At 39.9% G+C, this 57,671-nt stretch carries 38 protein-coding genes (2 of these 38 cut by a window edge); 19 read left to right on the top strand and 19 right to left on the bottom strand.

Features of this window, described 5'->3' with window-relative positions; all coding sequences use genetic code 11:
• From BMY50_RS15945 to BMY50_RS15920, 6 genes are all read left to right on the top strand, one after another.
• Nucleotides 1–1,701 carry the 3' portion of an ABC transporter permease gene (locus BMY50_RS15945; RefSeq protein ID WP_093326387.1) on the top strand. Its footprint begins 771 nt before the window's first position, so only the last 1,701 of its 2,472 coding nucleotides appear in the window; the start codon falls outside the window, past its left edge; it ends in the stop codon at nucleotides 1,699–1,701.
• Between the two features lie 83 nt (nucleotides 1,702–1,784).
• Nucleotides 1,785–4,220 carry an ABC transporter permease gene (locus tag BMY50_RS15940; protein ID WP_093326386.1) on the top strand — a complete coding sequence of 812 codons (2,436 nt, stop codon included), beginning with the start codon at nucleotides 1,785–1,787 and terminating at the stop codon, nucleotides 4,218–4,220.
• A 97-nt stretch (nucleotides 4,221–4,317) separates the two neighbouring features.
• Nucleotides 4,318–5,298 carry a DUF4097 family beta strand repeat-containing protein gene (locus tag BMY50_RS15935; protein ID WP_093326385.1) on the top strand — a complete coding sequence of 327 codons (981 nt, stop codon included), beginning with the start codon at nucleotides 4,318–4,320 and terminating at the stop codon, nucleotides 5,296–5,298.
• 213 nt (nucleotides 5,299–5,511) lie between these two features.
• A complete protein-coding gene (locus BMY50_RS15930) occupies nucleotides 5,512–6,492 on the top strand; it encodes a phosphoglycerate mutase family protein (RefSeq protein WP_093326384.1) in 981 nt (326 codons plus the stop codon).
• 145 nt (nucleotides 6,493–6,637) lie between these two features.
• Nucleotides 6,638–7,975, top strand: coding sequence for a cytochrome ubiquinol oxidase subunit I (locus BMY50_RS15925; protein WP_093326383.1), 1,338 nt, complete (start codon nucleotides 6,638–6,640; stop codon nucleotides 7,973–7,975).
• A 1-nt stretch (nucleotide 7,976) separates the two neighbouring features.
• Nucleotides 7,977–9,002, top strand: a complete 1,026-nt coding sequence (locus BMY50_RS15920) for a cytochrome d ubiquinol oxidase subunit II (RefSeq protein WP_093326382.1) — start codon at nucleotides 7,977–7,979, stop codon at nucleotides 9,000–9,002.
• Between the two features lie 70 nt (nucleotides 9,003–9,072).
• On the opposite strand, the gene BMY50_RS15915 is transcribed toward BMY50_RS15920, so the two are convergent.
• The 4 genes from BMY50_RS15915 to BMY50_RS15900 all read right to left on the bottom strand — a co-directional run bounded on the left by BMY50_RS15915 (nucleotide 9,073) and on the right by BMY50_RS15900 (nucleotide 15,548).
• Entirely contained in the window at nucleotides 9,073–11,469 is a 2,397-nt protein-coding gene (locus BMY50_RS15915; RefSeq protein WP_093326381.1) for a TonB-dependent receptor, read from the bottom strand.
• A 146-nt stretch (nucleotides 11,470–11,615) separates the two neighbouring features.
• A complete protein-coding gene (locus tag BMY50_RS15910; protein ID WP_093326380.1) occupies nucleotides 11,616–13,115 on the bottom strand; it encodes a sigma 54-interacting transcriptional regulator in 1,500 nt (499 codons plus the stop codon).
• A gap of 134 nt (nucleotides 13,116–13,249) precedes the next feature.
• Nucleotides 13,250–14,347, bottom strand: a complete 1,098-nt coding sequence (locus BMY50_RS15905) for a vWA domain-containing protein (protein ID WP_093326379.1) — start codon at nucleotides 14,345–14,347, stop codon at nucleotides 13,250–13,252.
• A gap of 157 nt (nucleotides 14,348–14,504) precedes the next feature.
• A complete protein-coding gene (locus BMY50_RS15900; protein WP_093326378.1) occupies nucleotides 14,505–15,548 on the bottom strand; it encodes a Gfo/Idh/MocA family oxidoreductase in 1,044 nt (347 codons plus the stop codon).
• 133 nt (nucleotides 15,549–15,681) lie between these two features.
• Here BMY50_RS15900 and BMY50_RS15895 point away from each other — a divergent pair, with 133 nt between their 5' ends.
• Entirely contained in the window at nucleotides 15,682–16,155 is a 474-nt protein-coding gene (locus tag BMY50_RS15895) for a (2Fe-2S)-binding protein (protein ID WP_093326377.1), read from the top strand.
• 85 nt (nucleotides 16,156–16,240) lie between these two features.
• Nucleotides 16,241–18,418 carry a xanthine dehydrogenase family protein molybdopterin-binding subunit gene (locus BMY50_RS15890; RefSeq protein WP_093326376.1) on the top strand — a complete coding sequence of 726 codons (2,178 nt, stop codon included), beginning with the start codon at nucleotides 16,241–16,243 and terminating at the stop codon, nucleotides 18,416–18,418.
• Between the two features lie 18 nt (nucleotides 18,419–18,436).
• Here the strand turns inward: BMY50_RS15890 and BMY50_RS15885 are convergent, their stop codons facing one another.
• The 3 genes from BMY50_RS15885 to BMY50_RS15875 form a co-directional block, all read right to left on the bottom strand.
• Nucleotides 18,437–18,658: a VF530 family protein gene (locus BMY50_RS15885; protein ID WP_093326375.1), complete on the bottom strand. Its 222-nt coding sequence runs from the start codon at nucleotides 18,656–18,658 to the stop codon at nucleotides 18,437–18,439.
• The gene (locus tag BMY50_RS15880) at nucleotides 18,639–19,514 is read right to left on the bottom strand and encodes an NAD(P)-dependent oxidoreductase (RefSeq protein ID WP_093326374.1); all 876 of its coding nucleotides are present in this window, start codon (nucleotides 19,512–19,514) and stop codon (nucleotides 18,639–18,641) included. The genes BMY50_RS15885 and BMY50_RS15880 overlap by 20 nt, the downstream gene beginning before the upstream one ends.
• A gap of 154 nt (nucleotides 19,515–19,668) precedes the next feature.
• Nucleotides 19,669–20,886 (bottom strand): MFS transporter, encoded by a 1,218-nt coding sequence (locus tag BMY50_RS15875; RefSeq protein ID WP_238383792.1) that lies wholly within the window; start codon nucleotides 20,884–20,886, stop codon nucleotides 19,669–19,671.
• A gap of 128 nt (nucleotides 20,887–21,014) precedes the next feature.
• Between BMY50_RS15875 and BMY50_RS15870 the strand changes: the two genes are divergently transcribed.
• Nucleotides 21,015–23,183, top strand: a complete 2,169-nt coding sequence (locus BMY50_RS15870; protein WP_093326373.1) for a S9 family peptidase — start codon at nucleotides 21,015–21,017, stop codon at nucleotides 23,181–23,183.
• Nucleotides 23,184–23,243: 60 nt separating this feature from the next.
• Nucleotides 23,244–24,326 carry an aminotransferase class V-fold PLP-dependent enzyme gene (locus BMY50_RS15865; protein WP_093326372.1) on the top strand — a complete coding sequence of 361 codons (1,083 nt, stop codon included), beginning with the start codon at nucleotides 23,244–23,246 and terminating at the stop codon, nucleotides 24,324–24,326.
• A gap of 85 nt (nucleotides 24,327–24,411) precedes the next feature.
• Here the strand turns inward: BMY50_RS15865 and BMY50_RS15860 are convergent, their stop codons facing one another.
• A complete protein-coding gene (locus tag BMY50_RS15860; RefSeq protein WP_093326371.1) occupies nucleotides 24,412–25,713 on the bottom strand; it encodes a WG repeat-containing protein in 1,302 nt (433 codons plus the stop codon).
• Nucleotides 25,714–26,078: 365 nt separating this feature from the next.
• On the opposite strand from BMY50_RS15860, the gene BMY50_RS15855 reads away from it, so the two are divergent.
• The 7 genes from BMY50_RS15855 (at nucleotide 26,079) to BMY50_RS15825 (ending at nucleotide 38,814) form a co-directional block, all read left to right on the top strand.
• Nucleotides 26,079–27,347, top strand: a complete 1,269-nt coding sequence (locus tag BMY50_RS15855; protein ID WP_238383791.1) for a BamA/TamA family outer membrane protein — start codon at nucleotides 26,079–26,081, stop codon at nucleotides 27,345–27,347.
• A gap of 243 nt (nucleotides 27,348–27,590) precedes the next feature.
• Nucleotides 27,591–27,806, top strand: coding sequence for a helix-turn-helix transcriptional regulator (locus BMY50_RS15850; protein WP_093326369.1), 216 nt, complete (start codon nucleotides 27,591–27,593; stop codon nucleotides 27,804–27,806).
• A gap of 44 nt (nucleotides 27,807–27,850) precedes the next feature.
• Nucleotides 27,851–28,507 (top strand): hypothetical protein, encoded by a 657-nt coding sequence (locus BMY50_RS15845; RefSeq protein ID WP_093326368.1) that lies wholly within the window; start codon nucleotides 27,851–27,853, stop codon nucleotides 28,505–28,507.
• Nucleotides 28,508–28,925: 418 nt separating this feature from the next.
• Nucleotides 28,926–31,319, top strand: a complete 2,394-nt coding sequence (locus BMY50_RS15840) for an ABC transporter permease (protein ID WP_238383790.1) — start codon at nucleotides 28,926–28,928, stop codon at nucleotides 31,317–31,319.
• Nucleotides 31,320–31,395: 76 nt separating this feature from the next.
• Complete coding sequence (locus tag BMY50_RS15835; RefSeq protein WP_093326366.1) at nucleotides 31,396–33,840, top strand: ABC transporter permease; 2,445 nt, start codon at nucleotides 31,396–31,398, stop codon at nucleotides 33,838–33,840.
• Nucleotides 33,841–33,955: 115 nt separating this feature from the next.
• Nucleotides 33,956–36,340 carry an ABC transporter permease gene (locus BMY50_RS15830; RefSeq protein WP_093326365.1) on the top strand — a complete coding sequence of 795 codons (2,385 nt, stop codon included), beginning with the start codon at nucleotides 33,956–33,958 and terminating at the stop codon, nucleotides 36,338–36,340.
• Nucleotides 36,341–36,417: 77 nt separating this feature from the next.
• Entirely contained in the window at nucleotides 36,418–38,814 is a 2,397-nt protein-coding gene (locus tag BMY50_RS15825) for an ABC transporter permease (protein WP_093326364.1), read from the top strand.
• 89 nt (nucleotides 38,815–38,903) lie between these two features.
• Here the strand turns inward: BMY50_RS15825 and BMY50_RS15820 are convergent, their stop codons facing one another.
• The 5 genes from BMY50_RS15820 to BMY50_RS15800 all read right to left on the bottom strand — a co-directional run bounded on the left by BMY50_RS15820 (nucleotide 38,904) and on the right by BMY50_RS15800 (nucleotide 47,799).
• Nucleotides 38,904–40,397 carry a pectate lyase family protein gene (locus BMY50_RS15820; RefSeq protein WP_238383789.1) on the bottom strand — a complete coding sequence of 498 codons (1,494 nt, stop codon included), beginning with the start codon at nucleotides 40,395–40,397 and terminating at the stop codon, nucleotides 38,904–38,906.
• A gap of 24 nt (nucleotides 40,398–40,421) precedes the next feature.
• Complete coding sequence (locus tag BMY50_RS15815) at nucleotides 40,422–41,636, bottom strand: Gfo/Idh/MocA family protein (RefSeq protein WP_202907859.1); 1,215 nt, start codon at nucleotides 41,634–41,636, stop codon at nucleotides 40,422–40,424.
• A 19-nt stretch (nucleotides 41,637–41,655) separates the two neighbouring features.
• Nucleotides 41,656–42,426: a rhamnogalacturonan acetylesterase gene (locus BMY50_RS15810; protein ID WP_238383788.1), complete on the bottom strand. Its 771-nt coding sequence runs from the start codon at nucleotides 42,424–42,426 to the stop codon at nucleotides 41,656–41,658.
• 332 nt (nucleotides 42,427–42,758) lie between these two features.
• Entirely contained in the window at nucleotides 42,759–44,438 is a 1,680-nt protein-coding gene (locus BMY50_RS15805; protein ID WP_238383787.1) for a RagB/SusD family nutrient uptake outer membrane protein, read from the bottom strand.
• Nucleotides 44,439–44,532: 94 nt separating this feature from the next.
• Nucleotides 44,533–47,799, bottom strand: a complete 3,267-nt coding sequence (locus BMY50_RS15800; protein ID WP_093326363.1) for a SusC/RagA family TonB-linked outer membrane protein — start codon at nucleotides 47,797–47,799, stop codon at nucleotides 44,533–44,535.
• 460 nt (nucleotides 47,800–48,259) lie between these two features.
• On the opposite strand from BMY50_RS15800, the gene BMY50_RS15795 reads away from it, so the two are divergent.
• Complete coding sequence (locus BMY50_RS15795) at nucleotides 48,260–50,677, top strand: ABC transporter permease (protein ID WP_093326362.1); 2,418 nt, start codon at nucleotides 48,260–48,262, stop codon at nucleotides 50,675–50,677.
• Between the two features lie 375 nt (nucleotides 50,678–51,052).
• On the opposite strand, the gene BMY50_RS15790 is transcribed toward BMY50_RS15795, so the two are convergent.
• Together BMY50_RS15790 and BMY50_RS15785 are read right to left on the bottom strand one after the other, a co-directional pair.
• Nucleotides 51,053–52,099 (bottom strand): acyltransferase family protein, encoded by a 1,047-nt coding sequence (locus BMY50_RS15790; protein ID WP_093326361.1) that lies wholly within the window; start codon nucleotides 52,097–52,099, stop codon nucleotides 51,053–51,055.
• Nucleotides 52,100–52,123: 24 nt separating this feature from the next.
• A complete protein-coding gene (locus tag BMY50_RS15785) occupies nucleotides 52,124–52,720 on the bottom strand; it encodes an ankyrin repeat domain-containing protein (protein ID WP_093326513.1) in 597 nt (198 codons plus the stop codon).
• A 296-nt stretch (nucleotides 52,721–53,016) separates the two neighbouring features.
• Between BMY50_RS15785 and BMY50_RS15780 the strand changes: the two genes are divergently transcribed.
• A complete protein-coding gene (locus BMY50_RS15780) occupies nucleotides 53,017–55,080 on the top strand; it encodes a helix-turn-helix domain-containing protein (protein WP_093326360.1) in 2,064 nt (687 codons plus the stop codon).
• Nucleotides 55,081–55,128: 48 nt separating this feature from the next.
• On the opposite strand, the gene BMY50_RS15775 is transcribed toward BMY50_RS15780, so the two are convergent.
• The 4 genes in view from BMY50_RS15775 to BMY50_RS15760 are tightly spaced (at most 16 nt apart) and all read right to left on the bottom strand, a layout consistent with a single transcriptional unit that may run on beyond the window.
• Complete coding sequence (locus BMY50_RS15775; RefSeq protein WP_139202274.1) at nucleotides 55,129–55,482, bottom strand: hypothetical protein; 354 nt, start codon at nucleotides 55,480–55,482, stop codon at nucleotides 55,129–55,131.
• A gap of 16 nt (nucleotides 55,483–55,498) precedes the next feature.
• Nucleotides 55,499–56,266: a hypothetical protein gene (locus BMY50_RS15770; protein WP_093326358.1), complete on the bottom strand. Its 768-nt coding sequence runs from the start codon at nucleotides 56,264–56,266 to the stop codon at nucleotides 55,499–55,501.
• Nucleotides 56,263–56,973: a hypothetical protein gene (locus tag BMY50_RS15765; protein WP_093326357.1), complete on the bottom strand. Its 711-nt coding sequence runs from the start codon at nucleotides 56,971–56,973 to the stop codon at nucleotides 56,263–56,265. Before BMY50_RS15765 ends, BMY50_RS15770 begins: the two co-directional genes overlap by 4 nt.
• Nucleotides 56,970–57,671: the 3' end of a HEPN domain-containing protein gene (locus BMY50_RS15760; RefSeq protein WP_093326356.1), read on the bottom strand. 1,038 nt of this gene lie beyond the right edge of the window; the window shows 702 of its 1,740 coding nt (coding positions 1,039–1,740); its start codon lies beyond the right edge, outside the window; its stop codon occupies nucleotides 56,970–56,972. Before BMY50_RS15760 ends, BMY50_RS15765 begins: the two co-directional genes overlap by 4 nt.

Here is a 57,671-nt window from a genome sequence, read left to right as displayed (position 1 = left end):
GCATTTGACCGCATTGGCCAGCCCTATGATGAATTTTTAAAAAAAGGGGGTAAATGGGATTTACATTTGCAGGCATTAAAGGATATACATTTACACTCAGCGAGTATTATTTCCACCGTTACGGACCAAGGAAACATCAAATATGTGTATTTCTTTTCGATAATAGCCTTCTTTATTTTATTGTTAGCTTGTGTAAATTTCATGAACCTATCTACCGCGAACGCTTCTCGAAGGTCGAAGGAAATAGGTGTCCGAAAGGTGGTTGGATCGACAAAGAAACAGTTAACGAAACAATTTTATATAGAAGCATTTCTTTTAAGCGTAATCGCTTGTATACTCTCTATCGCATTAGTTTACCTTATTATTCCCTATTTTAACCAGCTCGCAAACAAAACGATTACATTTAGTTCTTTATGGGCAGACGGAAATTGGATTTACCTGTTATTGGTAGTGTTATTGTGTACATTATTAGCAGGCAGTTATCCGGCCTTCTACCTTAGCTCGCTGGCTCCGATCTCCATATTAAAAGGAACGAAAAGTCCCTTAAAACACCAAGGTATCAGAAGTGGCTTAATTGTCTTTCAGTTTACCGTTTCTACCGCTTTGGCCATTTGTAGTTTAATTGTTTATCAGCAATTAAGATACACGCAGGTGCACGATTTGGGTTTGGATAAGGAAAATGTGTTAATCTTGCCAAATAGCAAGAGGTTGGGCAACAGCGAAGAGAGCTTCAAAGAAGAATTAAAAAAGTCTTCCCATGTCATCAACGCGAGCATCAGCACAAGTATACCCGGAAGGGGGGCCTTTGGCGACTTTTATGTTCCTTTGAGCAGTAACGGCGATCAACCGATTGCAAAAGATATTACCTTGTCGTCATACCTTACAGATGAAGACTTTATAAAAACATTGGATATCCAACTATTACAGGGAAGAGGGTTTGAAGCCGCTTTCGATAATTCGCGAGCAGTTTTAATAAATGAAACAGCTGCCAAACGCATGGGTTATAAAAATCCAATGGGTAAATTTATTAAATATCCCGGCGGAAATGCTGCGGAGTCTTACCAGATTGTCGGCATTATGAAAGACTTCAATACAGAATCGCTGCACAGTCCTATTATGCCTTTTGCCCTCTTTCATAAATCATCTAACTCATATGATATTCCGCCTTCTTTCCTTGTAGTAAGGGTAAAACCGGGAGACCTAGTGCCGGTATTAAAGGAGATGGAGCAATTGTGGAAAGCATTTTCACCTAACACTCCATTTGAATATAGTTTTTTACGTGATGACCTCGCTATGCAATATGAATCTGACCAACGTACAGGCAAAATTATTGGCATTTTTAGTATATTATCCGTTGTTATTGCCTGCATTGGACTATTGGGTTTGGTGATCTTCGCTACTCAGCAACGCATAAAAGAGATTGGTATTCGGAAGGTCCTAGGTGCTTCAGTAATGGATATCATGCAGCTTTTATCAAAGAACTTTATAAAACTGTTATTAATAGCCTTTCTTATTGCCGCACCAATAGCATGGTGGGTAATGACGCGTTGGCTGGAAGATTTCGCCTATAAGATCACCATTCAGTGGTGGATGTTTGTGTTAGCAGGTATCTCGGCTTTACTTATTGCATTGGTAACAATAAGCTTTCAAGCAGTTAAAGCAGCAACCACCAATCCGGTAGATAGTTTGAGGGATGAATAACCTTAGTTAGACGTTACCAGTTGTGAGTTATGAGTTTGACCAACCACACTACACATGACTTACGATTATAAAAGAAAAACACGATGTTAAAAAACTTTTTTATTGTCACGCTCCGAAACCTGTGGAGATATAAATTTTTCTCCCTTATCAATATAGTGGGTTTAGCAATTGGCCTTAGTGCCTCGCTTGTTATTTTTATGATTGTATCTTACGAATTCAGTTTCGACCAGTTTGAATCGGATAAAGATCGTGTATATCGCATTGTGTTAGATATGAATAGAGATGGGTTTGAAGGCCATAGTGCTGCCGTTCCAGCACCTTTATCGAAAGTAGTTAAAGACGCGGTACTTGGAATTGAACAAGCTATACCCATTTTTAGCTTTCCCGGTGATACAAAGGCAGATGTACATATTAACAGGAGTGAGGACAAGCTCGTTACCTTTAAAAAGCAGGAAGCGATCGTTTTTACCAATCTAGACTATTTGCATTTACTTAACTATCGCTGGATAGCTGGCGATCCACCAACAGCACTTATACAACCATTTCAGGTTGTGCTGACACAAAGCAGGGCCTCGGAATACTTTCCAAATACACCAGCGGCAGATATTATAGGCAACAGAGTTACCTATAACGACATGGAAGTAACCGTAATGGGTGTAGTTCGCGACCTTAATCAAGCAAGTGATTTTCGGGCTAAAGAATTTATTTCCCTTCCTACCATTGAAGCAAGCTCCTTGAAAGGCGACCTGATGTTTGACGTTTGGGATGATTGGATGTCGTACTCCGCGCTGTTCATTAAGCTATCACCACAAGCAACACCTCAACAGGTTAGCAAAGAGCTCAACTTATTATATAACAAACACAAGAAGAAAGAAAGTTATTTCTCGAAAATCAACTTGTCACTCCTACCATTGGCAGACATGCATTTTGACAATCGTTATCAAAGTGCCGATTTTCGGATTGCTCATAAAGCGACCCTATACGGATTAATTGCAATCGCGTCGTTCTTATTACTTTTGGGCTGTATTAATTATATAAATTTGACCACAGCACAAGCATCAAAACGTGCAAAAGAAGTGGGCATTCGGAAATCAGTTGGAGGAGCAAAAAATCAATTAATATTTCAGTTTTTAGGAGAGACCTTTTTTATAACATTGCTTGCCACGCTGTTGTCGGTTTTAATTTCCCCTCTCTTACTCCATGCCTTTACTGCCTTCATACCGGAAGGGCTAACCTTATCATTTTTAGGGAACCCAGAAATGATAATATATTTAATCTTCGTTACCGTTTCGGTAAGTATTTCAGCGGGCCTTTACCCTGCGTTCATCCTGTCTGGTTACAAACCTGTACAGGTATTGAAAAATCAGCAACTGATCAGTTTCGGGCAGTCTCGACAAACATTGATAAGAAAAGGTCTTACCGTTTCGCAATTTATTATCGCTCAGTTCTTCATTATATCCACCGTATTGATCAGCAAACAGATTTATTTTGTACTACATGCCGATATGGGTTTTCAGAAAGAAGCGGTTTTAACCTTTAACACGCCCCGGGATACTGTTGATATACATCGGACGCAGATAAAGCAGCGCTTAGCGGCCATGTCCGGAGTAGCAATGGTTAGTAATGGCTTCACCTCCCCAGCAATGGAAGGAGGTGCTTTCTCAAATATCACCTACCAAAATGGCAGCGAAGAAATAAAGCCAAATGTACAGGTCCGATGGGGAGATGAAGATTATTTTAGGCTCTATCAAATCCGGTTAATTGCGGGTCGTCAGGCAATACAAAGTGACTCCATAACTGAAATAGTAGTAAACGAACGCTTTACCAAAGAAATAGGCTTCCAACGGCCAGAAGAAGCATTAGGTAAATTTATTATATATAACGATAAGCAGGTGCCGATTGTGGGTATTATGAATGATTTCCACACGCAAACGATGCGAGCGGAGATAGCTCCCGTAATGTTCCAAGGTCGACCGGGGAATACTTTTCACATAAAGTTGCAATCGGAACCTTCGGATTGGTCAAAGGTTACGGCCAGTATCGAAAAAATATATAAAGAGGTATACCCAGAAGACGACTTTAACTACGAATTTGTTGATGATACCATTAAGAAATTCTATGAAAAGGAACAAGCCACAGCCGCGCTTTTACGTTGGGCAACCGGATTAGCTATCTTTATTAGTTGCCTTGGCTTATTGGGATTGGTAATTTATACAACAAACAGCCGAACAAAGGAAGTGGGAATTCGGAAAGTATTGGGAGCTACCGTTATGCAGATTATAACACTGCTATCGAAAGATTTTATACAGTTAGTGTTAATAGCATTTGCTGTCGCAGCTCCTATTGCCTGGTGGACCACCCACAAATGGTTGGAAAATTTTGCATACAAAACCGATATAAGTTGGTGGGTATTTTTGGCAAGCGGTGTTGGAATGTTGATCATAGCCTTATGCGTATTGGGAATACAGACTATAAAAACAGCCCTGGCCAACCCTACAGAATCGTTACGGGATGAATAATTATTTTATGGATATAATAAATCAGCAGACAAAGTAGCGCGGTGTAAAATGATATGCAACATTCGCAATTTACCTGCGTCTCTTAACAAAAACCCTTATGAAAAGAATATATTTCCTTGCTGTCATGTGCAGCAGTTACATTGTGGCTTTCTCGCAAAATCAAAACATTCCCTACCTAACGAAGTCATTAAGTGCCGCTAATATACGTTCCGTTGACATGCAAACTTCGGGTGGTAGTCTGTCCGTAGAAGGTGTAAACAGTGCCGACGCTAAACTCGAAGTTTATGTTCACGGTAATAATGGGAATAAAAACTTGAGCAAAGAAGAAATAGACAGACGTATTAAAGAAGGTTATGACCTAAATATTACTACAAACGGTGGGCAATTAGTGGTAGTAGCAAAACAAAAAAAGGGATTTAACGATTGGAAAAAATCGCTATCTATTTCCTTTAAAGCGTATGTTCCAAAAAATGCTTCAACAAGTCTTAGAACAAGTGGAGGAAGCTTATCGCTTAGCGGACTTACTGGAGTAGCGGAGGGTAACACCTCCGGAGGAAGCATTCGGTTAAGCAATATGAACAATAGCGTAAATATGAAAACCAGCGGTGGAAGTATCTCTGCTGAAAACTCATCGGGAAATATTAATCTGACTACTTCTGGTGGATCTATAAACTTAAGCGATTTAAAAGGTGCTATTAATGCTGTTACCAGTGGCGGAAGTATCAAAGCAGACGGTGTAAATGGCGAGCTGTTGGCAAAAACCTCAGGAGGAAGCATTCGGGTAGATCGCATGGAAGGAAGCGTTGACTTAGCCACCAGTGCAGGAAGCACCTCTGTAAACATGCTTTCTGTTGACAAGTATGTAAAAATTGCGGTTTCTGCCGGTCAGGTAAACCTTCATTTACCTAAGAATAAAGGTATGGATTTAGACTTGAGAGCCTCAAAAGTAAATCTTCCATCAGTTAATAACTTCTCCGGTTCGCAAGAAAAAGAAAAGGTAACAGGAAAACTTAATGGCGGCGGTGTTCCAGTAGAAGTAGCCGTAAGTTCCGGAAGCTTAAATGTAGAAACGAATTAAGACAAATCTGGGTTTCCCATATTAAGCGTTTGTTACATAACGTTTAATATGGGATTTTTATATAGCCACATTTTTTTCTCGAATTTTATCACAAATTGCCTAAATATTTTGGTTTCAATGGGCATTTCAGCCGGTCTATTCACAGGTTATCACACAAGCAACCACTTGACTACTAACGTAATAAAATGATTCATCGTATTTTTACAAGAAAATATGAAAAAATCCTATTTGGTTATTGTTTTAGCAGGTTTTGTCCTTCTAAGTTGCAAAAAAGACAAAGAGAGCGGTCCTTCTCCTTTAGTGGTAACATCTTCTGAATACGATGGCAAGCTTTTATTTGTTAACAAAAACAACTTCCAAATCACTACAAATCAAGCCGCGATCTATACTACCGATGATACAAGCATCACCATTACCGCAGATGGACTAGTTGAACGTCTAACTTCTGGAGAAGTGGTAGCCATTGATATTGCACCAAAAGAATCGCCCGAAACAAAAACGCGCTTTTATGCTTTTGGCGCAACGGATAACAATCATGTTAAACCGCAAATAACTTATAATGGAAAGGGTGCAACAGACACTTACAACTCCTACCTAAAAGGATGGGCAACGTTGCAGAAGCTTCCCATTGCGAATGAAACCTTTGCACTTGTTCTTCGTCATGCTGACGCAGACCAGGGAGTAGATTATTCACTCAATCACAATGATGAAGGTCCTGCCAATTGGTGGAAGTCCAGTGATAAATCTTTGGCTCGACAGCTGAATGAAGAAGGAAGAACTCGCTCAAAAGAACTCGGCGCCAACTTAAAAGCGCTTGGATATCCTATAGCACGTGTATACACTAGTGAATTCCGTAGGGCGATAGAAACCGCAGAATTAATGGAACTTGGTTTGCCCTTGGTACAGGATGCTGCGTTAAATCACCCTTCCCACAATAACGAAAGTTTATTTCTAGGTTTGATTGAATTATTAAAAAACACACCTGTTGACAACAAGATTAGCTTAGTAGTTACACATCACCCTATCAATGAAATTATTAATAGCGGGGGATATCCCACCTTCCCGGATGTTAGCCCTTTCAATTGGACAGGGATGTATCTCGTAAAAATAGCATCCGACAAAACCATTACTTACGAAGGAGCCGTTTCATGGGGAATGGTTAAACGTTGGCATGATATAAAAATGGGGCTTTAAAGGAACCTTCAAATTAAAATCATTCTAAATAAAAAAATGTTTCTCCGAGGCCCCTTGTAATGCCTTTATTCCGTGCCGGAACGCTTATCTTTGAAGAGGTACAGTTGCACATATAGGCGGCTGTCTTCATAAAAAATTTGTCGTTATGGACGATTTTCTCGCTGCCCGTTCCCAAATGGCCCTATCATTGGGCTTTCATATAATTTTCGCTTGTATAGGTATGGTTATGCCGTTTTTTATGGCAGTAGCACATTATAAATGGTTAAGAACAGGTCAACAAGTTTATAAAAATGTCACGAAGGCCTGGAGTAAGGGCGTGGCTATTTTTTTTGCCACAGGTGCTGTTTCAGGGACCGTTCTTTCCTTCGAGCTAGGCCTGCTCTGGCCAACTTTTATGGAACATGCCGGCCCTATATTTGGAATGCCCTTTTCATTAGAAGGAACCGCCTTTTTTATAGAAGCAATTGCTTTAGGTTTCTTTTTATACGGCTGGGATAAATTTAATCCCTGGTTCCATTGGTTTACGGGAGTTGTAGTAGGCATTAGTGGTTTAGCTTCTGGCATACTGGTAGTAGCGGCTAACGCCTGGATGAACAGCCCAGCAGGATTTGACTATATAGACGGTCAATATCTCCATATTGATCCTATCGAAGCCATGTTTAATGATGCTTGGTTTTCACAAGCACTTCATATGACATTAGCTGCTTTTGTAGCTACTGGTTTTGCTGTAGCAGGTGTACATGCATTAATGGTATTGAAAGGTAGAAATATATTATTTCATCAAAAGGCCTTTCGCATTGCCGCTATTTTTGGTACAGTGGCGGCGGTATTACAGCCTTTAAGTGGCGATATTTCAGCGAAGGACGTTGCTAAAAGACAACCTGCTAAGTTAGCAGCCATGGAAGCCCATTTTCACACAGAAAAAAGCGCTCCTCTTATTATAGGAGGAATCGTCAATGAAGAAGAAGCCCAGGTTAACTATGCCCTTAAAATTCCCGGTCTGCTAAGTTGGATGGCCCATGGTGACAGTCAAAAAGCCGTAACAGGTTTGAACCAGATTCCAAAAGAGGATCATCCACCTGTTGCTATTACGCATTATTCGTTTCAAGTAATGGTTGGGCTTGGAATGCTTATGATGCTCTTGGCGTTCATCTATTTTATCGCACTTTTAAAAAAGAAAACTTGGCTAAGCGGTAAATGGCTATATAAATTATTCGTAATAGCCATACCCATGGGCTTTATTGCGATAGAAGCGGGCTGGATGGTTACTGAAATTGGACGGCAACCGTGGATTATACACGGCGTGATGCGCACTGTGGACGCTGTTACCCCCATGCCCGGTATTGCTTATTCCTTTTATATTTTTACTGCAGTATATATTTCATTATCACTGATCGTCATGTTCTTGCTGTATCGACAAATAAAAATGGTGAGCAAAATTTATGATGTACATGACGACGAATTGACTATTAAACACGCCTAATATGCTATATGTAGTAATTGCTTTCTTGTGGGCCTCGATATGGTTATATTTGCTGCTTGGAGGTGCAGATTTTGGTGCGGGAATTATCGAGCTGATCTCAACCGGAGAAAATAGAAATAAAACGCGACACACTATGTATCGGGCAATTGGTCCGATTTGGGAGGCGAACCACATGTGGCTTATCATAGCAATTGTGATTCTCTTTGTTGGTTTCCCGCACATATATACCACCATGTCAATTTTTGTGCATATACCGCTTACGGCGATGCTGTTAGGTATCATTGCCAGAGGCACTGCATTTGTGTTCAGAAATTATGATGCTGTTGAAGATAATATGCAGAAAATATATAACCGCATCTTTGTTTATTCAAGTGCTATAACACCATTTTTCTTAGGCATTATTGCTGCGAGCACGGTAAGCAGAAAGATAGATAAGGAGGCAGACGATTTTCTGTCGGCTTACATATATAGCTGGTTAAATGGATTTGGTATTACCGTTGGTCTCTTTACAGTATGTATTTGTGGTTTCTTGGCCGCCATTTATATTATTGGAGAAGTAAATACAAAGGAAGATAAAGAGCATTTCATCAAAATAGCTAAAAAAATGGTTGTTGCTGCCTTTATTAGCGGTGCATTTGTTTTTCTTGCCGCACATCTGGAGCAGATTCCTTTACTTGATTGGATTTTTGGCCATTGGGTCGGAAATATAGCTATTGCCGCGGCCAGCATTTCACTTATCGTATTATGGTTAACGCTTGACAAGAATAAGGATATTTTGATCCGACTATTGGCAGGTTTTCAGATAAGTATGATTTTGCTGGCCGCAACCTATACACATTTTCCAAAAATAGTTTTATTAAAAGATGGTTCAGCACTCTCTCTAATAGATGAAGCGGGTCTAAACAAAACCATCGACTCACTCGCTTGGGCGCTCTTATTAGGCAGTATATTTATACTTCCTTCCCTTTTCTATTTACTCTATAGCTTTGAGAATAAAAAAAATACGCGCTCCGAGCTAAGGCATTAGCATTCTTTTACAAAAGAGGAGTGATAAAGATTATCACTCCTCGAATAAACACAAACCTATTTAATTTAACCTAAAAGCTGTAGCTCACACTTAATCTGTAATTTCTTGGGGCTTCTGTTTGCCAATAATAAGCCGACAACCAATTATAAGCGGAACCACTAAACAGATATTTATCAAAAATATTGAAAGCATTTGCTGTAATACGCATTTTTGTGCCTTCCCAGAAAATCCCCCCATCAATTTTATGATAATCTGGTAACCGAAGATCTGAGTCACCCCAGTTATCCGTTGCTCTGTCCAGTAAACCGGTATAACCTGCCGAGACACCGAGGCCCTTTAGGGCTTTAACAGGCAATTTATAATTAACCCACCCATTTACAACATGTTTCGAAAATCCCGGCATTACGTCTCCGACCGAAACATTCGGTACGCCGGGGTTTACTTTACTTACCTTTGAATCGGTATAAGCATAATTCGCAATGATACTTAAATAGGTTGAAATATTTCCTCTTACATCAAATTCAACACCCTGCGCTTTCTTTTGACCAAGTTCTATACTTAAGGGGTTAGCAGGCGTGCTATTCTCTGATGCCGTTAATTCGTTATTTTTTAAGATTCTATAAACTGAAAGCGTAGTGCTAAGATTACCGCCAAACCAGTCTCGCTTAATCCCCAACTCGGTATTGCTTCCGGTAATTGGTTTTAGCTCGCTTCCCTCTTCTAAAGCTCCGGATACGCTCTGTGGCACGAAAGCCTGATCGTATAAAGCATAAACAGACGTATGCTGATCCACAGATGCACTTAGCCCAATTCTTGGTGTGAAGTGTTTCGCTTCGTCAGCGTCTGCACCATAATATTGTCTTGCATACGTATATCGTCCCGCCAGGGTCAACCTTAATCTATTTTCAAAAAAACCAAGCTCATCCTGAAAATACAAACCTGTGTAACGTTGGCCTTGCAAGCCACCAGCTGCCAGGGCCCTTGAAGTCAAGCTCGTGTTTCTATCAAAGTTTGGCAAGCCATTGGTAGGTATCCCATAAGTAGGGTTTAGGGGGTCAAAATATAGCGTGGCACTATCACGATCTAAATCATGTGATTGTCCCCAATCGGCAATATAGGTTTTCTTTCCCATATCTATCCCTGCGAGTATACGATGCTTAATAGCTCCTGTTTGCACATCTCCATTTACAAAAACCTGCCCCAATGCCATTCGTCCTTGCGCGTCCCAAATACCTACATTTCTGACAACTGTTCTATCTTCATTAACCTTAGAAGGCCATGAGCTGTAACCTACCTGGTCATAGAAAAAATAGGAGCCTTGTGCCGTCAATTTCCAATGGTCATCCAGCTTATGCTCAAAAGTCAAAAACAAGCTGTGGTCATTAATGTTTGTCGGTGGGATACCCGGATTGGTCATGGTAAAATCAACGGGTAAAGTAGCATATCCACCCGACTCCGGACCAAAAACGTAATAAGACCCTACTTCAGACATGCGTACATGCTGCAAGGTATATTCGGCGGTGAGTTTTGTCTTTTCGTCTACTTGATAGGAAATTACCGGCGCAATGCTATAGCGATCGTTATATTCATAAGGGCGATGTGATGCTTTGTTCTGCCCCATCACGTTAAGGCGATAAAGCAGCTTACCATCTTTACTCAGTTTACCATCCAAATCAAGTGTACCTCTGAATAGATCAAAACTTCCAAGCGTGAATGTCGCTTCGCCTTTGGTAACACCCGTTGGTTTTTTGGTTACCACATTATATAGGCCACTGGGATCCCCATTTGCTAACATAAACCCAGCGGGACCTTTTACAAATTCAATATGATCAACAAAACTCATATCCTCCGTTAGCGGCCCCCAGTACGACCCCACCACATTAAAACCATTTCTAAAGGCTTGGATTTGTGACCCACGCATATTGATATTGGCATAGAGATCACCCCAATGCTCTAAGCGCACCGCTCCACTTACGTTTCGGATCAGCCCATCGCTCATACTGACCACCTGTTGATCAGACAATACCTTATTTGTAACGACTTGAATGTTTTGCGGTATTTCGATTAAGGGCTCTCCTAAGCGCAAACTTAAAGAAGTAGTATCTACTTTGTATTGCTTTTTCGTAGACGAAATAACCACTTCCTGCAACTGCTCATTCGTAGCGTCTACGACAAAGTCTTCTATAAGCTCTTGCTCCCCAGCAAGATAAACAGTTCGCTCTTGCCGTTGAATGCCGACGGCCGATAGGACAAGCGTGTAGCTCCCCTCGCTTAATCCCTGTATTTCATACTTGCCTTCTTGGTTGGTTTTCCCGCCCATTCTAGCACCTTTAATCCATAACGAGACCCCCACAATTGGTTCGTTGGAGCGATTTAGTACAGTACCTTTAATTATTTGCGCCCAGGTTGTTGGCGCAAATAAGGTGCTTAGCACTATAATTAGGCTGAGTGATAGTAGCTTTTTCAATTATTTAGAATAAATCTAGTTAAACATATTTTGCACAAACGTACAATATGTTTTAAAACTTGTCAACAGTTTTTTAGAATTATTTTAAATAAGGACAATTTTGGCTAAAAAAGATAAAAATTTGGCTGCTTTGTGAGGTTACATCTTTACCTAAAATCTTCGTCATCTAAATTATCTTCGTCATCTTGCTCAAACGACGAGTTAAAAAGACTTCCAAACATATCAGAAAAAGCAAATCCACCGCTTAGATAATTTTTACTTAGCTGAGAATACTCTGCCAAACCATGTATCACGAATTCCATTAAAAGCAATTCCTGATTTTCTGTGAGATTTTTATGCAACCCTTGCACCACCGTTTTAAGTCCAGGTACGTGTATTAGTATTTTTTTATATTGGTCCACAGATAAGGCATCGGTTAAATCAAGTTTATTACCAGTGGTAAACCAATCGATAATTTCTTGATACGGATTCGTGGATTTCGTTTTCTTTATTTTTTCAGGGTCTGGAAAATATTGCACAAATAGGGTCCGTAGTGCACTCCCTATTAATTTATTTGCTACATGTATAGGCCCCTCCAGCTCTCCCTCGTAAACGAGCTCAATTTTACCTGTAATAGCTGGTATAATTCCAGTGAGGTCTGCAATACGAGCGAAAGTTTTCTCCTCCCTATTTAACAACATACGTCTTTCAGCTGTACTTACAAGATTTTCATAAGCTGAAATCGTTAATCGGGCGGAAACTCCCGACTTCTGATCGATAAACTCGCTTTTCCGTGCTTCAAAAGCTATCTGCTCCACTAAATTTTTCAATAGGCCATCTACCTCAATTTTAGTTCGCTGTTCGGGCGATAACCTTGCTTCCTGAAAAGTTATTGCTCTGGAAATATCAATTGTTTTTGGATAGTGCGTTAATATTTGGCTTTCTATTCTATCTTTTAAAGGCGTTACAATAGAACCCCGATTAGTGTAGTCTTCCGGGTTTGCAGTAAAAACAAACTGTATATCTAATGGCAAGCGCAATTTGAATCCTCTAATTTGAATATCTTTCTCTTGAAGCATGTTAAACAATGCCACCTGTATTCTGGCTTGTAAATCTGGAAGCTCATTTATAACAAAAATACCGCGATGTGCACGAGGAATTAAACCAAAATGTATGACACGCTCATCATTATACGTAAGCTTATGAGTCGCGGCTTTTATAGGGTCTACATCGCCAACCAGATCAGCTACTGTTACATCAGGTGTTGCTAGTTTTTCGGTATATCGCTCAGATCGATGCAACCAGGCAATAGGCGTGGCATCGCCCTTTATTTTTATTTCCTCTTTTGCAAACCAGGAAATCGGATTTAATGGATCATCAAATATTTCACTTCCTTCAACATAAGGGACATACTCATCCAATAAATTAATCATCAATCGCGCGATGCGCGTTTTTGCCTGACCGCGTAAGCCTAATAACAGCACATTATGTCGCGAAAGAATTGCCGTTTGTAATTCAGGTATAACCGTTTCGTCATAGCCAAGTACTCCTTCAAAACCTTCTTCACGTTCTTGCAGCTGCTTAATTAAATTTTCCCTTAATTCTTCTTTAACCGATCTACTTTTATATCCCGATGATTTTAATTCACCTAATGTCTTAATTGTCATATTAATTCTTTTAATCAGTCAATTTCAGATTTTAGCTATCAGAAATCAGCCGCACAAGCTCATCTACTATTTAACTATTATTCTACTTAACGATTTAACCCTTGACTCATCATTACATTAATCCATTAGCCAATTCATCTTACCGTTCTTCTTCTATTTCTTATATAATCCTCAAAGATGTATTCGCCTAATCCGTTTAAAGAACTATAAAAAGCTTTTCCTCCATTCACTTGTGTAAACTGTCTTACAAACTGCTGCAAATAAGGGTCCTTCGCTATCATAAATGTGGTAATAGGAACATTCAGGCGTTTACATTGCGCTGCCATGGTAAGAGTTTTGTTGACTACTTTCCTATCTAAGCCCATACTATTTTTATAATAACGTCCATTTTCTTTTAGACAGGTTGGTTTACCATCTGTAATCATGAAGATTTGCTTATTATGCGTCTTTCTTCTTCTCAGCAGATCGGTAGCAAGTTCTAAACCGGCATAGGTATTTGTATGGTATGGCCCTACTTGCAAGTATGGTAGATCCTTCAGACTAATGGGCCAAGCGTCGTTACCAAACACCACTATATCTAAAGTGTCTTTAGGATACCGCGTTCTAATCAATTCAGCCAGTGCCATGGCTACCTTCTTCGCAGGTGTAATACGGTCCTCGCCATATAATATCATGCTGTGCGAGATATCAATCATCAACACAGTAGAAGTAAGTGTTTTGTAATCTCTTTCTTCTACCTCCAAGTCACGTTCAGTCAATGTAAAGTTATTCAGCCCATGATTGATCTGTGCGTTGTGAATAGAGGCTGTCATATCAATCTGATCTAAACTATCGCCGTATTGGTACTCTCGGCGATCGGCATTTTTCTCTTCTCCAAGGCCACTTTTGTTACTATTGTGGTTCCCTTTTCCTGATTTCTTGAGCTTCCCGAAGATTTCTTCCAGCGCAGATTGACGGATTGTCTGTTCCGTTTTGGCCGTTATTTTAAAACTTCCATCGGTAGGATTTTCCGTTAGATATCCTTTATTTTTCAGATCTTCAATAAAATCACCCATGCCATAATCATCATTGGTAAGATTGTATTGCTTATCAAGCTCGTTCATCCATGCCAATGCTTCCTCAGCATCTCCCGCTGTATAATTCAGCAACTGTCCAAAAAGCTTCAACAGGTTGTCAAATCCACCCTTTGGTGTTTCATCTGGCTGAAAATCTGTAAAACGGAAGCCTCTCATACCTTGTTCTCCTTTTTAACCTTAACGTTTTATCGAAGATAATAGTTTCTAACGATAATTTTTCTAAGCAGGGTGTCATTTTATAGCCCTATTCCAGAAATCCCGGCAAGCACAATTTCTTAAAACACGCTACTTGCATGTTAACCAAAGGCAAAAATTAAAGCTTCACTATCTGCCCATCTTTTGCACTTTTTAATGCCGCCTCAATAATCTTCATGGTTTGCACACCTTCGGTAGCAGTTACTGGTTCCGAACTATCATTTACAATAGCCTGGTATACCCCCTCATAAAAATCAAGGTAGTTCCCTTTTTCAGATGGAATCTTTTCAGTAAATTCCTTTCCATCCTTTTCCGCATGCAATACCCCCCATTCTTTTTCAGGCTCTGCGCACCAATCGGTATTATTAGGTTTTTCACCCGCTAATAACCTATCTTCTTGCTGATCTGCCCTGTTTTTTAAGAAAGAACCTTTTTTACCATGTACAATGTAAGAGGGGGCCATTTCTCTTGCCAGAAAGCCGCCTTTTAGTCGAACCCTCTTATCATTATAATAAAGAATAAGCTCAAAGTAATCATTTACCCTTGAGTTGGTACGCATAATTGCGAGATCGGCAAAAATAGCCTTTGGGTAACCGAAAAGGAATAAAGCTTGATCGATCATGTGGGGCCCACGATCCCGTATCAGTCCGGCTGCAGGAGATGGTTCCTCCAAATGTGCTTTTGTATTTAATGCAGGGAGATATGCTTCATACGAAAAAGTAACCTCTACAATTTCACCTAGAATATCTGAGTCGATGATTTTCTTAACTGTTTTAAAATCGCTGTCCCACCTCCTATTTTGGAAAACAGCCAATTTAAGTCCTTTCTCTTTTGCGAGCTTCTCTAATTCTTCCGCCTCTGCGGCTGTAATTGTAAACGCCTTCTCAACCACTGCGTGTTTTCCTGCTTCAAGTACTTTTTTTGTAAAGTCATAATGCGTTCCAGTTGGCGTATTAACAACTACGAGCTCAACATCATTGTCTTCCAATATGGATTCAAGAGAAGGGTAACTTTTTACCAAAGGATAATCATTTTGAATCAGCTTTTTGCTACGTTCCCAAGATCCTGTGAGTTCAAATGCTGGATGTAAATCAATAAAAGGGGCATGAAAAACATTTCCTGACATGCCATAAGATAGTAACGCGGTTTTAATTATATGCATCGATAATATTTTACTGGTTCTCTTTCAAACCTATGATATTTTTTCGACTTTTTCCACCTCCTTAAAACAAATTTGCTGATAGTCAGTTAAATAATTAAACCATCTGTGACATAAACCTAAAACATTTTACACTATGGCAAAAATCACATTGTTTGTAAATGAAAAAGACCATGTTCTTAACATTTCTCCGGATACGCCCTTGCTTTACGTATTACGCAATAACTTAGCCTTAAATGCGCCTAAGTATGGTTGCGGTATTGAACGGTGCGGTTCATGCATGGTATTAATGGATAACGAGGCCATGCCGTCCTGCATACGTCCATGTTCCTCTTTGACTCAAACAAAAATAATCACGCTAGAGGGACTAGGTAATCCAACTAATCTTCATCCGGTACAAGCAGCATTTATGGAAGAACAGGCGGCACAATGCGGTTACTGTCTGAATGGAATGATCATATCCGCCAAGGCGCTATTAGACAGGAATTTGGACCCGAGCGATACTGAAATCCGCGCAGCTTTGGAACGAGTATTATGTCGATGCGGTACGCACTCACGTATTGTAAAAGCAGTAAAAAACGCCGCTAAAAAAATGAGACTGAATGCATGAACCGTTCATGCGACCAATGGATAAAAGACCACTTAGCGGTTCATGAGTGCCAATAGTAAATAGAATTGACGAATAATTTTTACGGATGAAAAGAAAGACTTTTTTAAAACAAACCAGCTCCCTACTCATAAGTTTTAACCTTTTCCCACTAGGCAGCTGTTTTGATACTGGAAACAATAATGGGCTAAACCTTCATGGCGACCCTAATACTATTAATGCTTGGCTTCAACTAAACCGTCAGGGAAAGATTACACTTTTTACGGGCAAGATGGAATTGGGACAAGGTATTCGGATAGCATTAAAACAGATTGCAGCCGAAGAATTAGATGTAGATATCAAAAGGATTAACATTATAATCGCCGACACAGGGCAAACACCCGATGAAGGTTATACGGTAGGGAGCGGATCCATAGAAGGTAGTGGTATGGCTATTCGACAAGCTGCTGCTGAAGCCAGATTACTTTTGTTGGAACAAGCAAGCCAAAAATTACAGCGCTCTATCCGAGAACTTCAAGTTAAGGATGGCGTGGTCCAATTTATTAATGATCCTACTATCAGCGTTAGCTATTGGGAGCTTCTAAAAGGAAGGGCACTGAACGGAAAAATAACAGGAAACGCTCCACCTAAAGACGCCCGTGAATACCAACTTATTGGAACATCCATTCCCCGTGACGATATCGTGAACATGGTAACAGGACAGTCCGCCTACGTGCATGATATACGTTTACCGGGGATGATTCACGCTCGCGTGGTTAGACCCCCTTCCTATGGTGCCGAATTACGATCGTTTCCGAAAAGCAAAATTATGGCGATGGATGGAGTTATTGATATTATTAAAAATGGAAGCTTTTTGGCCGTAGTTGCACAAGAAGAATATACCGCAATCAAAGCATGGAATATATTACGCAAAGAGAGTACATGGAACACAAAAAGATTATTACCCCTGCAAGCCAATTTATTTGACGACATGCTTCATTATAAAGGCAAGCAACAGATTGTCGAAGAAATAAGTGGAAATCAGCAAAACATGATGCATCAACACGAAGCCTTGTACAAAAGCCCCTATCATATGCATGCTTCAATTGGTCCGTCATGTGCTCTAGCAAAATGGGAATCAGACCAACTTACTGTATGGACCCATAGCCAAGGAGTATATCCATTAAGAAAAAGCCTGGCTGGTTTGTTGAATATTCCTGAACAGAAAATACGTGTGATCGGTGTGCCCGGCGCTGGCTGTTATGGACATAATGGAGCGGATGATGTAGCCGCAGATGCCACTTTGATTGCTTATCATTTGCCAGGTAAGGCCGTAAGAGTCCAATGGATGCGTGAAGATGAACACATGTGGGAGCCCTACGGTTCGGCAATGGCCATCAAAATAAAAGGGAGTATTAACAATAATGGAAAGATGTCAGCCTGGCATACCGATCTTTGGTCAGACACGCACAGTACGAGACCTGGCGGAAAAGCCTCACATCTTCTTGCCGCTCAGTATGTAGAACCTAAATTGACCATGGAGCAAGGTGACATTTCAGGAGGTGCCTCGCGCAATGCACTCCCCCTTTATAATATCCCAACGATGAAAGTAGTTGCACATGCGTACCAAGGACCTCTACGTACCTCTGCCCTGAGAAGTTTAGGCGCCTATGCCAATATTTTCGCTTTGGAATCTTTTATAGATGAACTAGCATTCTTGGCCCAAAGAGACCCATTACACTTTAGAATTGACCATATCAATGATCCAAGGGCCTTAGAAGTACTCCGTATTGTTACTGAAAAAACCGCTTGGAGTACTCGTACTAAAAAACAAGATACGGGTTTAGGTTTAGCTTTTGCACAATATAAAAATCGTGCAGCTTACTTTGCTGTAGTTGCTGAAATTACAATAGATAAGGCAAAAAAGGAGTTTAAGGTCAAAAAATTAACCGGCGCAATAGACGCAGGCCAAGCAATAAATATAGACGGTTTAAAAAACCAAACAGAAGGAGGCATGATACAGTCGGCCAGCTGGTCATTATTTGAACAGGTCGACTATTCTGATGAGGGCGTAAGCAGTAATACCTGGGATAGCTATCCCATAATGCGCTTTACAGCTATACCCGATATAGAGGTTGTCGTTATAAACCGCCCCACAGAAAAACCTTTGGGTGCGGGTGAGGCAGCTCAAGGACCTACTGTAGCAGCGATTGCTAACGCCATTTTTGCCGCTACTGGCACCCGGATACGAGATTTACCTTTAAGTTCAAAAAAAGTAAATTGGTAGATAATTACCTTATTTAGGCTAAGCGCGACTAAATGTTTCTACATAAAGATCTTCCACTTTTTTCCTTGCCCAGGGTGTTCTCCTTAAAAAGTGCAAACTTGATTTTATTGTTGGATCATTAGCAAAACAATTAATCCGTACAATGCGGGCAAGTTCCGTCCAGCCATAATGATCATATAGCTCGGTAATCACCCTTTCTAAGGTAACACCATGCAGTGGGTTATTGGGCTGTTGTTCCATCAGTATTTTCCAAATACTTAATAATAGCCATTACATCCTCTTCACCAAGTCCTTTTTCCAAGGCTTGCTTATATGCATCTGCTAGTGGTGCTGAAAGAGGGTAATCAATGCCTTGCTCCCTTGCCAAACGTATATCTTTAGCCATATGCTTCAACGCAAAGGCAGCAGAAAAATCCCCCGAAAGAATAGAAGGAGTTTTTAAACGAGTTATTGCACTTCCACAGGCGCCTTCATTAATTATACGTAACATATCTGCCGGTTTGATATCGTTTTTTTTAGCGAAAAGAACAGTTTCAGCCAAACCTTGTAACGTTAATGCCAAAAAATAGTTGATGGCCAGCTTGGCGTTAGCTCCCGCACCCGCTCCACCAAGAAACAGTGCAGTTTTTCCTAGTTGTTCAAAAAGCGGTTGAGCTCTACGGAAATCTTCCTCCTCGCCTGCTGCAAGAATGATTAAAGTACCTTCTTCCGCCGGTTTTACACTACCAGAAACCGGGGCTTCCAAAAAGCGGGCTCCAACGGCCTTGCTCATTTCCGACAGCTCGTCGGAGGTCTTAGGTGATACCGTGCTCATGTTAATAAATAGCTTTCCTGAAGCCTTACAATTTAACAATCCGCCTTCACCTAAATAAATTCCCTTTACCGCTTGATCATCTGATAACATCGTAAAGATAATATCACTTTCGTCACAAAGAAGTGGAATATTTTCAGAGAAGATAGCGCCCTCTTCAATAAGCTTATCGGCCTTAGAAGCCGTGCGATTATAAACATTTACCGTATAACCGCCTTTAAGTAAATTTTTCGCCATAGGGATCCCCATGTTCCCCAAGCCTATCCATCCAGTTTTTTCAGGCATAATTTATATAAGTTTAAGCTTATCTATTTAATAGCTGCACGCATTTATAGACAAACTTAGATAAATTGCATTTCATATGCAAAATACACGGATTGTATATGGAATGCAATTTCTTAACAAGCTACAGGGAAAATTGTTCAATTATGCGCAGGTCTTAAACGCAGTTACATTCGGTGCTACTGCAATTTAACACCATTTCTTTTTCGGCGCTTACACCTTCAACAGACGACATCGACTTTCTTTTATTAAAGGCAAAAGCGAATAATGCTCCGCTGAAAGCCATAGCGGCTCCTACTATTGCAGGCCATGTATAATCAAAATGATATACCAATGGTAGCCCCCCTAAAAATGCTCCTAAAGCATTTCCAATATTAAAGCTTGCCTGACTAACAGAAGCGGCAATCATCTCTGCTCCTTTTGCTGTATTTATCATTAGCATCTGGATAGGTGCCGCCAAGGCAAAAGCAATCGCGCCCGTAACAAATGTCATGACAAGGGCTATGACAGGATTAAAGGAAATATAATGTACAACGATAAGTGTTACAGCCATTGCGATAAGGAGTGTAGCTGACGCCTTTCCCGGAGAAAAGCGATCTGCTAAAATCCCCCCAATAAGATTGCCCACCATCATACCTGTTCCTGCCAACATTAAAATATAAGTAACTGCGTTTTCAGAAAATCCAGCAACACTCGTCATCATTGGTGCTATATAGCTATACCAGCAGAACAAACCTCCTGTACCTATTGATATCATCAATATAATTAGCCATGCTTCTGTTTTCTTAAAGAAGTTAAGCTCATTTTTTAAATTCCGGTCTGTATTTGCCGACAAAGCCGGCAACAATGCTTTTAAGCTAAAGATTGTTACTAGACCAACTGCCACAACGATAGCAAAAGAGAAGCGCCATGAAAAGTTGTGCCCAATGTATGTTCCAAGTGGTACCCCTGCAATATTAGCAATCGTAAGTCCTAAAAACATTAATGAAACCGCTTGTGCTTCCTTACCCTTTGCTGCAATGCGACTGGCAACAACCGATCCCACACCAAAGAATGCGCCATGGGGCAATCCTGAAAGTAAACGAGCAATAAACAAGGAATTGAAATCAGGGGCAAAAGCAGAAAAAGCATTAAATGCCGTAAACATCACCATCAAGGCGATTAAAATATTCTTGGGAGGATATTTCCCCGCAATAGCAACTAATAGCGGTGCGCCTATTACCACCCCCAAGGCATAGGCCGAAATTAAATACCCTGCTTGAGGTATGGATACCGAAAGATCTTTCGCGATATCTGGCAATAATCCCATCATCACAAACTCTGTAATACCGATACCTAAACCACCTAAGGTTAATGGAAGTAAGTTTTTGTTCATAAGCAACTTAGTGTTTTAAATACACTATGCAAAGGTAGCGTATTCATAACCAAATTGTATGCCTTTATGAAATAAATAGCTAAGTTTGTTTCATATTTACACAGAAAAAACAATTAAACCATTTACACATGAAATCAGCCGCTCTTTTGCTAACATTAGCATTAGGTTGCAATACTATTTGTGCCCAACAAAAGCAGTTTACCATAGACGAAGCCACCCTGGGTATGCAGACAAGTTTGGCAGCAGAAAACATCAAGCAATTATCATGGATTCCAGGAGAAAACACACTAGCACATATTGTAAAAACCAATTACGGTGAAGCATTTATTAGCAAATCCATTCCTTCACAGCAGGTAGACACATTATTACGTCTTCCGGCAGTCAACCAATCTCTATTTGGCAAGTCGGCACTCAAGGCTTTCCCTCCTTTACAATGGGTGGATGCCAATACACTTTATTTCGAATGGCAGCGTCGTTACTTTATTGCTTCCAAACAAGGTAAAGAATGGCAGGCTGCTACTTGGTTAACTCTTCCGGAAAATGCAGAAAACGCATCGGTAGAACCAAACACAAAACAGCTAGCTTATACGCACGGCAATAATCTTTTCTTGGTGAATAATCTTGGAAAAACCATTCAGGTTACGAAAGACCTTGATGGCGACATTGTAAATGGACAATCTGTACATCGACAGGAATTTGGCATAGACCATGGTATTTTCTTTTCACCCAAAGGTAATTATTTGGCTTTTTACCGAATGGATCAACGTATGGTAGAAAACTATCCGCTTATAAACTGGGACGACACTCCTGCAACAGTACACTACACTAAATATCCTTTCGCAGGCCGTACTTCTCATGAGGTAACACTTGGGGTGTATAACCCAAAAACAGAACAGACAACCTTTTTACAAACGGGTGAACCCAAAGATCATTATCTTACGTGTGTAACATGGAGCCCAGATGAGAAATTCATTTATGTTGCTATTCTAAATCGCGAACAAAACCATCTTTGGCTAAATCAATATGATGCACAACATGGAAATTTTATCAAAACACTCTTTGAAGAATCAGACCCCAAATATGTGCAACCCATTCATACGTTACATTTCCTGCCTGGAAAAACCGATGAGTTCGTTTGGTGGAGCCAGCGAGATGGTTTTATGCACTTATATAGATATGATATTAATGGTAAACTCTTGAATCAAATCACAAAGGGCGATTGGCTCGTGAATGAAATAAGCGGAGTAAATGCCAATAAAAAGACTCTTTACATTACCTCCACTAAGGACTCTCCTATGGAAAAACATCTTTATGCGGTGAATTGGGAGAATGGCAAAATGGAACGATTAGATCATGATGCTGGCGTTCACCAAATTTCTATTAACAGTAATGGAACTTACGGAATAGATAATTGGAGCAACGGCACCATACCTCGAGTAATTGATGTAATAAGCACCGAGAAAAAATGGAAACAGCGTTTACTTACGGCCGCAAACACATTGGAAGGTTATCAACGTCCTAAAATTGAAGACGTAACATTAAAAGCAGAAGATAATACTCCTTTATATGGAAAGCTTATTTATCCAACTAATTTTGATGCTACCAAAAAATACCCTGTAATCGTATACCTCTATAACGGACCAAATGTACAACTCTTATCAAATAGTTTTCCCGCCAGTGGAAATCTATGGTATGAATATATGGCACAAAGAGGATATCTGGTGTTTAGCATGGATGGTCGTGGAAGTAGCAATAGGGGTTTAAGATTCGAGCAAGCTACGTTTAGGCATTTAGGTACCGTAGAGATGGCCGATCAAATGCAAGGCGTTAATTATTTAACCTCTTTACCTTTTGTTGATGTGAAGCGGATGGGCATACATGGCTGGAGTTATGGGGGGTTTATGACCACCTCTTTCATGTTACGTAAACCAGATGTATTCAAAGTGGGAGTAGCAGGCGGCCCCGTAATGGATTGGAAAATGTATGAAGCTATGTATACGGAGCGTTATATGGACAGCCCCCAAGAAAACCCTCATGGCTACGAAGAAGCTAATTTATTGGATAAAACAAAAGATTTAAAGGGCAAGCTTCTATTAATTCATGGGACAATGGATAGTACAGTCGTGTGGCAACATTCGATCAAATTTCTTAAGGAAGCTATAAAAACAAGAACACAGATAGACTATTTTGTTTACCCTGGTTATGAACATAATGTTCGCGGCTATGATAGGATACATTTAATGCAAAAAATTAGTGATTACTTTGACCTCTATCTTAAGTCGGAAACTGCTGAGTAAAGCATACATTTTACATTTCACTTACGCAATTAATTACCGAAACAAAATATCTTTGATTATATGACAGAGATCCGAAATCAATTTCCCCTATTGGCAAAAACTACTTATGTCAACACGCCAGGTTCAGGTATACTCTCCAAAGATATTTTGGAATGGCGGAGACAGCACGATGAAAACTATTTTAATGCCGGAAGTGCCTTTCGGATAAACCAAGAAAGTTTTCATCAAGGTGTCAAACAAAGCTTGGCAGATTTTTTTAATGCGAACGTTCAATATACTTTTTTGGTGCCAAATTTTTCATTTGGCATGAATACGTTCTTAGCAGGTTTGAGCCGCTCGGAGCGTTTTCTTCTATTGCAGGAAGATTATCCTTCAGTCAACTATGCGGTAGAGAGTAGAGGCTTTACAACGGATTACCTTCAGATTGACGAACAGCTGGAAGAAAATATAATTGCCAAAATTGAACGTTTTAAGCCAACTGTCTTTGCCTTTAGTTTGGTACAATATATCAGTGGTATTAAACTGGATTTTGATTTTATTAAACAACTTAAAAAGCAATATCCCGCTATTTTATTTATTGCCGATGGCACCCAATTCTGCGGCACGGAATCTTTTGATTTTGAAGCATCGGGACTTGACTTCTTAGGCTCCAGCGGCTATAAATGGATGCTTTCCGGTTATGGAAACGGCTTTGTCTTTTTAAAAGAAGGGGTCTTAAGTCGCCTATACGCAGACGTACCCAAACATGCTATGCCTACAGAGCCTTTTTTAAAGGGGCGAGGAGTTTTATCGTTATACTTTGAACCCGGCCATCTGGATACATTGGTATTCGGAACCCTGCAACAATCCATTCTGTCTTTTCAGAGGCTTGGCATGAATAATATCGAAAACCTTATTAAAAAGTTAAGTAAAAAGGCGAAAGAAGCCTTTGCCGAAAGAGACCTATTGGCTCCTTCCGTAGTAGAAAGAACGGATCATTCTTCCATATACAACCTCAAACTTAATGGTAATACTTACGAAAAACTGAGTACCGAAGGGGTTATCTGTCTTCCTAGAGGTGGCGGGATCCGGGTAGGTTTTCACCTGTACAATACGGAAGAAGATCTTGAAAAGATATTATCGGTTATTGATCGTCAGCGCTAAAACAACATATTTTTCTATTTCCGTCTATCCGGAAAAATATAATAGCGGCCTGTTTACAATGCCGCTATTAATTGTTATACAAAAACTAATTCACCTTTTTTCCTTCTTTATCGATATAAAACGCTTGTTCATCCTTTTTAACCCAGGCCTTCCCTTCAAGAAATATTTCCACCTCGTCGTAAACAAATGGAATAACCACCTTTCCACTTTCATTTACAAAACCATATTTTCCATCTTTCTGAGTAAAGGCTAAACCATCAACAAAGAGCGACCCTGTTTGGTAAGCTGGTTGAAGAATCATTTTATTAGCAGTATCTATTAAACCATATAAACCATCTTTCTTAACCCAAATGCGACTTTCGGAAGCTATAAAGGCATCTTCATATTGCATCGGTATTACTTCTTTTCCAACTTTGTTGATAACACCATATTTTCCATCGCGTGAGGCCGGTGCTAAACCTGCGGTGTATCCATAACGGTCATGGTAGCGTGGTTCCACGATAATATTTCCTTCGGTATCTTCTACTCCCCACAGCTCCCCATCGTCCGTCCAACGATAACCTTCAGCCAGTTCATAATCCTCGGCCCCTGCGTCTGCCGCCACGGCAGTATCTGCAACTGCATCGTCAGCTCCGTTATACGCAAATCCCTCTTCTATCGTGTAATCTGCCGGTACTGTAAATAATGTATCATCTACCAAGGTCTCTTTAAGGGATGCCGCTTTAATTCCTACATTCATCCCGTTGGTAGTAGTAGAAATTTGAAGAGCCATCCCTGGAACATCTTCCAAATAGCTATATTCACCCCAGAATAATTTAGGCAAATTTTCAGCGTACCAAATAGTAATATCCTGCTTAACATCACCAACGGTAATTCCAAGTAAAGCTTTTTTACAGGCAAAACCGGCAATCTCACTTGTTTCATCCGTTAAACGAACCTTGGCATCTGCAGTACTTATCTCCACCATGCTATCCCCTTGCATTTCTGTGCTTACTTTAGGAGTGGCTAGCGGTACCTTATAAGCTGTTTTTGTTGGTGCATAAATATTGTAAGAAGAACTATCCTCGAGATCACTAACCTGCAGAGATGCGATCAATCCCTTCTGTTCTACACGCATTTTTGTTTTGGTAACGTAGGCCCTTAATATCGGCTCACCTTCTTTCGTTCCACTCATTGCTTTACCGAGCTCCATCATAGCCACCATCTTCTTCTCGTCCTCCGTCATCTGTTCCGGATTTTTTGTCGGCATGTCAAAGGCCATTTCATAATCCGCCATCCAAGCTTTCACTTTTTTGATTTCTTGCGATTGTGCTATGTTAAAAGCTGCAACACTGATAAGTACAGTCGCAAAAAATACGCGGTACATTTGAGAATTTTTGTGATTCATAAATTTTAAAGAAACAACAAAATTACTTTGTAGAAGTATTATTTGGTATAACTGGAAACAGGGATTTTATACCTTAAGACCTCCGCACAACTTACCCATTTTTTTAATTTTATTTAACTAAAAACCAATATATTATCCTATAATATATAAGTTTCTTAACCGAAAGAACAAACCAACGTTCGTGTTTTATTGTTATTCATTTCATACCAAATTAATTTATTAGTAGCGTAAACGATTTATCATCGTTATATCAAGGGATAAAAACTGTTAAATCGCTTTATTATCTACTAAAAATAAATTATGTTTGGGAAGGATAGACGAAGAACCACGTGTCTTTTAATGATTTATAGATGGGGAAGGCTTACATGAGAAACTACCTTTTTGTTACGAATAAGTATTTGCTATGCGTTAAACTTATTGCTTTTTCTTTTATTCTGGCGTTTGTATCAAACACCTGTTTTGCGCAACGTCCAGGTTATGAATTAGAACCCTCGCGTTCAAAAGCCGATACCACCAAACAGAGAGATTTGATAGATCTCGGAAAAGACCTATTAAATATTGACCCGCCGAGAGGGCCTGATAGCAGCGGTAAAACTCTCTATTTCTCATTTTTACCTTTTTCCACAACAGTGCCTGGGGGAGGGCAGGCGCTTATCACTTCCACTACCGCGGGCTTTTATACCGGTAATCGTAAAACTACACACATGTCTCGGGTATCATTTACTCCTTATACCAATTTTAAAGGTCGTTTTGGTCTTCCCATACGATCGTACGTTTGGTTAAAGAATAATGAATGGGTAATTATGGGGGATACACGTTTAATGAAGTACCCACAATACACTTGGGGTTTAGGCAAGCAACATGAAGGCGATGATAAGCTACTAGTAGATTATACTTACTTTCGGTTCTACCAGCATGCCTTACGAAAAATCTGCGATGGCATGTTTGCGGGTATTGGTTATAACTTGGATTATCGTGTAAATATTGACGCGGAGAAAGATGGAGTTTTGCTAAAAGATTATACAGGTTATCAATACGGCACGGACGACTTTGGAAGAAGTCTTTCTTCCGGATTAAGCTTTAACATTCTTTACGACACCCGTTCAAATTCGATAAATCCAATGGATGGCTATTACGCCTATTTCCAGTACCGCTTAAATCCAAGCTTCTTGGGAAGTGATAATACCTGGAGTTCCGTTTATCTTGATCTGAGAAAGTACTTACGTTTCACTGAAGATCCAAATCGGCAAAATATGCTCGGTATTTGGGGATACTATTGGTCGGTATTAGACAGAAAAGTACCTTATCTCGATCTTCCTAGTGTTGGTTGGGATGTTTATAATCGCTCTGGTAGGGGCTTCGATCAAAACCGATTTAGAGGTAGGCATTTAATTTACTTAGAAGCAGAATATAGAAGAGATATTACGAATAATGGTTTGTTAGGTTTTGTCTTATTTACCAACGCAAATACCGTTTCAGGTGTAAACAGTCAGATTTTAAAAGACTGGAACCAAGCCATTGGAGGTGGACTCCGGATTAAATTCAATAAGAGCTCAGGGACAAATATAGCCATTGATTTTGGAAAGAGTAAGGGATTTTCTGGTTTTCAGGTAGGATTGGATGAGGTATTTTAACACAACATATTGGTTATTCGTTATTGGTTGTTCGTTGTTAAGTACCAAGTACCAAAAATAATCGGTACCACTTGCTTTATAGTCGATGTTTTTATGCTTTCAAAAGCCCTCTATTTAATCTTTATCTCATAATTTGATTTATACAAGAACTTTGCTGCGACTAGCTTTTTTGCTTCCTATGCATTGCACTTTTCACTTTCTTTTACGTATATTGCACATAAATACGCTCTGAAAAAAGTTTTTATGGACAAAAAAGTATACAATCGTATTAAAGCCGTATTAGCAGAACAAGGAAGGACAAACAAATGGTTAGCTGAAACGCTAGATAGAAACATCAATACTGTTTCTAAATGGAGCACTAACAAAATGCAACCAACAGTAGAATCACTCTTTGAGATCGCTGACGCGCTTCAAGTTGATGTACGCAACCTCCTTATTTCTACCAAAAAGGAAAGTTGATTACTAACAACAACTAGTTATTAATTGCTCATATTTAGATATAAATGAATTACAAGTTAGGTGATTTTGTACGCTTTGTCGAAGAAGACCATGAAGGACATATAACCAAAATCATAAGTGATGAATTGGTTGAGGTTACTGGTGAAGATGGTTTTGAAATACCCGTTCAGACAGCCAAAATAACAAAGGTGTATGGACAGCAAAGTCGTAAAGAAATCGATTTTGATGAGGAAGATAAAAACCCCATCACGCAAGCTGGCCCATTTATAGCAGAAGGAATTTTCCTTGCCATAACAGGTGATCAAAAACAAAATATTGGTACATTTTATTTAGTCAACGAAACTTCTTATGAGCTTTTAGTAAGCTTGAGCACTGAAAAAGCACATCAAGGAATAGGCGAATATGCCGGCATCCTTTCTCCCAAAAGCACACAGAAGATTTATACGGCAAAAATAAGTGAGGTGAGCAGCTGGCCCTTATTTGATTTTAAATTTTTATTTCATACCTCTCAACTTCGAGCATTAAAACAACCATTGGAAATAGCTAAACGCATTAAGCCCTTCGATTTGTCGGATTCGAAAAAACACGTGCCTCTCCTAAATGATAGGGCATGGCTTATCAGATTAGACGAAGATGAAATAAAAATTGATGCTGACAGGTTAAAAGAAAGCTTTTTTAGCCATCGGCCGGAGAAAAAATAATCTCCATTGGCAAAACCTTCATGTACTAGCCAACATCGAACAATCAACAATGTAATTATTGGCTGTTCGATTCCGTACACTTTTCTGTTCGAAAATGAACAACCCTCCTTCCTTAAAAAATACTAATTATCTACATATCAATAACTTACCCCTTTGGATATATAATTGGTATCATCTTCATTACATAAACTTTCAGACAAAAAGGATCGCTTTTAGGATATGGTAATTGCTTATTAGTTGCTCGTCATAGCTTATTGGGCAGAATAAAGAAAGAAGACATATGTATCAAGACACAAGACAGTTTATGCTGTTATAAATATCTTGATACTTGATACTTGATACTTGATACTTGATACTTGATACTATTATGATAAAAAATTATATAAAAATAGCCTGGCGGAATCTTTTAAAACATAGAATGTATTCAGCCATTAAAATTGGAGGCTTTGCATTCAGTATAGCTGCCTGCATACTCATTAGCCTTTATATTATTCACGAAACCGATTACGATAATACCTATCCAGATGGTGACAGGATTTATAGAGTGGTCGGTTCCTTCAATGACAAGGGAACCATTAGGAAGGGAACCTCTTTTCAGGCACCTTTAAGCAAAGTGATACAGGCCGACCTTCCTGAAATAGAACAAGCAGGTAGGCTGTTACCCAATGCGCTATTTTACGGAGCAGGCAGTAATCAGGTAACTACAGAAAACAGCCCTGTTAGTATTCATGAAGAAGGTTTCACGTATATGGATCAGGAATTAATGGATATTTTACAGCTACCGATGATTGCTGGCGAACGTAAAGAAGCCCTAAAGGACCCATATAGCCTTGTCATCACCAAAAGTAAAGCAGCTAAATATTTTGCAGGAAAAAATCCCATAGGAAAAATTATTTATCTGAATGGAAATAAAGCGGCGCCCTATACGGTGAAAGGTGTGATTGAGGATTTTCCTTCGACCTCCCACCTAAATGCCTTTAATTTTTTATTAACATTAAAAGGTGTAGAATTTTATCCCGGAGAACAGGAAAATTGGGGCGCTACCAATTATCCTATCTACCTAAAATTAAAGAAAGGAACAAATTCGCAGCAATTTGAAAAGAAGCTAACGCAACACGTTAGAAATAAGTATTGGATTCCAAATTTAGAAGAGTCGGGAAATATCAGAGCTGTTCAAGTTTGGGGTTCTATCACGCTTGCTCTACAACCTATCAATCAAATACATCTGTACTCCTCAGATATTGAAGACTACAAGCAGATTCAACAGGGAGACATCAAATTTGTATGGCTATTTGGTGGAATTGCTGGCTTTATCTTGTTAATTGCCTGCATCAACTTTATCAATCTTTCTACTGCTAAATCTGCCAATAGAGCGAAAGAAGTAGGCTTACGCAAAGTGGTTGGTTCTTATAGGAAAAGCTTAATAGTACAGTTTTTGACAGAATCGATTCTCTACAGTGCTTTATCTTTTACCGTTGGACTCCTACTAGCTTGGCTTTTTCTTCCTTTATTTAACATGCTGGCAGGAAAAGACCTGACTTTCCCTTGGATGCAGTGGCAATTGTTACCCATACTTTTCGTTTCGGCCTTGATAGTAGGCCTGTTTGCAGGCATCTATCCTTCCTTTTACTTATCTGGTTTCAGACCTATCACCGTCCTAAAAGGACAGATAAGCCGTGGATCCAAAAACCCCATTCTTAGAAATGGATTGGTAATTTTTCAATTCGTGACTTCCATTATGTTGATCATTGGAACGCTTATCATCAATGGGCAAATGAATTTCATTTTAAATAAGAAGATTGGCTTTGATAAGGATCAAGTGATCATTTTACATGGAACAAACACCCTTGGTGACCAGATAAAAACATTAAAAGAAGAACTTCAAAAATTACCGGAAGTGAAAAGTGCTTCTGTGAGCGACTATCTGCCTGTACGCATGGAAGGCGTCAAAAGAAATGGAAACAGCTTTTGGAAGGAGGGTAAAACGAAAGAGGATGCTGCAGCAAGTGGTCAGTTTTGGGGTATCGACGAAAATTACATCCCCACATTAGGCATGAAGTTAGTTGAAGGTCGTAATTTCTCGAAAGACCTAGCCACCGATTCACAGTCCGTTATTATTAATCAAAAATTGGCTAAGGATCTTGGCCTTAAAAATCCAATTGGCGCCCGAATAACAAATGGCAACGTATTTACAGTGATTGGCGTAGTAGCAGATTTTAACTTTGAATCGCTTAAGGATGAAATGAATGGGTTATGCATGGCACTCGGCAACAGCCCAACGATGCTATCCATTAAAGTAAACAGCCAAGATATGACTTCAACTATGCAGGCAATCTCCGCTGTGTGGAAAAAGTTTTCGCCCGACCAAGCCATTCGCTATACTTTCCTCGATGAAGGCTATGCCAATATGTACGCAGATGTGAAACGTACGGGTAATATCTTTACCAGCTTTGCAGTGCTAGCAATATTCATTGCCTGTTTAGGTCTATTCGGTTTAGCCGCTTTTACCACCGAACAACGCACAAAAGAGATAGGAATAAGAAAGGTATTAGGTGCCAGTATTAATGGTATTGTCCAATTATTATCTAAAGACTTTATAAGACTTGTGTTTGTCGCCATTGTCATCGCCTCACCAATAGCCTGGTGGGCGATGAACAAATGGCTAGAAGATTTTGCCTATAAAATAGAGATTCAATGGTGGGTCTTCGCCATAGCAGGAATGACTGCCATTATCATTGCTTTAATAACAGTGAGTTTTCAAGCGATCAAAGCAGCGGTAGCCAATCCAACGAAATCGTTGAGGAGTGAATAAATTAGTTGTTGGTTCTTCGTTAGTGGTTATTCGCCATTCCTTAACTAAGAACTAACAACGGATAACGTACAAAATTATGCTGAAAAACTATATAAAAATCGCTTGGCGGAATCTTTTAAAATATAAAATGTATTCGACCATTAAAATTGGAGGTTTTGCTTTTAGTATAGCTGCCTGTATTTTGATAGGAATTTACATTCGGCATGAGCTTGACTACGATAACACCTATCCCGATAGTGATAGAATCTACAGAGTGGTTGGAGAAGAAAATGATCAAGGACAGATTTCCAAAGGAACAGCATTTCCAGCCCCACTGAATAAGGCCATTCAAGCAGATCTCCCCGACGTTGAATTTGCTGGTCGCTTAATGCCAAATGATTTGTTCTACGGGGCAGGCAGTAATCAGGTTACTACCAGTGAAAATCCCGAAAGTATCTACGAAGAAGGCTTTACATATATTGACCAGTCACTACTTGATCTACTTCAGCTTCCAATGACATATGGAAAACGGGACCATGCATTGGATAATCCGAACACGATGGTCATAACGCAACGAAAAGCAGAAAAGTTTTTCCCGGGTCAAAATCCTATCGGAAAAATTATTTACTTAAATAACAACCATAAAATTCCCTATACGATTAGCGGGGTAATAAGAGATTTTCCCTCAGCTTCTCATTTACACAACTATGATTTCCTTTTAACCCTTTCGGGGATAAGTTTCTATAACGGGGAGCAGGATAACTGGAATGCCAGTAATTACGTGGGTTATTTAAAACTAAAAAAAGGCACAGACTCAAAAATTTTTGAAAAGAAACTAACTACTCAAATCCTTCAAAAATATGTCATACCAGTGATGACTGCAAATGGAATAAAAAACCCTGAAAAAGAAGCAAGTAAAGTTAGGCTTTCATTGCAACCTGTAAAAGACATACATCTACATTCGGCCGATATTGATGATTATAAACATGTACCAAGGGGCGACATTCGTTATATTTGGCTCTTCGGTGGCGTGGCGTTATTCATTCTGTTTATCGCTTGTATAAACTTTATCAACCTATCCACAGCAAAATCTGCCAGCCGAGCCAAAGAAGTAGGTTTCCGCAAAGTAGTAGGTTCCTATCGTAGTGGATTAGTGAATCAATTTCTTACGGAATCGATGCTTTATAGCTTCCTGTCTATTTTAGTGGGCATTTTATTCGCCTGGCTATTCCTACCCATTTTTAACGAAATCTCAGGAAAAACGCTGATCTTTCCATGGGCAGATTGGTGGCTCCTTCCTTCGGCAATTTGTACAGCTTTATTGATTGGATTAATCGCCGGTATTTATCCAGCTTTTTATCTTTCTAGTTTTAGACCCATACAGGTACTAAAAGGTAATTTCAGTAAGGGCGCCAAAAATCCAATGCTTCGGAACGGGCTTGTCATCTTCCAGTTTGCAGCATCCGTTTTACTTATTATATGTACAATGGTTATCAATGGCCAAATGCAGTATATCCTAAATAAGAAAATCGGTTTCGATAAAGATCATGTAGTGATACTACATGGCACAAACACACTTGAAAGTAATATAAGCACTTTTAAAGATGAAATCAAAAAATTACCAGATGTAGTAAACGCAACGATTGGTGATTATATGCCTATCAGGATGAGTGGTGTAAAGCGTAATGGTAATGGCTTTAACCGGGTTGACAAGCGCTTGGAAGTGGGTAACGTTCAAGGGCAGTTTTGGCAGGTAGATGAGGATTACATCAATACGCTGGGTATGCAACTTGCTGCCGGACGGAATTTTTCCAAAGCCATGGCCACCGATTCTCAGTCGGTTATCATTAACGAAAGTATGGCTAAATCCCTCCAATTGAAGGATCCTATTGGTGCTCAAATAACTAACGGAACGACATATACTGTCGTTGGCGTGGTGAAGGATTTCTATTTTGAATCATTAAAGGGCAATGTCATTCCATTATGCATGAGCTTGGCCAAAAGCCCCACCATGGTAGCCGTTAAAGTAAAAGGTACCGACCTAGATAAAACTATTCAACGTATTTCTTCCGTTTGGAAATCTTTCTCACCGCATCAAGCTATTCGTTATACCTTTCTAGATGAGGGGTATGCCAACATGTACAGCGACGTAAACCGAACGGGGAACATTTTCACGAGCTTCGCGGTATTAGCTATATTCATTGCTTGCTTAGGTTTATTTGGTTTGGCGGCCTTCACCACTGAACAGCGCACAAAGGAGATTGGCATCCGGAAGGTCCTGGGGGCGAGTGTAAACGGCATTATACAACTGCTATCTAAGGATTTTATATTGCTTGTCTTCATTGCCATTGTAATCGCTTCACCAATAGCGTGGTGGGCCATGAATAAATGGTTAGAAGATTTTGCAAATCACATCAATATTGATTGGTGGGTATTTGCATTAGCGGGTTTAGTTGCGATTGTAATCGCCTTATTTACGGTGAGTTTCCAAGCTATTAAAGCCGCTTTGGCCAATCCGGTAAAATCGTTGAGAAGTGAATAAATCAGTTACGAGTTATCAGTTGCCAGTTATGAGCTTGACTGAACTCACAACTATAAGAAGAGGTTAAAACCATCCGCCGACTGGCGGATAGCTGAAGCACCATAAAACATACACGATGCTGAAAAACTATTTCAAAATTGCTTGGAGGAACTTGTTAAAAAACAAGAAGTCTTCTTTTATTAACATTGCCGGGCTCGCTATGGGGATGGCTGTATTTATCTTAATTGCGTTATGGATCTGGGATGAGTTATCGTATAACAACTATTTTAAAAATTATGAGCGCATCGGGCAGATCGTGCAAACCCAAAAATGGAATGGTGAAATATACTCAGGGGTAGCGATTCCTAAGCCTTTAGGACCTGAATTAAAAGCCAATTACAATGATAACTTTGACTACATAGCTATGGCCTCATGGGAAGGAGAGCACATCCTTTCGCATCATGATAAAAATCTGACGCAGGGTGGCATCTATATAGATGTTGACGGTCCAAAAATGCTTTCCTTAAAGTTATTGCAAGGGAGTATCGACGGTTTGAAAGATCCGAATAGCATTATGCTTTCCCAGTCGACAGCCAAAGCGTTCTTCGGAGACAAAAATCCAATCAATGAGCTTATGAAAATTGACCAAAAGCTTGATGTGAAGGTAACAGCTGTTTATGAAGACTCCCCTTATAATACAACGTTTAGAAACCTTCAGTTTATAGCTCCATGGGAGCTCTATGTCACGTCCGAAGCTTGGATTAAACGTGCAGAAACACAATGGGGCAATAACTCGTTTCAATTATTTGCCCAGATCAAAGAAGGCAGCTCTTTCGAAATAGTTAATAAAAATATTGCAAATGCCAAGTTGAACAAGGTTTCTGAGGAGGATAAAAAGTTTCATGCCCAGATCCTTTTGCACCCAATGAAAGACTGGCATTTAAGAAACGAATGGAAAGAAGGGAAAGTGGTTGGTGGCCTCATCGAATATGTTAAACTTTTCAGTTTAATAGGCGTGTTTGTACTACTATTGGCCTGTATTAACTTTATGAACCTGAGCACAGCCCGCTCGGAACGAAGGGCCAAAGAAGTAGGTGTCAGAAAAACGGTGGGGTCTCCAAAAAAAGATCTGGTTTTTCAATTTCTAAGCGAGTCTGTTCTTATCGCCTTTATTGCCTTTTTTCTTTCCATTCTACTTGTTGTACTAGCTTTACCTTGGTTTAATGAGGTTGCCGATAAGAAAATATCCATTTTATGGACCAACGGCTGGTTCTGGGCGTATGGGATGCTATTCACCCTATTAACCGGTATAATCGCAGGAAGCTATCCCGCTTTTTACCTCTCTTCTTTCAATCCTTTAGCGGTATTAAAAGGTACCTTCAAAGTAGGCAAATCGGCTGCCATACCACGCAGAGTATTGGTGACCATACAGTTTACCATCTCCATCGCTCTTATTATCGGAACGATTATCGTCTTTCGCCAGATTCAATATACCAAAGACCGACCAGTAGGTTATAACAGAGAACGTTTGATGATGATTAATATGAAGACGCCAGATTTTTACGGAAAGTTTGAGGTATTGCGAGCTGCGCTGAAAGAAAAAGGTGTTATCGAAGAGTTATCCGAATCCTCTAGTCCGCTTACAGGCGTATGGTCCAATAGTGGAGGTTTTGATTGGGAAGGTAAAGACCCTGATCTTTCTACCGACTTTGCTACGATCTGGGTGACACATGAATTTGGTAAGACGGTCGACTGGCGCATTAAAGAAGGAAGAGATTTTTCAAGGTCTTTCGCTACCGATTCAGCAGCTATCGTCATTAATGAAGCCGCCGTAAAATTCATGGGTATAAAAAATCCGATAGGTAAAATGGTTAAGTGGAGCGGCATGAACCTTCGCGTGGTTGGTATTGTAAACGACTTGATTATGGATTCTCCGTTTAATCCGGTAAAGCAAACTGTTTATTTATTAAATTATGATAATGTAACCTGGATCAATTTAAAGCTGAATCCACAAAAAAGCATGGCAGAATGCCTTCCCATTATTGAAAACACTTTCAAAGAAGTGATTCCAAATGCCCCATTTGATTACAAGTTTGCGGATACGGAATATGCCGCAAAATTTGCACAAGAAGAGCGGATAGGAAAACTGGCTACTTTCTTTGCTTCGCTGGCCATCATCATCAGCGCCTTAGGCGTGTTTGGCCTGGCCTCCTTTACAGCAGAACAACGCACAAAGGAAATTGGCATACGCAAAATCATCGGTGCCAACCTCTTTCAATTATGGCAATTGTTATCCAAAGATTTTGTCTTGTTAGTAGGGATATCCTGTCTCGTTGCAATCCCCATTTCTTATTATCTTTTAAATGAATGGTTGCAAAAATATACATATCGGACAGACATCTCTTGGTGGATTTTTGCCTCTGCTGCGATAGGAACCATTGTTTTAACAATTATTATTGTCAGTTTTCAAACAATTAAAGCGGCAAGAGCCAACCCTGTGAAATCATTGAGAAGTGAATAAATTAGTTGTTGGTTCTTCGTTATTGGTTATTCGTCATTCCTTAACTAAGAACTAACAACGGATAACGAACAACTATTATGTTAAAAAACTATTTCAAAATTGCTTGGAGAAACATTAAACGAAATAAATCGTTTACCATTATTAATGTGCTGGGCCTGTCCTTAGGGATAGGATGTGCAATGCTCATCTTTGCGCTGGCCTATTATCATCTTAGTTTTGATAACTTTCATCAACATAAGGGCCGTATTTACCGATTAGTAACAGAGTGGCAAGATGAGACAGTAGATCATTCTGCAGGGGTTCCGCCTCCCTTAGGCAAGGCTCTTCATGATGATTTCGATTTTGACGAATATACGGCGCGGTCAATTAGCTTTCGGGATGTTTTGGTAGCCCTTCCTCATACTATCGAAAAGAAAAAGTTTAATGAGGAAAACATTGTCGCTTATACAGAACGTGATTTTTTTAACATCTTCAACTACCCTTTACTCTTTGGAGACCGAAATCATTTACTTAAACAGCCCAACGAAGCTGTTATAACCGAGAATATTGCAAAAAAGTACTTCGGCAAGCCGAACCCACTAGGTGAAATTCTAAAAATTAATAACAGTACTGATTTTGTTATCACCGGCGTTCTGAAAGATTTCCCGGCTAATACAGGTCTCAGCCAAGAGATTTTTCTCTCCTATGCCAAACTAAAAGATAGGGACGCAATATTAGCTCGGGAAGATAGTTGGGGTGGCGTATATAGTGGTACACAATGTTACACACTACTGAAACCTGGAGTGACCGTAGCTACTGTAGAGAAGGCATTACGCGAAACTTCCAAAAAACATTATGAAGGTCGGGAGGCCGAAATATGGAATTTTAAGCTGCAAGCACTTGAAGATATTCATTTTAATCCTGTCTACAATGGAGAAGTAAACAAAAAATATATATGGGCATTACTGTTTATTGGGTTTCTTTTACTAGCTACCGCTTGTATAAACTTTACAAATTTAGCCACGGCACAAGCCATGAAGAGGGCAAAAGAAGTTGGGATAAGAAAAGTATTAGGTAGCAAAAAGAAGCAGTTATTTTGGCAGTTTATGGCCGAAACTACCGTTATTACACTATTTTCGGTTATAGCGGCTTATGGAATAGCTTATTCGGCACTTCCTCTTATGAATGCCCTGTTTAAATCAGAAGTTCAATTACAACTATTTACTTCTTGGCAAATGCCTTCCTTCTTACTGGGAGTTACTTTATTTGTTATAGTGCTCGCCGGTTCCTATCCAAGTCTAATATTGGCTGGATTTCAACCAATCATTGCTTTAAAAAGTAAAATAACACAAAAAGAGGTTGGCGGTTTTGGATTACGTCGGATATTAGTTATTGGACAATTCGCTATATCACAAATACTTATTATTGGCACACTCATTATTGCTAGTCAGATAAATTACATGCGGAATACTGATTTAGGCTTTAATAAAAGCGCCATAATTAATTTACCGATACCGGAAGCAGGCAATCTAGAAAAGAAAAACACATTAGCGCATCGTCTATCCACCATCAATGGTGTCGAAAAGGTCTCTTTGAACTTTCAACCGCCCGCCTCTCGGTCAAATAGGACGACGAATATACGATACGAGAATCGTGCAGAAAACGAACGTTGGGGCGTTAATTTGAAATTTGCCGACGATCAATACCTATCAACCTTTGACTTGAAGTTAGTGGCTGGTAGGAACATGCTCCCATCAGATACGGTCAATGAATTTCTGGTAAATGAAACCTTTATAAAGAAACTCAATTTACACTCCCCTGAAGAGGCTATCGGAAAAAACATATCGGTTAGTGGAATCACTTATAAGGGTACAATTGTGGGTATTGTAAAAGATTTTTACAATTACTCTTTTCATACCGAGAAAGATGCTATTTGTCTTGTTTCTAATTTAAATGATTATCTTAACTGTTCTGTTAGCATAAACGGACAGCATCTTCGCGCTACCCTTGCCTCTTTTGAAAAAATCTGGAATGAAACTTACCCCGACTATGTTTATTCCCACCAGTTTATGGACGATGCTATTGCACAGTTCTATGAAACGGATCATACCATGCTGAGATTAATCCAAGGCTTTGCGCTAGTAGCCATTTTGATTGGCTGTTTAGGCTTATACGGTTTGATCTCTTTCATGGCTCTTCACAAAACGAAGGAAATAGGTGTACGAAAAGTATTAGGGGCAACAGTACAGGATATTCTTTGGATTTTTGGGAAAGAATTCACCCGTTTACTGTTCATAGCATTTATCATAGCCGTTCCAGTTGCATGGTGGGGCATGGATAAATATTTGCAAGATTTCTCTTATCGAACCAATATAGGATTGAACATATTCATTGCGGCGATCGGCATCACTTTTCTAATCGCTATTGTGACAATCAGTTATCGGTCGATCAGAGCTGCTACTATAAACCCTGTTAAATCGTTGAGAAGTGAGTGAGTTTAGTTGTGAGTTGCCAGTTATGAGTTTTGAGTGCGACTAATCCGCGCAACTCAAAACTCGTAATTCATAAAATAAAAGCGATACTATTACAAACTATTCAAATACTTTTCGAGCATTGTGTATCCATCATCGGCCAACTGGTTTGCGTCAGTAGGATCATTTGGATCAAGTTGGTGATCGACTTCCCAAACGTCTGGTATACCATCCTCGTCCGAATCATCAGGTGGCGTAACACTTTGCAGCGTGGGCCACCCCCCCACATCTTGTTGACTATCAATAATACCCGATGGGTGCTGAATACCCGCCGTGTTTACCAAGGCATAAGTAGCTCCCTCGTATGTTGCTGTTTTATTTCTTACCTCCTGAATAATTCGCTTATCAACGGTGTCGCGCTTGGGCAGTATCGCCCCTGCGCTGTTTAATACCTCTTGATAGGCCTCTTCTGCTGTACCCGCAAGTATAGGTAAAGTTGGGAAGGGTGTGTTTTGTTTGGCGGCGGCAATAAGCGCTGCTGCTCCTGAATAACTGTCGCGTTGCACACCTTTCTCCCAATTGTCTGCAGTTACATCTGGAAATCCATCAACGAAATTCCCGTGGATAAAAAACCTTCCTCCCCATACCGTATCACCGGCAGAAAGACTATAACTAGTATATTGTAATATTCGGTTTCTTTTATTGCTTATACTACTTACGGTACTTCCTGGCGTAGCCGGGCCATATTTATAATAGTTGTTGACCATATTATAGTCGCCATTCTCACCCCCATAAGTAGAGTTTATATTCCCCCAATTATAGATTACGTTATTGCGGAAATCCACTAATTCCTCATCAGGACCGGTTGCTGCCAGTGTTCCCGCAAAACGCGGATTTCGGCTTGAATTATGGGAGAGCAGATTATGATGAAAGGAAGACCGATTCCCACCCCAAATTCCTCCATAGCCATGTGTTCCTTTTTCATGGGCAGATTTGTATAAGCTCTCACTCAGTATACACCATTGGAGCGAAAAATCTGTAATACCATAAAAAGAACCGATCTCATCTACCGACCAGCTCAAAGAACAATGATCAATGATAATATTTGCATAAGGGGTTCCTCCCGCTGTTGGGAGCGAAGTATAGAGTGCATCGGTTGTGATGCCATTAATATCGCCCAATCTAAACCGTAGATACCTGATGATAATATTATTTGCCCGTATAGCGGTTCCATACCCAGCAATACAGATCCCATCACCTGGCGCCGACTGCCCGGCAATGGTAATATTATTTTGCGTAATAAATAGGTTGCTCTGCAAAAAAATAGTCCCCGAAACTTTGAATAGAACCGTTCTATTGGGTTGGCTGACCGCATCTCTTAAGCTTCCAGGCCCGGAATTGTTCAAGTTCGTAACGTAATACACAGTTCCACCTCGTCCACCTGTAGCAGATTTTCCGTAACCATCGGCTCCCGGAAATGCCACAAGTGTACTATTGGTTTGTTTTTTTTCAGCACTTGCCATCTGCTTTGACTGCAGATCAATTGTTGCCTTGCTACAAGAAATGAGTGCTACAAGACCAATGAACATCCATTTAATTCTTTTCATAATAGTGATTATTTAGGGTATATATCATGGCGTATATTCAGGTTTCCAGTGTTGAACAGTCTCCGTTTCGGCGGCTAAATTGCCCATGTGTATGGCAATCGTACTATCATATGCCGTATGTACATTAGATAAGGGCTTGTCATTTGTCACAATGCAATGAATAAAGTGTTGTAAGGAAAGGACGGTAGGATCAGGTAACTGCTCATTCTTTTCCTTAAAAATCAACTCCTCCGCTTCCCCTTGTGTTCTCGCCAAGAGCGTGGCACCGGTAACACCATCAACCGTACCCTGTTGGTTCTTTGTCGACTCCGCATAGATAAATGCGGTATCCCGTTGAATCTCTAAGGTTGCCCGATCACCTAAAATCCGTATATTATAGCCGTTATAAGCATTTGATAGCACAGAGGTTACGCTCGACTGTATGCCTTCGGGGTATTCATAAACCGTTCGTATATGATCATAAGTCTCCCGACCATCCTTCCAATAATTGATCCCTCCAAAACCAACGACCTTTATAGGTTTTTTGTCCAGCAGATAATGCACCGCATCAATCTGATGTGCACATAGCTCCGATAGCGGCCCGCCACAATAGGCGCGATACATACGCCAGTTGATTAACTGTTCATTTTTCGGATCATCTACCGGAAAGCGCCAATTGGAGTTGCGATTATACTGACATTCAACATGTGTAATTTTCCCTAACCAATTTTGACTGATCACTTCCTTCACTTTATGATAAAGTGCGAAATAGCGGTATTGAAACCCTACTTGAAATATCTTTGGAGATGCTTCCACTACCTTCCTTAAATCGATCGCTTGTGGAATATCGTATGCCAACGCTTTTTCAAGGTAGACGTGCTTTCCAGCTTGGATGGCATCCTTTGCCATGGGATAATGTAAAAAGAGCGGCGTGGCGATGACGACAGCATCAATGTTCTTGTTCGCCAACAGTTTTTGATAATCCGTATAAGTCGATACCTTATCCCCTATCATTGTACGGGCCCTTTCAAGATGAGGCGGATAAACATCACATAATGCGGTAATCTTTACCCCTTTGATCTCCGTCAATAATTTGGCTAAACCCGTGCCACGCGACCCCGTTCCAATAACACCTATTTGTAGATGATCGTTTAATATTCCACTCGAAAATACAGGTAGTTTATCTAAGGCCAGCGACGAGAACATCAGTCCACTGCGCGTTAAAAACTCTTTTCTTGAATAATGATGAGACTCCTTCATAACGTATCTTAGGTTAATGTCATTTAATGTATGCACGAAGCGGTAAATTGGTTTCTTTCAATGTAGCGACGGCAAGTTCAGCAACACGCTTTGCTCCTGATTCCGATAGATGCGTATCGTCCTTTTTCCCAGTGGGTAAAGACGCAAATTTTCCTGGCGGAATATGTAAAAATAAATCCTTGGACTGCTCAGGCCCCGTTTTTTCTAAAAAAGCGGTTACCAGCGTATGTAAATCGACAAGCGGCGTATGTGTTGATTTAGCCACTTCCGCTACAACCGTTAAATAAGCGCCATGGGTATCCACGATATGTCCTTCTTGATCGAACTTCCGATGCGGTATGGATGTAAATAGAATGGGATAGGCATTTTTTGCCTGTACCTCTCGCACATATCGTTCTATATTTTGCTTAAATGTTGTGTGTGGATCTGTATGCCTAGCCGTATCTAGTTTGGCATCATTATGGCCAAACTGAATAAAGACGTAATCACCGGCTTTCACCTGTTGTATAACCTTCGACCACCAGCCCTCATCACGGAAGCTTTTTGAGCTGCGCCCGCTCATAGCCTCATTATGTATATGTACCTGTTTTGTAAACAAGGGAGGAGCAAGCTGCATCCAGCCACGAATGGGATATCCCTTACCGAATTTATTAAGATAACTTGCCGTATAATCGGCCATGGTGGAATCACCAATGGAATAAATCTGTATCTCTTCTGGTTGCTTAAAGCTAAACAGGCATATAAGACCCAGTATGAGCCCCAGCTTGTTCATATGATGGTAACTTTTCATCTGTAAATAATTTTTAATGAGTATCGGATATTATACTCAAACCTCTTTTTTATTTAATTTTGTATTACTTTTTTCCGCAAAAAGAATTCCTTTGAAAGCTAACACTTATTCATAAACTCTGGCTTAACCTGCGAAGCAAGCTTCATTGCCTATTAAAAACAGACACGACAATGAAAAATCTTCTGACAACGTTTCTACCATTACTTAGATAGTGCTACCAGAATATTTTGAGGCCAATTTCAAGCGAACGATCATTTTTTCCTTCGACCCTTTACATCATTTGCCACTGCTTCTTTAGGTAATTTATCCGATCGCCATATTCTTTTCATCTATTAATAACCATAATCCTGTGTTAGGTTTGGGTTGGCATCTATGGCGGTCTGTGGAATGGGGAATAGCTCGCTATGATTAGCCCTAAAAAGCTGCGCCACATTTGTAATCCAAACATCTGTCAAGGCCGCCATCCAATTTACCCTCACAAAACCTTCGGGGCCAGCTGTAGGACTCGTTTCATAAAATGAATTCCCCCATACCACTTGCTGTTCAGCAGGTTTATAATACATATACTGTGGCAGTTGATCATAAGGGGCTACCTTATTTTTCATTTTAGTAAGTATATCCCGAACCTCTTGTATCTTCTGATCGATTAAATTCCAGCGAATAAGGTCGTATTTTCGAATACCTTCTCCTCCAAATTCCAGGTAACGTTCCTGTACTAAGGTCTTAAAAAAGCCCTCTTTTTCGTTTGGAATATTCCCAGCTGAAGTTTCATTTCCGTCATAAGCACGCGTTCTGACTTCCTGTAACGCCGTCATTGCCTCGCTTGTGGGCCCATCATGCAGCTCATTTTCAGCCTCGGCAAACATTAATAAAACATCTGAAAATCGAATTAAGGGCCAATTTAGACCCGTTGCCTGAATAGCGGAGGAAAGGCGCGGATTGATCCAATCCGAACGGAATTTCCCGCTGGTCATATTCAGCAAGGGCTGCACCTTTTTACTATAATCCGGATCATTATAATAAGGGGCACAGGTAACATCCCGTCGGGTATCCAACGAATCAAAAGCATAAAAATAAGCGGGAATAATTCTAATCTGACCATTACCTAATAACGATGTATTCCCTGGAACATAAAATCTCGGACCATCATAATAGCCTAAATTACTATCTGTTTCGCGACCCATTGCTACTTCAAATAAGACTTCGCCATGCGGATCAAGGGCATAAGCATCAATCCCTTCTTTAAATACCGCCTGAAAGCTCGGATTAAGAGTATGTTGATCCCGATGTTGCATCAGTTCATAACATTCATCCCTTGCAATCTGATAAAAGGAAAGGTAGTCACCTGCTCGTTCCATCCGATTACTCCTTCGAAGAGAAAAACCAGCACGATATAAAGCCAACCTTGCCCGTAAAGCTTTTGCCGCTCCTTTGGTAATACGCTCGTCGTTGCTGGCTTCGGTACGCCAGGGTAGTAGTTCTTGTGCAGTTTTCAGGTCTGCAATCAAACGGTTATAGATCGTATCACGATCGACTTTCGGTAAGGTAAGCTCAACTTGATCAGCCGCTGGTTCGAAAGGTGCTGGAATATCGCCCCAATTGCGAACAAGCTCAAAATAAAATTGTGCCCTCAACGTAAGCACTTCTCCGTACAACCTTTTTAATTCCAGCTGCTCTGATGCCGTTCCATTGCTGTATAGATTCATTTCAGGAATATTTTTAATACAAATATTGGCCCGTTCAACACCTGCATATAATTGTTCAAAAGGACCAGCAAGCTGTGCATTGGAGGCTTGTAAATTATAGCGGGATAAATCTCGGGAACTGTTGTCTGGAGCAGCGCCGTTCAAAACACCGACCATTTCATCACTGTCATAAGGATACATCAGGCTCAACCGACTTCCGTAGGCTTGTAGCCCGGACAAACGGTCATACACACCCAAAACGGCACTTCTCACATTGGGCACGTTACTAAATACGTAATTTTCACTGAATGCGGATGGCGGTTCCATATCCAAATACTTTTTGCATGAAAACAGCGATATGGAAAGTACAAAAACAAGGGACATTCCCTTTAAATGAATCTTGGATAGCATGATCATGATGTTAAAGCGTAAGATTAAGACCGATAATAAATGTTTTGCTTCTTGGGTAGGCTGAATAATCAACCCCTGGTGTTGTAGGCACCGCTCGCCGGGTGTTCACCTCAGGATCATAGCCTGAATAATTGGTAAACACAGCCAAATTATTCACCGTGCCGTATATTCTTAATTTTTTTAGCCTGATTTTATGAAGCATCGCGCTGGGGAAACTATAGCCAAAAGTGACATTGTTAATCCTTAAAAAAGACCCATCTTCCATTGCCCAGGACGTGGGATACCAAGCACCTACACCGCTGATGGGCATCCAGATGGAGGCATTTTGATTCAACGCGGCTAAGGCATCGGGCGCTATTCCTTTTACCACCTGACTCCCTCCCTCAGTCACTACCTGCTGTACGACCTGACCATTACCGTCGATCGTCTTCCAACGATCGTTCATAATTGCTAGGGAGTTTGAATTGCTGCTATAGCCATTGGTAAACTCTATCTTGTTGGCATTGTAAATTTTGTTTCCATACACGAAATTCAAGAAAATACTCATATCAAAATTCTTATAGGTGAATTGCTGATACAGGCCACCCGCAAACTTTGGTGTCGCATCACCGATGATAGTCTTATCATTTTCATCAATGCGATTATTGCCATCCAGGTCTTTCAATTTCATCCATCCCGGCTGGGCGGTACCAATGGCATTGGAAACATCCACCACCCCTTCTTTTAGTGTATAAATAGACGTCTCCGGATCATAATTAAAATCGTTCACCGAATAGAAGCCATCCGACACAAAGCCATACATGGTACCTACAGACTGACCAACTTGCACCACATAATCTGCGGGTTGACCAGAAATACCGAAGCCGGAATATTCATAATAATAGGACTGGCTATTGGATAATTTGTCGATTCGATTACGGTTAAAGGATAAATTGAATGCTGTATTCCAAGTAAAGTTCTTATTGCTAATAGCCGTGGCATTGAGTTGAAATTCAATCCCTTTATTAGATGTATTGCCGATATTCTGTAACTGTGTTTTATACCCTGAGGTGGTCGGTATCGGCACATTTAACAATAAATCGTTCACTTTATTGTGATAGGCATCAACGGTAAGTTGAATACGGGAATTGAATAGCGCAAGGTCCAATCCGATATTTTTGGATACGGTGGTTTCCCAGATCAAGTCGCGATTTGCCAAGTCATTAACGGCCAGCCCCGGCAAAATCTGTTCGTTTAAGGCATATTTAGAACCGATACCGAAGATATTCAAAAACAAATAGTCGTCTATCCGATCATTTCCCGCCGAGCCATAGCTAGCTCTTAGTTTCATATCTGATATGGCCGACACATCTTTCAGGAATGGTTCCGCTGAGAGTCGCCATGCGATAGAACCGGAGGGAAAGAATCCCCAACGCTTATCAGAAGCAAACCTAGAAGAGGCATCAGCACGTATACTAAAGGATGCCAAGTATTTATCCGCGAAAGCGTAGTTTGTTCGATTGAAGAAAGAAACGGTACGCGTTTCCGAGTTATAGGTCTGCGGATAGGTGGGAATAACCGTACCGAGGCTTAATTGCGCCAGTGCTTTTTCGGCACCAATACCCTCTGGAAAATAGCGCAACTGATTTTCGGTTCTTTTGGAAGAAATGGTATAGAATTCATTTCCCACAATTGCATCAATGTGATGCTGTTCGCGCTGTATCTTGAAGGTTAACACATTACTATTGTTAAAACTATTGCGTTCTGTGCCCAAGAGCGATACCATGGGTAAACGTGCCCCTAAGGTTCTGGCTTTGGAAGTGATGCCATCATCAAAACTATTAATGTCGTCATTTTGATAGTTAAAGCCTGCTGAAGAACGAAATGAAAGCCAGTTGTTGAACACATAATTGGCATACCCGTTCAGGTTGGTTACGCGTGTATGCCTATTTCTGTATTGTGCATCACTTAATTGCACTGGATTAATAATACCAAGAGCATTTCCCGTATTGGTCTCTTCATAATAGGCTTCATCCAACTCTTCTTCAGATAAACCACCGATATTAAGCGGTCTATATTTTATGGTATGGCGGAGCATATTATAAGTCGATCCAGCTTCATCCGACGACCCCGCTCCATTTATTGTTTGATTGTTATAACGCACGTTAAACCCAACTTTCAATTTACTACTTATCTTATTATCGAATCGGAAATTGAGCATTTTCCGATTAAAGTCAGAATTGAGCATAATACCCTCATCATCATTGCTGGTTAAGCTTAAATTGTACTGAACGGCTTCTGTACCGCCTGTAATGCTCAAATTATGCGTCTGCATAAATGCGTCATTGCCAAATGTTTTCTTTTGCCAATCCACAAAGGGCTCATTTTTATATTTTTCCAGTTCATCCCATTGGCCATACATCGCCGCAAAGCCCTCTTCCATGCTGGTATTCCCCCTCGTGCGTTCATACTGCCTGACCACGAAATCATAAGGATGCATAAGCTCCAATTTATTTGCGAGTTGTTTTAGGCCGAAAATATTGCTATACCCGATTTCCGGTTTCATTTCCTTCCCTCCTTTCGTGGTGATGATGACCACACCATTCGCGCCACGTGCACCATAGATTGCCGTGGAAGAGGCGTCTTTCAATACATCAATCGACGCTATATCTTGGGGGGATAAGCTATTGAGTCCATCTTCTACCTGTATACCATCAATAATATACAAGGGAGAGTTATCTTGGGTAATAGAACCTCCTCCCCGAATTTTCAATTGAACATTAGCCCCTGGGGAACCTTCTGATGTAGTTACTTGGACACCCGCCAATCTACCTGTAAGTGCCTCCGCCGCTGAATTAATGGGGATATCCTTTAATTGTTTATCATTTAAGGAAGAAACCGACCCCGTTAAGTCTTTCCTGCTCACGGTAGCATATCCTATGGCTACCACCTCGTCCAGCATTACTTGATCTTTTTTGAGCGCTATCTGAAGTGTTTGCTGATTGGTAATATGCACCTCCTTTTGCAAATATCCCATCGATCGGGCAACCAATACAACATTATTCCCTTCCGGAGGCGATAGCTGAAAACGTCCATTTTCATCCGTTTGTGTGACCACGGACGATCGGAGAAATAGTACGGTAGCCCCCTTAAGCGGCTCCTTTGAATCCGCATCCATCACGACTCCATGGATAGGTTCATCTCGCTTGTTTTGTACCTGTGAGTACCCCTTACCGTGCAAAAGGAGCACCACGAGTAGCCATAATAAAGCTGTTGAATAGGTCTTTTTTCTTTTCATAATTCGTAACAGTTGGTGCCTCTGCTGCTAATAGGCAGCGGATAACACGCCCCTGAGTTTATATTGGTTAAATTGGTTGTCTTACAGGAATACCAAACAGTTTATATTCCTCGTATTCCAAAAATATCAGTTAACTCCATTGCTTTCATGAAAATGATCAACCTATTAACGAGAACGTTACCGAAAATTAGCAGACTTTGCTAAACTGTCCGAATACGAACACACATTGTCCGTATTCGGACAACAACTGGAATCACAATAGGCTGGATGACGGAAAAAAGGCGCTTTTGATTGTGGCAATAAAGTTGGACAAAGATATAAGACACAAGTATCAAGGCACAAAACTGCCGATTAGAAGCACTTAGAAGGCAAAGCTTTTTGAAATATCTTAATACTTGATACTATAATGATAAAACCATCCGCAGGGCGGATAGCTTAAACACCATTGAAAACTAACACCATGTTTAAAAATTACATAAAAATCGCCTGGCGAAATCTGATGAAGAATAAAGTGTATTCATTCATTAATATATCTGGTCTTACCATTGGACTAACCTGCTGCTTTATTATTTGTGTTTATTTAGTTAACGAGTTAAGTTATGATAAGTATAATAAACAGGCAGAACATGTTTACAGGGTAGAACGCACGTTTCTAAATCAGGAGGATAAGAGCGTTTCCTTAGACCTTGGAGCAGTGGCTCCTCCGTTTGCTCCTTTATTGAAGAACGATTTTAAGGAAATTAAAACCATTACCACCATATTACCTATTGGTGATGGAACCATTCAATACAACGATAAAATCTTTAAAGAAAACGAGCTTTATTTTGCAGATGAACATTTATTTGATGTATTCGACGTTAACTTGAAAGAGGGTAACATTAAAAATGCATTGACGGAACCTTACTCCATTTTATTGACTGAAGAAGTTGCTAAAAGATATTTTGGAAATGAAAATCCGATCAATAAAATGATCAAGATCAACCAACAGTTATTATTTAAAGTAACAGGCATTTATGAATCTTTACCAGCAAATTCACATTGGCATCCTGATGTTTTACTGTCTTTTTCTTCATTGAAAGACACGGCTATTTATGGCGAAGAACAGCTACGGACAAATTGGGGCAACAATATGTTTTATTTATATCTTTTGCTTCCTAAGGGTTTTGATGCTAAGCAACTCGAAGCACAATTTCCGGCATTTCTTAATAGGCATGTTCCAGATGGCAGCAATAAAGCTTCAAACTGGACTTCCTTATCGCTGCGAAAGTTAAGTGATATACATTTGTATTCGCACAAAGATTCAGAGCTAGAGGAAAATGGCGATATTAAAAGGGTCTATATTTTTTCAATCATAGGAATTTTTATTCTACTGATTGCCTGCATAAATTATATGAACTTATCAACGGCACGCTCTGCATTGCGCGCAAGGGAAATTGGTGTTCGAAAAGTAGTAGGGGCAAACAAGTCAGAACTTATTGCTCAATTCTTGAGTGAAAGTATTTTGATTTGCTGGGTAGCCGCTTTCATTTCGTTTTTGCTGACATGGTTGTTGCTCCCACTGTTAAATAACCTATCCGGTCAGACACTCTCCATGTCTCTTTTATTAAAAGCGCAAATATTAATTCCATTACTACTACTACCTTTTTTTATTGGCATTGTTTCGGGCATCTACCCTGCGATTTTTCTCTCTTCATTTCGTCCGGTAAAAGTACTTAAAGGCCTATTTAAGAATAGTGAAAAAGCCTTCTCCTTAAGAAAGATTTTGGTAGTTATTCAATTCTCCATATCCATTATTTTAATTGTAAGTACAGCCATCGTATTCCAGCAGCTCAGTTTTATTCAGAATAAGTCTCTAGGTTTTAATAAAGAACAGGTTATCATTTTAAATAACAATGACGGTTTGGATCAGTCTTTTCAATCGTTTAGAAATTCTTTAACAACAAATACCGCAATTCAAGATGTCGCGCGATCGAGCCGTATCCCTTCAGGTCGGCTATTGGATGCACAAGGAGCGCAGATTAATTTGGGTAACTCCCTCGCCCCGTCTAAAGCTGATATTAAATATCTACGCGTGGATGAAGGCTTTATTCCTACTTATGGTATTTCAATGCTTTCGGGAAGAAACTTCAAAGGTCAAGATGGATCCGATACAAGCTCTTTTGTACTTAACCAAGCGGCTGTTAGGGCACTCGGTATTCAGTCTAACGAGGAGGCCTTGGGTAAACAATTTAAATATGGTGATCAAATGGGTCAGATTGCCGGTGTTATGAATGATTTTAATTTCGAATCCTTACACCAACGCATCTTACCCTTGGTTTTATCAGTCTCCACCGGAGAGAATGACTATAATCGGATTTCTATTCGGGTTTCAGGCGACGTGCAGCGGGCCGTGCAGCACATAGAAGCAACTTGGAAAAAATATCTACCCGAAGTACCTTTTGATTATACTTTTCTAGATAGCCGCTTTGCTGATCTTTACAAAGCAGAACATCAACAACAAGTTATTTTTAGCGTCTTTGCAGGTGTCGCTATTTTTATAGCCTGTTTAGGCTTATTTGGCTTATCTGCTTTTACCATTACCCAGCGTGTAAAAGAGATTGGCATCCGTAAAGTTTTAGGCGCGAGCATTGGAAGTATTGTTCGTTTATTGTCGAAGGATTTTTTGCTTTTAGTTGCACTAGCAGCCTTAGTTGCCTTTCCTATTGCTTGGTTTGCGATGAGCAGTTGGTTGAGTGATTTTGCCTATCGAATTGACATTTCTTGGGAGGTATTTGTAGTTGCCACCTGCGTCGCGCTACTGATCGCATTCATTACTATTAGTGTGCAAACCGTAAAGGCAGCATTAGCGAATCCGGTGAAGTCTTTGCGAAGCGAGTGAGTTGGTTATTAGTGACTTGTTATTGGTTATTAGTTGACCGTTATTAGGTTTTGGGCAGAATAAAGAAGACATAAGACAATCGTTGTAAAATACGCTCTTAAGAATTACTTGATACTTCATATTATAAAAATCGTTTAAAGGAATATAATCATGAACAGGCTGGTAAATTTGGTGAATGAATAGCGGGAAGTTCATAGCCTGCTTCGTAGTGACTTCAGACAATCTTCGTCCGGTTACCAGATATTGACCAGATCTGACCAGGTTTTTACCAGATATATCTGATGGAAACCTGGATCAGATCTGGTAAAAACCTGATGGATTAGCGAATTTGATACGGTATTAGTGCGAACAGAATGCATCTATTTTCCTTTAGTATTACTTTAATCCGAAGAGTGGCCTGATAAAGCTTATTCTTCTGATAAGGAATTCATAAGTAATGAAACAACCTGTTATTGTAAAAAGCAAAACTAACAAAAATTGAATACGTACCTCTATATCCAATGGAAAGATAAGATAAGATCCAAGGTAAAGAAAGATCATATGAAGTATATAAAATGGATACGCTGCACTGCTTAAATAGCGAAGTAAGTTGTCCGGATGATTGCCATATTTATAGGCAAATGCAAAAAAAGAAATGATCCAACAATTAGACTCAACAGAAAGCATGTACGTTGGCGTAGAAGTCTGCAAATAAATCAACCTTATCACAAAAAAAGAAATTGCAAACACTAGAAATAGCCATCGCCACTTTAGAATCATATCCCAAAAGGTTGCACCACATAACACAAAACAAAAGCCGAATAAAAAGGCTAGTAACCCTAAAACAAACCCATGCCAGGTCATGGCATACATCTCAAAGGGTACCGGGTCAAGTACTAAAACCTCTGCAATAAATATACCCATCATGAACAATATACCTAGCGGAGTGCTGTATAGCCTTTTTATCCATGTCAGAAGCTCCCCCTTTTCATTCTTCTTTAAATAGAAGAAGATAGGCGCTAACAATACTACATAAACAAAAAGGTTCCCCAGAAACCATAAATGACCCGGACCAGGTAGATAATCTATATCAAACTTATAATACCTTTGCCATATATAAATGTGGAGCGGAACGATCAGCAGCATTCCAAAGAAGAACGGAAGTAGTATTCTTCTGGCTCTTTCTTGTAACAGCTGCTTCCAGCTTCTATTTCTGATGGCGAAATAAACGCCCATTCCTGACACATAAAATAAAAGTGGTATCCGCCATACGTTTAGCATGCTCATGGGAACCCATAATGCCTCCCATGACTTTTCATTTGTAATAAACCCAATCATCATTCCCCACGGCTGAAAGCCAATGGCTACATGATATATTAGGAGCAGGGCAATGGCAATGACCCGCATCCAATCAATATCATACCTCCTATCTAATGCTGGCATATTTTTTCAATTTTGCTTTGTTTACTATTTCAATTGAGCAGCTATCTCTGGCCGAATTTTTTCAAGATATGCGTAATCCAACTTTAGTCCCAATGGCTCAAGCATTTTGCCCATCATATCATAAGTGCTCTTCACCTTGCTAAAGGGGGTTATAACGGATTCATATGCCGTAGCTCCATATTTGTTCTTTATTGTTTTATCGGCACCACTATCCAATAACATCTTAACAATTTCCGGTCGGCCAAAGAACGCGGCAGTAATGAGTGCGGTAGACCCTTCTTTATTCTGAAAATCCAGATCTGCTCCTGCATCGATTAATAGCTTAACCATTTCCGGCTTATTAAATAATGCTGCGGATATTAAAGGACTCGATCCTCCATAAGGGTCTTTCTTATTTAGATCGGTTCCCGCGTCAATATGCTGCTGAACGGCTTCCAGATTTCCCGTTACAACTGCGGTGTGGATGTCAATTTTTGGAGCGGCTACCTTGTCCTTAACATCAGCAGACTTTTCCGTTTGGTTAGAAACGCTTTGTCCGGCACATCCGGCTATAATAAATGAGGCCATTAAAAAAAATAATGTGAAGGCTACTTTTGATAGATTTCTTTCTTTTGTTTTCATGATAATGAGCATTAGCTGTTTTAGATTTTTCCTGTTGTAAAGATCGTTCTCGTTTACACGGTGCTCCAAATAGCCATGCGGATAAAATCATCAAGTTTAGCGATGACAATATAAATTATGATGAATCGATATAAATTATGATGCATAACCATTCAAATAGGTACATTTCCTCTATAACAATAAGCTCCAAATGGCAGAGGAGAGACCGATAAACTGCTTTTATATGCCACGCGATTATATTGCATATAAAAAGCAATTTATCTAAGTTTGATATAGAAAAGATAAGATGTAAACCAATGCCTGATTATCAGCCCTTTGCTAATGATTTTATCCGTCAAATTGCTACGATCGTGGAGAAAAATCTCTCGAATGAGCAGTTTGGCGTTTCCGAACTCGCCAATGAGCTGAATATGAGTCGCTCAAATCTACTCCGTAAAGTGAGAAAGCTCAGCAATTTGTCAGTAAGTCAACTAATACGGCAGGTGCGCTTAGAACAGGGGATGAATCTGCTTCGAGACTCTTCTTTAAACGTTTCTGAAGTAGCAGACCGTGTGGGATTTAGCAGTACCTCCTACTTTATCAAGTGCTTTCGCGAATATTATGGCTTCCCTCCCGGAGCAGCTAATAACCAAAAAGAAGCAACAGAAAATATTCCTCCTCCTGCAGTCTCCAAAAGCCATAAGCGACGCTTTGTTTTTATCTTACTATCTGCCGGGTTAATCGTTGTATTAGCCATTGCTTTACTCAGGTATGGTATGGACGCTTCATCTACTAAGAGCTCGCTTGAAAAATCGATTGCCGTACTACCCTTCAAAAATGACAGTAATGATTCGACCAATGTCTACTTAATCAATGGCTTGATGGAATCTACCCTCAATAATCTTCAAAAAATAAAAGATCTGAAAGTAACAAGTAGGACTTCATCCGAAAAGTACAGGAATCTATTCAAATCCATCCCCGAGATGGCCAAAGAGCTCAATGTAAATTATTTCGTGGAGGGGAGCGGTCAAAAGATCGGTAACCGGATTTTATTAAATGTGCAGTTAATCGAAGCTCCAAAAGACCGGCACTTATGGTCGCGACAATATCGCAGAGAGGTTAAAGATATTTTTCAATTGCAGCAGGAGATTGCAAAAGACATTGCTAAAGAAGTTCAAGCGACCATTACTCGTGAAGAACGATCGAGGATTGAAAAAAATCCGACCGAGAATTTGGTGGCATATGACCTTTTTTTTAAAGGCAGCGATTTATTACGTAGAGGTGGTCATGCCAACTTAGAACAGGGCATCAGCTATTTTAAGAAGGCTATTAAAGAAGATCCTCAATTTGCCCTTGCTTATGCCGTTTCTGCCATCGCCTACTACTACCTGGATCTTTTTCAAGAAAGAAAAATTTATACCGCTGAAATGGGTTTTTACGCAGATAAAGCGCTTTTATGCGACCCTCTTTTACCCGAAAGCCTGATCGCTAAAGCTTTATTTTATGCACATAAAAAAGACTATGGGGCTGCCGTTCCCTATCTTGAAAAAGCCTTGGAATACAATCCTAATTCCATTTTGGCTATCCACTTTTTATCAGATTTTTATAATTATTCTATTCCCAATACTGCCAAGTACCTTGAGTATGCTCTTCTAGGGGTTAAGTTGAATGCCGGATTACAAGATTCCGCAAGCACGAGCCTCAACTATTTACACCTCAGCAATGCGCTCATACAAACAGGATTTGTAGAAGAATCGCTTCATTTCATTGATAAGTCAATAGCTTACAATCTCGAAAATTCCTATGCCATCTGGGTGAAGGCTGCTATCCTTTTTGCTAAAGACGGTACCATCGACCAAACAAAGCAGTTGTTATTAAAAGAATTGGAGAGAGATAGCACGCAGCTCCATATTTTGCAGGAAATGGGGAACGTATACTGTTACGCGGGCGATTATCAAGCCGCTTATCGATACTATAAACAATTTATCAAACTTCGTGAAGCTCAACAATTGGACATTTTTAAAAACGTGGACCTCACCATGGGAATCGTTCTATCCAAATTGGGTTTTAAAGAGGAATCGAATAAATTCATAACCAGTTTTAAAAAATTTGCAGACAATGACCAATCTATTTATAAACATGTACACCTAGCGATGTACTATGCTTACCTAAAAGATAGAAAGAAAACCCTAGATCACTTGAAGTTATTTACCAAGGAAGATAATTACCAATATTGGATACTTTTACTTGAAAGAGATCCTTTAGTTAAACCTCTTAGAAACCTACCTGAATTCAAGATGGTAATGCACACCATTAAAACTAAATTTTGGGATAAGCATAAAGAGCTAAAGGCATCATTGGAAGAAAAAGGGTTGTTATAGCACAACGCGTGTTGATATTCTAAAAAAATTGATAATTAATTCAGTAGCCTATAGTTCATTGTCTTCTTCCGCATCTTGGTCATCCATCATGTCTTTAATACGATCTTCCAAAACAGCTTTGTGCCATTCGTCCACCATCTTTCGACTTATTGTCTTTGCTTCCTTAGGGTTAGACAAGACAGATGATATTAGTTTTTCAACAAACTCACCATATTTCGTCATAATCTCTTCCGACTCAACTTGCGCAATCACAAATTCAAGTACGAACGTATTTGCCCAACGATTTGGTGCAAATGGATCACATAGATATTCCGCTATGGATACATTGTTTATGAAATCCTGAATTATTTCTTCGGGAGTTAAATTGAATATATCACACACTTGTCTGAATTCATGCGCCATATTTATTTTTTGTAAGTTAATCATAGTCAAAAAAAGGTTTATCAATTCGTTGAAAGTTTTCTTCTAACCGCTCGCGGTACACTTCAATACGATCTTCCAAATTCCGATAAAAGAAATATCGTGGCCTAAATTCCTGTACGTCCCACAAAAATTCTTTAAACGCTCGTGAATTCAAATATTTTGTATCTTGTAAGTTGCCGTAGCCATCCATTACGCGTACAAAAAAAGATCCGGCAGGATTGAAAATTTCTTCTTTCAGATGTTGACGTGCAGCTAATGTAGCGTAGGAAATATTCTTCATCATCGCATTCAACAGCTCAGTTGGCGACCGTTGGTTGATTAAAGTCATCAGCAGAAAATCCTTGTTCAACTGGATTTTTATATCTTCGCTGTAGTATACAATATCCTTCACAACTAGGCCTGTTGAGAGAAGAGAAAACATTTTGTTTACGAGTATTTTTCCTTTATTCCTTCTCGCGGAAATACTGTAATTTCGGTTTGTAGTCATTTTCAGCAACTGCTTTAGTATTCGCAGGAAATTATCACGTTGGGTTGCTGACAAATGCGTTATTGGGACAATTTCCTTTTCTTCTAATTGTTTCTCTGCCCCCAGAAATGCCTTTGTAGCCATATCATATTCGGAACGGTCATGTAGTTGTATATGTGTGTAGCAAAAATGTTGGATAATACACTGTAAAAAATCAGGTACCGTAATTCCGAAAAGTTTGCAGGAAACCAGACAATCTCTAGGAACATCCAAATATTCCGTTTCAATTTTAGTCATAGTTTATCAAATTTTTGGTTAACAAAATCCATTGCATAGGTCATATCCGTACCGGGATGGAGCACGTAACGATATCCATAACTTCGCCGTTTTGTCCGTTTCAGGGGTGCTTTTCCTTTACGCCCTATCAGTTTTTCGAGTTCGGTTTTAAAATGGATTGGGTAGACTTGACTTTCCAACGTATTCTCGAGAAGTCGATGGAGTTCAAGGCCACTAATTGGATTCTTAAAAAGATTGTTTTCAAGCATGATTTTCAAAATTTCTTGTGATTGGCATTGGTCAAGTTCAACCGAATTTTTATAGCGATACGCAGCTGTATTTGGATCCTCCTCAGTCAACTGAAATAGGACAATGCTTTCATACACGCTTTTGTAGCATTCCATCCGATAAAATATTGTTCCTCCGGCTTCCCACACATGCATTTCATGTTTAATATCTTTCTCTCCGTGGTATTGATGATGGGCAAAGGAAGTATGTCGAAACACCTTACATAATTGCCCATATAGATCAATGCTGAAGTCAATTACCTTGAACCGTTCGATGTTATCAATAAAATCGTCTTCTTGGCCAAGTAAAAAAGACAGCTCCATTGAAGAGTAGCGACGAACAATCCGATTGAGCATAAGGCAATAGATAAAACTAGAATACATCAGCGAACATTCCACCGTGAATTTCTCCACGGCTACATCTTCAAATAATTCTTTCATATCACTGTTGCGTCTATTTGCTCCTTTTCAGCCTTATTTTTCAATTCTTTCAATGTATCATGACAAAGATCATTGAACAACGTGAAATATTCCCGCACTTTGTCAAGAAAATACCAACTAATCATGTCCTCGTTCATAAGCTGGTCCTGCCACCAAATCTGCTTTGGATGAAGAGAAAGATGAAGCAAATGCATGTTCTCCTCAACATCAGTAGTGAGGCGATCAAATATTTGCCTACCCGTAACTCCTGTCCACCCAAACACCTCCAATAGCGATAATTTTGATGGTATGAATCCTACCCTACATTTTAAATAGGTATATACACCAATTTGTAATAAATCACTTAGCAACAATAAGCCTATATCACACGCGATCTTCCCGCCTTTCTCAATTAGGTCACGCAGATTTTCCATGGTAATTATTGCATTCCCTAAAATGCTTTTTACACTTTCATATTCGGCCTTCCAATCTACGTCGGCGACTGTAAATGAGGGTGAAAATGTCGATTTTTTACGAAGTAAACAGCCTTTTGTCCAAAGCGTATGCACAAAGCGGTCCCCCTCACCGAGCTTCTGTCTTACGTAATCCACGTTCAGGTAAATAATCGTGGCGCTAGCTACACCCTGTTGTTTGGCTTTAAAACGATATGGTCCTATATTTTTCATTAGTAGAACTAGGTAGAGCTCCACTTTGTTGCC

The organism is Olivibacter domesticus (assembly GCF_900109575.1).
GTDB lineage: Bacteria > Bacteroidota > Bacteroidia > Sphingobacteriales > Sphingobacteriaceae > Olivibacter > Olivibacter domesticus.
The sequence above is the reverse complement of the archived record's forward strand: the minus strand, read 5'-3'. Positions and strand labels throughout refer to the sequence as shown.

Excerpts from the sequence above, each read along its gene's own strand:
- BMY50_RS15935 (WP_093326385.1), top strand. The coding sequence starts at position 4,318 with ATGAAAAGAATATATTTCCTTGCTGTCATGTGCAGCAGTTACATTGTG.
- BMY50_RS15870 (WP_093326373.1), top strand. The coding sequence starts at position 21,015 with ATGAAATCAGCCGCTCTTTTGCTAACATTAGCATTAGGTTGCAATACT.
- BMY50_RS15830 (WP_093326365.1), top strand. The coding sequence starts at position 33,956 with ATGCTGAAAAACTATTTCAAAATTGCTTGGAGGAACTTGTTAAAAAAC.
- BMY50_RS15795 (WP_093326362.1), top strand. The coding sequence starts at position 48,260 with ATGTTTAAAAATTACATAAAAATCGCCTGGCGAAATCTGATGAAGAAT.
- BMY50_RS15840 (WP_238383790.1), top strand. The coding sequence starts at position 28,926 with ATGTATTCAGCCATTAAAATTGGAGGCTTTGCATTCAGTATAGCTGCC.
- BMY50_RS15850 (WP_093326369.1), top strand. The coding sequence starts at position 27,591 with ATGGACAAAAAAGTATACAATCGTATTAAAGCCGTATTAGCAGAACAA.
- BMY50_RS15860 (WP_093326371.1), bottom strand. The coding sequence starts at position 25,713 with ATGAATCACAAAAATTCTCAAATGTACCGCGTATTTTTTGCGACTGTA.
- BMY50_RS15910 (WP_093326380.1), bottom strand. The coding sequence starts at position 13,115 with ATGACAATTAAGACATTAGGTGAATTAAAATCATCGGGATATAAAAGT.
- BMY50_RS15775 (WP_139202274.1), bottom strand. The coding sequence starts at position 55,482 with ATGGCGCATGAATTCAGACAAGTGTGTGATATATTCAATTTAACTCCC.
- BMY50_RS15900 (WP_093326378.1), bottom strand. The coding sequence starts at position 15,548 with ATGCATATAATTAAAACCGCGTTACTATCTTATGGCATGTCAGGAAAT.
- BMY50_RS15810 (WP_238383788.1), bottom strand. The coding sequence starts at position 42,426 with ATGAAAAGTTACCATCATATGAACAAGCTGGGGCTCATACTGGGTCTT.
- BMY50_RS15875 (WP_238383792.1), bottom strand. The coding sequence starts at position 20,886 with ATGAACAAAAACTTACTTCCATTAACCTTAGGTGGTTTAGGTATCGGT.
- BMY50_RS15805 (WP_238383787.1), bottom strand. The coding sequence starts at position 44,438 with ATGGAACCGCCATCCGCATTCAGTGAAAATTACGTATTTAGTAACGTG.
- BMY50_RS15785 (WP_093326513.1), bottom strand. The coding sequence starts at position 52,720 with ATGAAAACAAAAGAAAGAAATCTATCAAAAGTAGCCTTCACATTATTT.
- BMY50_RS15845 (WP_093326368.1), top strand. The coding sequence starts at position 27,851 with ATGAATTACAAGTTAGGTGATTTTGTACGCTTTGTCGAAGAAGACCAT.
- BMY50_RS15895 (WP_093326377.1), top strand. The coding sequence starts at position 15,682 with ATGGCAAAAATCACATTGTTTGTAAATGAAAAAGACCATGTTCTTAAC.
- BMY50_RS15770 (WP_093326358.1), bottom strand. The coding sequence starts at position 56,266 with ATGACTAAAATTGAAACGGAATATTTGGATGTTCCTAGAGATTGTCTG.
- BMY50_RS15820 (WP_238383789.1), bottom strand. The coding sequence starts at position 40,397 with ATGAAAAGAATTAAATGGATGTTCATTGGTCTTGTAGCACTCATTTCT.
- BMY50_RS15835 (WP_093326366.1), top strand. The coding sequence starts at position 31,396 with ATGCTGAAAAACTATATAAAAATCGCTTGGCGGAATCTTTTAAAATAT.
- BMY50_RS15825 (WP_093326364.1), top strand. The coding sequence starts at position 36,418 with ATGTTAAAAAACTATTTCAAAATTGCTTGGAGAAACATTAAACGAAAT.
- BMY50_RS15905 (WP_093326379.1), bottom strand. The coding sequence starts at position 14,347 with ATGAGAGGCTTCCGTTTTACAGATTTTCAGCCAGATGAAACACCAAAG.
- BMY50_RS15890 (WP_093326376.1), top strand. The coding sequence starts at position 16,241 with ATGAAAAGAAAGACTTTTTTAAAACAAACCAGCTCCCTACTCATAAGT.
- BMY50_RS15855 (WP_238383791.1), top strand. The coding sequence starts at position 26,079 with ATGAGAAACTACCTTTTTGTTACGAATAAGTATTTGCTATGCGTTAAA.
- BMY50_RS15920 (WP_093326382.1), top strand. The coding sequence starts at position 7,977 with ATGCTATATGTAGTAATTGCTTTCTTGTGGGCCTCGATATGGTTATAT.
- BMY50_RS15815 (WP_202907859.1), bottom strand. The coding sequence starts at position 41,636 with ATGAAGGAGTCTCATCATTATTCAAGAAAAGAGTTTTTAACGCGCAGT.
- BMY50_RS15800 (WP_093326363.1), bottom strand. The coding sequence starts at position 47,799 with ATGAAAAGAAAAAAGACCTATTCAACAGCTTTATTATGGCTACTCGTG.
- BMY50_RS15865 (WP_093326372.1), top strand. The coding sequence starts at position 23,244 with ATGACAGAGATCCGAAATCAATTTCCCCTATTGGCAAAAACTACTTAT.
- BMY50_RS15780 (WP_093326360.1), top strand. The coding sequence starts at position 53,017 with ATGCCTGATTATCAGCCCTTTGCTAATGATTTTATCCGTCAAATTGCT.
- BMY50_RS15790 (WP_093326361.1), bottom strand. The coding sequence starts at position 52,099 with ATGCCAGCATTAGATAGGAGGTATGATATTGATTGGATGCGGGTCATT.
- BMY50_RS15880 (WP_093326374.1), bottom strand. The coding sequence starts at position 19,514 with ATGCCTGAAAAAACTGGATGGATAGGCTTGGGGAACATGGGGATCCCT.
- BMY50_RS15885 (WP_093326375.1), bottom strand. The coding sequence starts at position 18,658 with ATGGAACAACAGCCCAATAACCCACTGCATGGTGTTACCTTAGAAAGG.
- BMY50_RS15940 (WP_093326386.1), top strand. The coding sequence starts at position 1,785 with ATGTTAAAAAACTTTTTTATTGTCACGCTCCGAAACCTGTGGAGATAT.
- BMY50_RS15930 (WP_093326384.1), top strand. The coding sequence starts at position 5,512 with ATGAAAAAATCCTATTTGGTTATTGTTTTAGCAGGTTTTGTCCTTCTA.
- BMY50_RS15925 (WP_093326383.1), top strand. The coding sequence starts at position 6,638 with ATGGACGATTTTCTCGCTGCCCGTTCCCAAATGGCCCTATCATTGGGC.
- BMY50_RS15765 (WP_093326357.1), bottom strand. The coding sequence starts at position 56,973 with ATGAAAGAATTATTTGAAGATGTAGCCGTGGAGAAATTCACGGTGGAA.